The following is a 57671-nucleotide window of genomic DNA, read 5'->3' as shown; positions in this document are numbered from 1 at the left end:
TGCTTACAAAATAGCTGTTTATTTCTATCAAAAGGGTGAAATAACTGAAAATTCACAAACTTTTGTTATTTTTTCTGGACAAATTACAATGTTAACTGATAGATTTGGGAATTAGTGTTGTTATGTAAGATTTTTTCTCGCATAAGTAAATTTTCCAATACTATTTAGAAGCGTTTTCGAAATGATATATGGTTATGTTGTTTGGTTATATTATTAAGGGCCTGTTAGTGGGGCCTTTTTTTTGAGTGTAAAACAAATACTTGACTGTAGGGTGCTCTTATAGTTTATGCTTATGGAAGAGAGTAGATGAATTATAATCAAAAGTGACATGATCATAAGTTTTAGGAGGAGATCAAAATAGAACGCTATTTAACAATGGGACAATTGGCTGAACTAATGGCTATATCCAAACATCAAATTCGTTATAACGAAGAAAAGGGCTTATTGTCGCCAGCCTTTGTAGACAAGAATGGTTATCACAAATACGGAATGGATCAAGTGTATCAGTTGGCAAATATTCTTTTATTGAGAAGTCTAGGTGTTTCGACAGCGCGAATCGACCAGTTTATGAATAATCAGGATACTGTTTGGGCTGAAAAGACTTTGAAAGAAACCTTAAAAGAAACGGAAGAGAAAATTCAACAACTAGTTTTGGCTAAACAGAAAATTGAAAACCTGTTACCAGAAATCAATCAAAAGGAAGAATCTTATTTTAAGTTGCCCCAAAGAAACTTGAGTAAAATTTATTCGTATCCACTGAAGGAGTCTTTAGATCTAGTAAGCTTCTTCAAGTCCGTGAAAAATAGTCAAAAGAATCAGATGCTATTTTCTGAATCGATCTATTATTTATTTAATGATGATCAAGTTGATGTATATGTGTCAGATGATTCTTCAACGGAAAAAACTTTACCAACAGGTGACTATCTAGTGAAGAGAATTTGGGTAGAAGAAGAAAGAGAATTATTAGAAGCAATCGATTATTTTAGTAAAGAAGTTGAGCAGCCTTTTTGGAAAGTATCAGAAATCATTGTTAAAGAAGCCGCTTATTCTTCAGTTTTAATGAATAATCAGATTTTATATGAGTTGCAGTATTGTATTTCGATGGAAGGATGAGCGTTGTATGGATAAAAACATTTATGTAGTGGACCGCAATCAATTAAATGCCAACGAAGAAAAAGATATTTTTCGTTTGCTTTTGGCTTCTTTTTCAACAATGTTTGCACATGTTCATTTAACTTCAAAAGAGAAACTAACTATTTTACTTCATTTCGAACAAAATTATTCTTCACAAGGCAAGCAGTTAGTTGATTATATGGTGAAAGACAGCAATGAAGTTATTGGTGTCTTAACAGTTTCAAGTAAAAGAACAACTTCAAAAAATTTGACCTATCCTTTGGAATTGTCTAAACGATATGGTTATCTGACTGTTTTTAAATATGTTCTCTTGTTGAGTGCGTTGGAATATTATCCAAGGGATAAAGAACAGTATATTGAAAATATTGCTGTTCACGAGAATTACCGAAAACAAGGAATTGGGAAAGCTTTGATTTCAGCTGTCCAAGCGAAAGTAAAAAAGGAAGAGCGGTTATCTTTAGTTGTTTCAGTAAAAAATAAACAAGCTTTGAACTTGTACGCCGCATGTGGCTTCACAATTGTTAAAAAGGAAAGAGAATTTATTCTCGGTCTTTTAGCGAATGAACCAGATTGGTTTTTTATGGAATGGGGTAGATAAAATGAGTTGTTTTAGAAAAAACCTCCTTTTTTTGCTAAGTTTGCTCCTCGTTTTTAGTCTTTTCGTTTGGTATGAACATACTTATGAGATGGTTGAAGAGACAAAGTTGATTCCAATAGATAAAGGGAAGTTATCTGCTGTATTAACAAAGCCAGTAGGAAAGCGTTCCAAGGGAATCGTTGTATTAGTACATGGGGATGCACCTGTTGATGCTACTAATGAGGGTGGCTACAGACCGATGATGGAACAATTTGCAAAAGCAGGTTTTACCACGATTTCTTGGGCAAAACCAGGAGTTGCTGGATCAACTGGAAACTGGCTATCTCAAACCATGGACGATCGAGCTGATGAAGTTACAGAGGTAATCCAATGGGCAATGGAACAGCCAGAATTAAATACAAAAAAAATTGTTTTATGGGGAGTCAGCCAAGGCGGCTGGGTCGTTCCAAAAGTGGCAGCTCAAAAGAAAGTGCCGGTTTCTAAGGTAATCTTGGTTTCTCCAGCAATTAATTGGTCAAGCCAAAATATGTACTATACCACTCAAAAATTAAAACAAGAAGGTAAAACACAAAAGCAAATCAAAGAAGGACTGCAAAAAGAAGAGCAACTTACTGCGTTGTTGAAAAAAAATATCTCTTATAAAGAATATGTGGCAAACACGCCTGAACAAAAACCGATGTCCAAGGATCGCTGGAATTTTACTAAGAAAAATATAGATTCAGATGTTCAACTGGATTTGGAAAACACTGATATTCCCGTTGATTTATTATTGGCTGACCATGATCGAAATGTTGATACTAAAGATACCGAAAAAACATATCTAAAAAAATTACCTCAAGAATCATTAAGAATTTTTACAATTAAAAACACGGCTCATAGTATGATGTATTCAAATGTTGCTCAGTCTGAATTGTTAACAGCTCTGGTTTATTTAGTGGCTCCAAAGGATTTTTTAGTCAATAAAGATTTTTTACACCAATGCTATTTGTCTGTATCTGGATATTAATAAGGTCAAAATGTCGTCTAGGAGTGAACGGTTTTGAAGGGAAGAGTTTACAACTTTCTATTTGAAGTGTTCCTTACCAATCTTATTGTTTATTCGATTTTCAGTAGAGGTGTTTGTCCCAACCGCTCTGTTTTTTTCAAAAAAATACAACAAAATAAAATTACCATAGTATTTTTGCTACTTTTTTATTATTATTATAAAGAGAGAAACATTATCGAAGGAGAGGGAACGATGAGTGAAGAGCTGACATATAGTTATGCTACAACGATAGCAGAAAGAATCCAGTGTTGGAAAGACTTAAATATAGAAGCTGATACCTACTTAAAACAATGGCAAGCACGTAAAAGCTTATTGAAATTGTCCGATTACGAAAAAATGTTTCAAAATTATCAGTTGAATGAACAAATGTTTAGTGTTGGACTGCTGCCGTTTACTGAAGAGCGGGCGCAGCTCTTGTTGCCAACTGTTGAAAAGAGTGAGTGGTTCCAATTACATAGACACTTGTTTTTAGAGGAAATACCTGTAAAAGAAATGTCTTTAAAAGCCGCATTGCGTTTTCATCTACATTACTATGAGAAACATATTCGAAGCCTTTCCAGTAGATTTCCGCTGATCCAGATATCAGAAAAAACAATAACAGAGCTGATCGACCAATTATCAGATGAATTCTTTTTTATTGCCCAAAAAACCTTAGTTTGGGATGTTCATCAAATGATTGAAGAGTATCAGCTACAGGCGGAGTCAAAAGAAGAAGAATTTACTAAATATATTGAAGAATTTCTTGGGGATAAACAACGAACCTATCTTTTCTTTGGAGAGTATCCTACACTGGCGAGACTTCTTGCTGTTAGATTGACATTTGCCTGTGAAGTGATCGAAGAGTTTGTTTTTGATTTAACTATGTCAGCAGAACAATTGGCTGAGACCTTTGCCATCTCAACACCAATGACCCTCACAAAGATAGAAATGGGACAAGGAGATAGTCATGATAATGGAAAAACAGTGATTCAGTTTCAAGCGCAGAAAAAGTCATTGATCTTTAAATTTAAGAATCTGGAAATTGGTGAGCGTTTCAATAGCTTGTTAACCTATCTCGAAGGGCTAGCTCCAAACTTAGATTTCTATAAAATCAAGAGAATCGTTCAGCCAACTTTTTCAATTGAGGAAAAAGTCGCCTATCGTGAATGCAACGATGCAGGTGAAGTCACTGATTTTTATCAAAATTATGGTCAATTGTTAGCAATCGTTTACTGGCTAGGAGCAACGGATCTGCATATGGAAAATCTGATTGCTAGCGGTTCATATCCTGTTTTGATTGATGTCGAGACCTTGATTCGACCTGAAATGTTTAAACGAACTAAAAAATTATCAAGACAAACTCGAATAGAAAAACATTCTGTCATCGTTGCAGGTTTATTGCCACAAAAAAAACAATGGAAACGTGAACTAGAAATGGATGCATTATCCGGCACGAAACAAAAATTACCGAAAAAAGTTAGGAAGTTAAGAAATGAGCGCTCTAGTGAGGTTGCTTTTCAATTGGAAGAAGCTTATATGGAAGGAGCACAAAATATTCCGCGATTAGCTAGTAAAGAAGTGGATTATCTAGTTTACCGCCATGTAATTGAGACGTCCTTTAAAGAAATGAATCAGTTACTACTAAAGAATAAGTCTGAATTCATTGAGAAAGTGAAAGAGTTATTTTCAGGAACAACGATTCGATTGATTTATAGAGACACACAAGACTATGGAAATTTACTGAATTTTACCTTGCATACAGAGTGCATGTCAAATTACAGTGAGCGTGAAAAGATCATTGAAAATTTATGGGCTAGCAAAATTATCCCAGAAGCGTTGATTCCTTTCGAAGTTCAAGCGATGATGAATCACGATGTTCCTTTGATCACAGCAAACACGTCGATGACCGATATTTATATTAATGATTGTGAAGTCTCTGAAATGTTAGATAAGACTCCATTACAAGACACGGTGGAGCATATGGAGCAAATAACAGAGAAAACTAGCTATTTCTCCTATCTTTTATTAAAAGAAAGTTTAGGCACTCTAGAATATAGCCTACAAGAAATACCGTTACCTAGAAAAAATAGTTCCATTGAACAACCACTATTACAAAAAGCAGCTGATATTGGGGATAAGATCCTTGATCAGATTGTGGTGAATGACGAAATCGGTGAGCTTGATTGGATGAGTGTACTTCCAGAATCAGCTGATGAGATAGGGATCGCATATCCAGACACAGATCTTTACGAAGGAAGTGCAGGAATTTATCTATTTTTCGTTTATTTAAATTATTTTGTGCCTAAAGAAACTTATCAAGCAGTGATTGCTTTACTGGAGAAAGAAATTTTTCAAACAGAGTCTGAAAAAACTAGCTATGAGAGTGCTTTTTTTAATGAGGGAATGCGTGTGACAGTTGCTTTTTATGTGACAAGGTTGCTTCATGATGCTAAGCATCTTTCTTATCTGGAGAATAGTTTACGAGCTTTAAAAAAGTGTCAAATAGCAGAGGAAAATCAGTTGAATGAATGGCTGTATGGAAAAGCTAGCTTATTAGCAGTTTTAGCAGCTGTATACCAAACATATCACAAGCCAGAAGCGTATGACCTACTTTTACACTATACACAAGCAATGACCTGCCAAGAAATGGAAGATAATAGCTTTGCTCATGGCTATGCGGGTGTCTGCTACGCTTTAAGCAAAGCGGAACAAATTCTTAAAGAAACGAAAATCAAGGAAAAATTAGATTGGTATCAAGAAAAATTTGAAAAAAATCTAGAAAAAAATGAAGGCATAAATGATTCTTGGTGCCGAGGTAAAACAGGGATCGAAGCAGTTTGCCAGTTGTTAAATGTTACGTTCATTGATAAAACCTGTGAAAAAGTAGCGGATATGAACAGGGGAGATGATTGCTTATGTCACGGAAGATATGGAAATAAAGACAATTATTTAAATGATATTAATTTATTATTGAATGATGTTATTAAACTGAAATCTGATCCAGCAAGTATCCCAGTAAATCTTTTCTGTGGTTTAGCGGGAGTGGGGTATCAAGTGTTAAGAGCATACGATCCGTTCAATGTTCACTCCTTGTTATTTATAAAGTGACACAATCTGAAAAAAGAACTTTACTTATTTGAGAGAACGTTTTATAATCTAAGTATTAACACAAGGGGGAGAAATATTATCATGAGAAAATTATCGATTGAAAAAATGGAAGCAGCAAAAGATTTGAAAAAAGTAGATGCAGTTGTAGGAGCTTCATTTGAAAGAAGTAAAAATTCTGAAGACACTGTGGATAGATCAGAAACGATTGTTGCGAATACAGTAGGTGGATGGTCTCGTTTGGTTTGTTGGCCATAGGCATAATTGAAAATAATTAAAAAGAACTAACGAAAGTTAGTTCTTTTTTTATTATTAAATTGATTTCTTTAAAACCATAATACAAATAGCTTCAGTACCAGATATAATTAGTACAGCAAAATTCAAAATCCATGAATATGCTAATTCATTGTACGATGCAACATCGTAGAATAAGTTACTCAAAGCAAATAGTATAATTAAAGTGATAATAAAAGAAATAAAACTTGCTGTAGAAATGATTTTCTTCCCACGTTCGTCTTTTCCTTCTTTGCTAAAGAAAAAGTAAATGGAATAAACAATAAATACAATGGACAGTGCAATTACCACCAAACTAGACCAATGATTTACAGGCAAGTTATCAAAAAAAGATTTAAGTGATTCAGTCATAATTTATCCTTTCCTTCCGTTAGTCGGTTTCTTCGTTTGTTTGCTCGTCTTCTGTTAATTTTTTGAAAGTGAAGATTTGTTCAATCGGCACTTCGAAAACGTCCGCTATGTCGTGAGCCAGTAAAAGGGAAGGATTGTACCTATTTCTTTCTAACTGAATAATTGTTTGTCTAGATACTCCCACCTTGTCAGCAAGTTCCTGTTGGGTCATGCGTTTCATGGCTCTGTAGACGTGAATGGAACTCTCAAAAGATGAGTTCTTCTTTTTTGGCAATGCAAATCCCTCCAATAGTCTAATTTATGTATTAAATAAAAAGCGCATAGTCAATATACCATATCTTACTTTCACTTACAAATATCTTGCAGGTATAATATAAAGAAAAAAGCCAAGCTTCTCGACTAGCTTGGCTCTTGTTTCCGGAAGGAATCAGAGTATTGAATGATTTTTTTTTTACTTTTCGTTATACATGTAAAGTAATTAGTTGAATTTCTTGTTCATAAACCAAATGTTGTCTTCATTACATTTTCTACATTTCTTTGCTTAAATTTTTTTTAATCAAACTATCTTTATACGTGTTTTTTTACTTTATTTGGATTGATTTTCCAATTTTTTACACATATTCACTATTTGTAAAGATGTTTTTATGATTTTTATACTTTACATATATAGTTGATGAAAGGTGAATCGTGTTCTGCTAACAATTTTGTGTTTATTCAATCATGCTTCGAGAAATTCTTCAATACAACTGATTTATCCTCCTTCCTTCTATGGTTATAATAGCATATTCGGAAAGCGTTTTCAAGAAAAAAGAACTTTTGATTAAATATTGCTATTGCGTTGATAATTCTTTAGGAAATCAAAAAAAAGAGTGGAAAAAAATGAAAAATTAGCCATATTTATTGAAGTTTGAAAAAAAAACATGGTATAGTGAATATAGATACTATATTAATAGAAGGAAAAAAATAAGAATGGGGGGATAGGATGGAAGCATACAAACAACCTATCGAGACAATTATTAAAGAAGTGAACACCAATAAAGAGCAAGGACTAACAGGACAAGAGGTAAAGAAGCGGCTCTCTGAACATGGAGCGAATAAGTTTCAGGAGGCAAAAAAAGATTCTATAGTAAAAAAGTTTCTTCATAGTTTATCTGATTTTACAACAATTATCTTATTAGTTGCAGCAGCTATTTCATTTTACACAGCGATTGCTACAGATCATGGCGATTATTTTGAAGGGATTTTGATTATTGCAATTGTGGTAATCAATGCAGTACTTGCAATTGTTCAAGAAGGAAATGCTGAAAAATCGTTAGCTGCGCTACAAAACATGAACAAGCAAAGCAGCTCAGTTTTACGTGATGGTAAAGTCGAGACCATCGATGCAGAAGATGTTGTTGTTGGAGATATACTGGTATTAGAATCAGGCTCCATGATCACAGCGGATGCTCGTTTGATCCAAGCATCACAACTTAGAGTGGAAGAATCAGCACTTACTGGGGAAAGCGAACCAATTGAAAAAGATTCGGAGTACATAGGGAAACAAGATGCACCGATCGGTGATCAGATCAATATGGTCTTTAAAGGTTGTACTGTATCAAATGGTCGTGGTCGAGCGATTGTAACAGCTACTGGGATGCAGACTGAGATGGGGAAAATTGCTGGCTTATTGAATGACGATGTGACGCAGCAGACACCTTTACAAAAACGCTTGAATCAATTAGGCAAGCGAATCAGTTTAATTGCTTTAGCTGCTGCGGCTTTAGTATTTATCATTGGTGAATTACAAGGTGAACCGATGTTGGAAATGTTTATGACTGCAGTATCATTAGCTGTCGCAGCGGTTCCTGAAACCTTGATGGTGATCGTTACATTAACGCTCGCTTATGGCGTACAAAAAATGGCGAAGAAGCATGCGATTATTCGTCGTTTGCCAGCTGTTGAAACACTCGGAACAGCTAACGTTATTTGTTCCGACAAAACAGGGACCTTGACACAAAATAAAATGCGTGTCAGACGTGTTTGGTCTCGTGGAGATGAAGTAACGGACACTGAAGATGCGATGACAGATGAAGCGATGGAAGTGTTAAAAATGGCCTCTCTTTGTACGGATGTTATCGTAGATAAAGAGGGAGACGATTTAGTTATCCAGGGAAATCCCACAGAAGCAGCAATCGTACGTGCCGTAGAGGAAAACTATCATACAAAAGCTGAATTAGAAGAAAAGTATCCAAGAATCGGTGAAATTCCTTTTGATTCTGATCGTAAAATGATGACAACTGTTCATAAAATGGGGAAAAAGTATATTTCTGTGACTAAAGGAGCGTTTGACGTCCTATTGACTCGTTTCCGCTTTGGAGATGTTGAACAAGCTGCCGTAGTAAATGATCGCTTTGGAAAACGTGCTTTACGCGTGATTGCAGTTGGTTATGCTATCTATGATGAAGAACCCACAGACATCACTTCAGAGGCTTTAGAGAAGAATCTACGGCTATTAGGATTGATCGGCATGATCGATCCACCAAGACCAGAGAGTAAAGGCGCTATTGCCAGGGCGAAAAAAGCTGGAATCAAAACAGTCATGATCACAGGAGATCACGTAGTAACCGCTGGAGCTATTGCAAAAGAATTAGGTATATTAACAGATAAAAGTGAAGCTTTAACAGGTTCAGAATTACAAAAAATGTCTGATGAAGAGTTAGACTCACGTGTAAAATCACTCTCTGTTTACGCTCGAGTAACACCAGAAGATAAAATTCGTATCGTTAAATCATGGCAGCGTACTGGAGCCGTTGTTGCAATGACAGGGGACGGAGTCAATGATGCTCCTGCCTTGAAAGCAAGTGATGTAGGTTGCGCGATGGGGATTGCAGGAACCGACGTAGCACAAGGTGCAGCAGATATGATTTTGACAGATGATAACTTTGCAACGATCGTTGATGCAGTTGCGCAAGGGCGAGCGGTGTATCGAAACATCCGTAAAGCGGTAAACTTTTTATTAAGTTGCAATATTTCGGAAATATTTATTGTATTGATTGCCATGCTTTTAGGCTGGGGCGCACCATTTACGGCTGTTCAATTATTATTTGTAAACGTTGTAGCTGATGGGCTTCCAGGATTTGCTTTAGGAAAAGAACCTGCTGAAAAAGGAATCATGGATGAAGCGCCGATTCCAAGGAATGAAGGAATCTTTGCGCGTGGTTTGTGGCAAAAAATTGGAATCAATGCGTTTGTCTTTACAGTAATCACGCTGTTTGGATTCTATCTAGGTGCAAATGTTGATTCTGTTTCTTACTTTTTTGAAGCAAGTCATGAAATTGGTCAGACAGTAGCATTCTTGATTTTAGCTTACTCATCGATTTTACATGTATTTAATGTGAGAAGTACAGAATCGATCTTTAGAGTAAAATTATCAACAAACAAATCACTTTTTGAAATGGCTGTGCTGGCAGTTATTATTACGACGGTGATTGCATTATTACCATTTACACAAGAATTGTTCGGTTTAGTTCCGATTGGGATGAATCATTGGTTACTAGTAATGGGTCTATCAATCGTACCGATTTTTGTCAATGAAATGATCAAATTCCATTATTCAGTGGAAGAAGATACAGAATAAAATCATCTAAAAGGCAACGTTTGATGTGTTGATTTCGCCATAGAAATCTCTACGTCAAGCGTTCTTTTTCATAGCGTTTGAATGAGTGAAAGAATATCTTGAAAATACTATTGAATTTATTTACATAAAAGACTTGCTAAAATGTTGAAGGAGTATTATAGTTGTTATCAAAATCAGTTATTTTGTTTTTTTAGCTGATATTTTTTTTAATTAATTATAACTAACAATCAATATTTTTATTTGGATGCCCAAATAAAAATCTTAGGGGAGTAGCAGCATAGTTTAACTATGTTTTTAGATCAACAGCAAGTGTGAAAACACTGGTCTAAGAATGAAATTGCGAGACCTAAGTGTAAGGGCCAAGTGTCGTTTCACTTAGGTCTCTTGTTTTACTTAAAAAGTGGAATTGGGTTTGAAAAGGAATTCTGGCGAGCGATTTTCAGTTTTTGGTCAGAACAGTACGAGCCCCCTGCGCTTTTAAATTTAGGAGGAAAATTTTGTGGTAGAGAAGTCGAAAATTTCGCATCATCAGAAATTGACCGCTGCTGGACTTTTAGTAGCAATGGGGGTCGTTTATGGCGATATCGGAACAAGCCCGCTTTATGTAATGAAAGCAATCGTTGGAGATAATGGCGGTCTTCAGAATGTTTCAGAGAATTTCATTATTGGTGCGGTATCGTTGATTTTTTGGACATTGACGATTTTAACAACAATCAAATATGTTGTGATTGCTTTAAATGCAGATAACCATGGTGAAGGTGGAATTTTTTCTTTATACACTCTTGTGCGTAAAAAAGGAAAATACTTGATCATCCCAGCGATGATCGGTGGGGCAGCATTATTAGCGGATGGTGTATTGACACCAGCAGTAACCGTTACAACAGCGATTGAAGGATTGCGGGGGATTCCAGTTTTCTTTGATCGATTTGGTAGTGACCAAAATATTATTGTTATGATTACCTTAGTCATTATTCTTATCTTGTTCTCTGTTCAGCGTTTTGGAACGGATGCGGTGGGAAAAGCTTTTGGACCGATCATGTTTGCTTGGTTTACATTCCTAGGTGTGATGGGGCTGATTAATTTTGGACAAGATTGGACAGTGCTCCGTGCGTTGAATCCTTATTATGCGATTCACTTACTGTTTAGTCCGGAAAATAAGTTAGGGATATTCGTATTAGGAAATGTCTTTCTGGCAACAACAGGTGCAGAAGCGTTGTATTCTGACTTAGGTCATGTCGGTAAACACAATATTCGTGCCAGCTGGCCTTATATCAAAGTTTGTTTGATCCTCAATTATTTAGGACAAGCCGCTTGGATCTTGAGCGCCAAAAATGATCCGTCAATTTTAGCGATTGAAAACTTAAACCCATTTTTCCAAATGATGCCAAACAGCATTATGTTGATCGGCGTTGTTTTCGCTACAGTTGCGGCAGTAATTGCTTCCCAAGCATTGATTTCTGGTTCATTTACACTCGTATCTGAAGCCATTAAATTGAAATTATTACCAAGATTGAAAATTATCTATCCAGGTGCGAATATCGGTCAAATGTACATTCCGGCAGTTAATATGATGTTATGGATCGTGTGTTCCTTGATCGTAATCACTTTTAGAACATCCACGCATATGGAAGCAGCATATGGTCTTTCAATTACTGTGACAATGCTGATGACAACTATTTTATTGATGTTTTATCTATTACAAAAAGGTGCACCAAAATGGGTTGCATATCTTGTTACTTTATTCTTTGGGAGTATTGAGTCGATCTTCTTTGTGTCAAGTATTGCGAAATTCTTCCATGGTGGTTACGTAGCAGTGGGGATTGCTTTGTTGATCTTAGCTGTTATGACGATTTGGGAGTGGGGTAATATTATTAAAGAGAAAACATCTGATACAGTTCCGCTTAAACAATATGTAGAACAATTACGGATGTTAAAAGATGATACGACGGTTCCAAAATCACAAACGAATGTTGTGTTTATGACTCCAGATACAATTGGTGATGAAATTGGACGCCAAATCATTTACTCGATCTTAGATAAACAACCGAAAAGAGCAAATGTTTACTGGTTTGTCAACGTTGAAGTAACGGATGAACCATTTACGAAAGAGTATTCTGTAGATATGATGGGTACTGATTTTATCGTACAAGTTCAGTTATATCTTGGTTTCCACGTAGCACAAGAAGTAAATGTCTATATTCGACAAATCGTTTATGATTTAATGAAGGAAGGGCGTTTACCTAAACAGCCGCAGAAATATTCACTGACACCAGGACGTGAAGTAGGAGATTTCCAATTCATTATCATTCGCGAAGAGTTATCAAAAGTAACTGAATTGAAGAAATGGGATCGTCAAATCATGCAGTTGAAATTAGCAATCAAAAAAAGAACGACTACACCAGAGAACTGGTTTGGTTTAGAATATAGTGAAGTGAAATACGAATCTGTTCCGTTGATCATTGGGGATACAAGAAAGACACGATTACGAGAACGAAAAGTGTTATCATAAGAATGAAAAGAGGTTGGAACAGAAGCGTTTAACTCCGAGAAGTAAAGGGGAGTTGCTTCTGATGCCACCGTTTATCTGGATTCCATGGGAGTGGGATATGACTCGTAGAGTTATGTCCTGCTCCTTTTTTTTGAAATACAATAGTTCCTATTCGCGCTATTTTGAAAGGACAAGTATAATAAATAGATAGAAGAAAATGAGGTGTAAAATATGCTTGCAATAAATTTTTTCATATTATTTTTAATGATTGCGATCACGGCATTTTTTGTGGCGAGTGAATTTGCTTTAGTAAAAATTCGAATGTCTAGATTAGAGCAATTAAAGAAAGAAAATGTCAAAAACGCTGAATTGGCAATTCACGTGACCCATCATTTAGATGCCTATTTATCTGCCAGTCAATTGGGAATTACGTTAACAGGACTGATTATTGGGTGGGTTGGGGAAGGCTCTGTAGCGACGCTGCTTCATCCAGTAATAGGAAATTTACCCATCAGTGCGGCACTTAGTCGTACGATTTCAGTTATTTTAGGTTTTGCTATTGTAACGTATGTAGATGTAGTTGTGGGAGAATTACTACCGAAAAGCTACAGTATCGCCCAAACCGAAAAAGTTGTTTTAGCGATAGTTAAACCTCTGCATTACTTTTATAAAGTGATGTATCCTTTTATTTGGTTATTGAATCATTCAGCAGCAAAATTAGGAAAAGTATTAGGAATCAAATTAGTGTCCGAAGGTGAGGAAACATTAACACAAGAAGAGCTGTTATTTGTTGCAGTTGATTCATATAAAAAAGGTGAACTAACAAAGGAAGAATACCATTACATGGAAAATGTGTTTGAATTCGACGATACGCTAGCTAAAGAAATTCAGGTCGATCGAACTTCAATAGAAGTATTTGAAGCAGATGAAACAGTGCAACAAGCTATTCAACATTCCTTAAAGCGTGGTCACACGCGCTATCCAGTGATAGAACAGTCTAAAGACAACGTCTTAGGCTATGTCACGTTACCCTCTTTGATCAAGGAGTCCTTTATCGACGATCAAAGAAAAGTTAGTGAATTAGTAGAAGAACCGATCGTAGCTTTGGCGACTATTCCAATTAAAAGCTTACTAACGATGATGCGAAAAGAAGGGAAACATATTGCCATTTTAAAAGATGAATATGGTGGAACTACTGGAATGGTTACGATCGAAGATATACTAGAAGAACTGGTAGGCGATATTAGAGATGAAACCGATTTAGAAAATGCTTTGATCGCTAAAAAATCGGATAACACCTATATCGTTTCTGGGAAAATTACACTTGATGATTTTGAACGTTATTTTAAAGTAAAAATTCCAAAATTTGAAGTTTCTGAAATGTCTACATTAGCTGGTTTTATCGTAGAGCAAAAGAATAATCAAATTATGGTCGGTGATCAAATCAAAATCGATGATTTTATTTTTGAAGTAATGGATTATGAACATGCGCATATCGATTATTTCAAGGTGATAAAATCAGCTGAATAAAAGATAACACTGACAATTACTTCAACTCTGTTAGAGCGCCAAAGATGAGATTGGGATATCACTCAAGGAAAGTATTTTTTGATAATAGGCTAGAAAAATCTCCACTAAGATAATCGACTTAGTGGGGATTTTTGTATTACTTTCTTTGACTTATCGTATTGATTATACAACTAGGATCGTGTTCTATTCAATATCGTTCAAATAAGATTGACGGAAAGTGTTTATTCAGCTAGGATTAAGAAAAAGTGGAATAGGGTGTGTTTGAATGCGTAAGGTAGGAATCATAGGGTTGGGACATGTTGGTGCAACACTTGCTTATACGTTAGTCTCTGAGAACCTGGTTGATGAGCTTGTTTTGATTGATAAAAATGAGAATCTAGCTCTATCTGAAGAATATGATTTATTAGATGCAGAAGTTTTTTTGACAGGCAAAACGACTATTATTATTCAAGATTATCAAGCATTAAAAGATGCATCGGTGGTTGTTTTTTGTGCAGGTCAAATCAGTGCACTAGGAGATGATGGAGACCGGTTTAAAGAACTTGAAATCACAAGTAAAATCGTAGAAGAAGTGGCACCTAAAATCAAGCAATCTGGGTTTAATGGTATTATCTTAACGATTACAAATCCATGTGATGTGATCGCAACTTACATGCAAAAATTAACAGGATTTGACACAAGTAAGGTGTTTGGGACTGGTACGATGTTGGATACAGCACGTATGAAACAAGCCATAAGTCGAAATGTATCGATTGATGGGCGTAATGTTGGCGGTTATGTTTATGGTGAGCACGGAGACTCTCAATTTGTCGCTTGGTCGACTGTGACGGTTGGTGATCGACCTCTTTTGGAGTGGAACAGTGAGCTTGGTTTAGAATCATTAGATGAAGCTGTTCGTGCAGGTGGTTGGAATGCATTTGTAGGGAAAGGCTATACGAGTTATGGAATTGCAACATGTGCCTCACGTTTGATTCGTATGATTTTAAATGATTCAAAAACAATCATACCTGTTTCAGCATATGATGAACAAGCAACTGTCTATTACGGACAACCCGTTGTGATCGGGAAAAATGGCATAGAATCATATGTTGAGTGCCCGCTGAACGAAAAAGAAAAAGAGTCTTTAAAAAGCTCTATTGAAATCATCAAAAACGGACTGGCTAAGCTGCCGTTTAAGCAATAAAATAAAACGTATCATTCTACGAAAGCTGGAGGCTATTCATTGATAAACTTAACAGAAATAACGGAGAAGATGTCTCCAAACCAAAAAATAAATTATGATCGAGTACTACAAAAAGTGATTGCTGAATGGGAAAAGTCAGCGATTCGGCCTACTATTTTACTTCATAGCTGTTGTGCACCATGTAGTACCTATTCGCTTGAATATCTGACACAATATGCAGATGTTACGATTTTTTTTGCTAACTCAAATATCCATCCCAAAGCAGAATATCAGCGTCGAGAAATTGTGCAGCAAAAATTTGTCGAAGAGTTTAATGACCGCACAAATAATAACGTTAAGTTCTTAGCTGCACCATATGAACCTAATAAGTTTGTCCAAATGGTACAGGAAAAAGAACTCACAGAAGAGCCAGAAGGGGGAAAACGCTGTTCTGCTTGTTTTCAAATGCGATTGGATATTGTTGCAGAAAAGGCACAGGAGCTGGGTTTTGATTATTTTGGAAGTGCGTTAACGCTGTCGCCAAAGAAAAATAGTCAATTGATTAATGAAATCGGAATCGACATTCAGAAGTTTTATGCAACGAACTATTTACCAAGTGATTTTAAGAAAAACAATGGGTATAAACGTTCAATAGAATTGTGCAAAGAGTATGATGTATATCGTCAATGCTACTGTGGCTGTATGTTTGCGGCGGTAAAACAGGGTGTTGATTTAAAAACAGTCAATAAAGAAGCCAAGGAATTTTTAATGACTCAAAAAAAATAGTAAGAGAAGAGGACGATTTCTGATAATACGAAGTCGTTGTCTTTTTTTTTGAAATCAATATAGTTTTAAACTATATAAAGTGATAGAAATTAAGTGTTATCCTATATTTGCTTCTCATGGTACAGTAGTTGAAATACATTGAAGGAGGAAACGTATGAAAACATCAATTATCGGGTTCCCACGAGTGGGAGAATTGAGAGAATTAAAATTTGCAACAGAGAAGTATTTTAGAAAAGAAATCACAGCTGAAGAATTAGAAGCAAATGGAAAAGAATTGCGGAAAAAACATTGGCAGTTATTAGTCGATCAGGGAATCGATTTTATTCCAAGTGGCGATTTTTCTTTCTTTGATACAACGTTAGACACAGCAGTCTTATTGAATATTGTACCTGCTAAATACCAAGAGTTAAAATTATCGCCTCTTGAAACTTATTTTGTATTAGCTAGAGGGTATCAAGGCGAAGCAGGGGATGTAAAGGCCTTAGCCATGAAAAAATGGTTTAACACGAATTATCATTACATGGTTCCTGAAATCGATGATCACACAGAACTTAGACTGGTTGGGGATAAAATTTTTACCATTTTTAATGAAGCAAAAGAATATGGAATCACTACTCGTCCAACTATACTAGGTCCTTTTACATTATTGAAACTAGCTACATATCATGGAAAAAAACGTGCAGAAGATTTTTACGAAGCAGCGATCATCGCCTATGCTCAAATTTTTGATAGGCTAGCTGATCTTGGTTGTGAATGGTTTCAAATCGATGAACCAGCTTTAGTTTTAGATTTATCTCCAGTTGAAGTCCAACAATTTAAAGCATTGTATCAAAAACTGTTAACGAAAAAAGGAAGCTTAAAGATCTTGGCGCAAACGTATTTCGGAGACGTTCGAGATACGTATCAGGAATTAGTTGATTTACCATTTGATGGAATTGGCTTGGATTTTGTTGAAGGTAGAAAAACATTGAGTTTGCTTGAAGAATATGGATTTCCCAAAGAAAAATTACTCTTTGCAGGGATTGTAAATGGAAAAAACATCTGGAAAAACAATTATCAAGACACATTAACACTACTTGAAAGACTTCAATCCGTTCGTCATATCGTGTTGAGTACATCATGTTCATTGTTGCATGTTCCGTTTACATTAGCTAATGAGACCGCATTACCTAAAGAAGTGACAAACTATTTTGCTTTTGCTGTAGAAAAATTAGCTGAATTAAATGATTTAAAAAAAATAGTTGAAGATAAAAACAGAAACAAGGATTTATTGAGTACGAACAGTGCCTTATTTGATCAAGAACGTTTTTCCAGGAATGAGCAGGTTGCAAAAAAGGTTAAGGCATTGACTAAAGCAGATTTTATCCGTTTGCCGGCTTTAACTGAACGTGCGGTTATTCAAAAAGAAAAGTTGAACTTACCGATTTTACCGACAACTACGATTGGTTCTTTCCCGCAAACGAAAGAAGTTAAGCAAAATCGTGCGAAATTTAAAAAGGGTGAAATCAGTGAAGATGAGTATACAGCCTTCAACAAAGAAAAAATTGCTGAGTGTGTCGCTTTTCAAGAAGAAATTGGCTTAGATGTCTTAGTTCACGGTGAATTTGAGCGCAATGACATGGTGGAATATTTTGGTGAGAGTCTAGAGGGTTATTTATTTACTGAGAAAGCTTGGGTTCAATCTTACGGAACTAGATGTGTGAAACCACCGATTATTTGGGGAGATGTTTCACGTTCAAAACCAATTACAGTGGCATACTCTAAATATGCCCAAACATTAACGGATAAGCCAATGAAAGGGATGTTAACAGGACCTGTAACGATTTTGAACTGGTCATTTCCTCGCGAAGATATTAGTTTAAGAGAGTCAACGCTCCAGTTGGCATTGGCTATCCAAGAAGAGGTTTTAGATTTAGAAGCTAATGGAATTGAAATCATTCAAATTGATGAAGCAGCTTTGCGCGAGAAATTACCACTACGTCAAACGGATTGGCATTCTGAGTATCTTGATTGGGCAATCCCAGCCTTTCGCCTTGTTCACAGCAGAGTACAGCCGACAACGCAAATTCATACACATATGTGTTACAGCGAATTTGCGGATATTATTCAAGATATCGATAATATGGACGCAGATGTTATTTCATTTGAAGCTTCCCGATCCAATTTAAATATTTTAGATGCGTTAAAAGCAATCGATTTCCAAACACAAGTTGGTCCAGGTGTTTACGATATTCATTCACCGCGTGTCCCATCAGTAGAGGAAATCGAAGGAACGATCCATAATATTTTGAACAAGTTACCGATCGAAAAAGTTTGGGTCAACCCAGATTGTGGATTGAAAACACGAGGAGTGCCAGAAACAGAAGCAAGTCTCAAAAACTTAGCACTTGCAGCAAAAAAGGTGCGTGGAGGGGTGTAAATGAGAACAGATACCTTGTTCAAAGAAAAGACAGTCTTTTCCTATGAAATTTTTCCGCCTAGAAGAACAGCACCGATCGATACGATTTATCATACATTGGATCGTTTGAAAGGGCAGCAACCTGATTTTATTAGTGTGACTTTAGGTGCAGGCGGATCAGGAGCAAATTTGAGTACAGCAGATATTGCTCAGAAAATTCAAGACGAGCAATTTCTGCCAAGCGTGGCACACTTACCGGCGGTGAATTTCTCAAAAGATGAGATCATTGTTATATTAGAAGAGCTGAAGCAAAAAAAAGTAGAAAATATTTTGGCTTTGAGGGGAGATATTTTACCAGATAAGGAACCAAAAAGAGATTTCTCTTATGCCAATGATCTAGTTGCTTTTATTCAAGAACAAGGAGATTTTAATATCATTGGTGCTTGTTATCCTGAAACACATGGTGATGCAGTAAATACAGTTGAGGATATTAGAAACTTAAAAAGAAAAGTTGATGCAGGGACGAATCAATTGATTACCCAACTATTTTTTGATAATCATTATTTCTATACATTCAAAGAAAAGTGTGATATTGCGAATATTAATGTACCGATTCAAGCGGGAATCATGCCAGTAGTGAATAAAAAGCAAATTGAACGCATGGTAAAGATGTCTAATGTAACTTTACCAACAAAGTTTTTAAAAATGATGGAGCGTTATGAGCATAATCCTGAGGCCATTCGAGATGCGGGTATTGCTTATGCGATCAACCAAATTGTCGATTTGGTTGCACAAGGGGTGGATGGGATTCATTTATATACGATGAATAATCCATACGTAGCACAAAAAATTAGAGAGGCAACACGTAGTTTATTTAATGTATAGCTAAAAAATATGAAATTGAGATAAAAGGTCTAAATTAGAAATGTTTATTTCTAAAGAAGTTACTTTTATTTTTATTTATAGCTCGAGACAAAACGTATTTTCGTTTTGTCTCGATTTTTTTGTATATGATTAATAGATTTCTGATTAAACGATCAATATTTTATATTTTTTTGCGATTATAAAATAACGTTAATTTCTATTTTTTGAACATTTTTATGTAAAGTTAAAGTTACTTTTTATAAATAGTATTTTTTATGAATTTAATTTTTGTTTTTATCTAAAAATGTCAAAGTATGTTTAAAAAGCTATTTCAAAAGGGTTTTCTGTTTGTTTTTTTTGAATAAAAAGTTTTTTCGGGACAAGGCGAACTTTTAGTAAAAAATATTATGAATAAAGTTACGAGAATCTATTGACATGAAAAATAACAAGATATATAGTTTGTATGTAAGCGTGAATGAAATTATTTAATTTAAATTTATTTTTTATATAATAGTTTGTTTTTTTAGCGTCTACAGCTTGACACTATTTATAGCCGATGATCGATATAGAGAAACAGGCAGAAATGAATTGAATTTTTAATGAAACGAAAGGGGATTGTATATGCCGAGAAAAGCGCCTGTCCGAAAGAGTGATCATTCTAAAGACGAAAAGGTTAGGCGGAGAACCCAAAAAAAGTGTTCACGTGGTTCTATAGAGCCAGAGAAACTATATCGAGAAACCGAAAGAGATGAACCACGCACTGTAAAGCGAGGATCACGGCAAATAGCAAGAAACTCTCGTGATGGGTTTTCCGATACAACGGAACGTTCTAGGTATCCTCAGAATCGTGTAAGACCTCGTCGACCAGTGCAAGAACGAAAAGTGAGAGAGGGACAGAAAAGACCTGTTCAACAACCAGTTGTTAAAAGACCGGGTATCTTGGTGATTTCTTTTCTAGGTAATTTGGTATTTTACGGTATTACAATTGGAATCATCTTTATGGCTTTAATGTTTTCGTTTAGTTCAAAGTCGACAGCATCGATTTTTGGTTATCGCTTTTATACAGTTTTGACTAATTCCATGGTACCTCAAGAAAATGGACCAAAAGGTGGGTTTTATGCTGGTGATATTGTCATTGTTAAACTGACAGATGGTAAAAAAGTCAAAAAAGACGATATTGTCACTTTCGCAGTTGGAGATGGTTCACGCTATTTAACTCATAGAATGGTAGAACGTAAAGATGAATTAAATGGAGAAAAAGGGGACTACTTAGTTACCAAAGGTGATGCCAATAAAAATAATGATCCGCCGATAACAGCGGATCGAGTATTAGGGAAAGTGATAATGGCAGTTCCAAAAGTAGGTAGCATTACAGAATTTGTTCGAGAAGAATTTTGGGCTTGTTTGGTGTGTATTCTGTCATTGTATGGCTTTTTCTTAGTACTGAAAGCCTACTTATTTTCATCGCAAGAAGAAGTTGCTAGAAAAGGCAGAGGTAAAAGACGCCCTGTATATGAACGATGATATTACCACTTTGCTTCATCTTAGAGGAAAGATTAAGGAAAGTGAGAATATATATATTATATTTTTTTATAGGAGGATTATTAAGAATGAAGAAGAACAAGAAGAAAAAGTTGGTAGCAGCAGCATGTCTAGCTTTATTAGCAGCAGCTGCAGGTACTTTTGCATGGATCAATTCGCAAGATCAACGAATTAACCGTGTGAAATCTGCTGCAATTAAAGATGGTAGTGTCAGCGTAGAAGAGAATTGGAATCCTAAACCAATTGTACCAGGAACAGAAGCAACAAAAGAAGTAGCAGTTACAAATTCAGGGAGTACACCGGTCTTTGTCCGTGTCTCGTATGAAGAAGTATTGAAACACTTGACTGAAAAAGGCGCAGTAACTAAAAGAACTTCAGGTTGGAAAGCTAATGCAACACCAAGCTTATCAGATGATGTGCCTGTTGAGTATGATGGAGAAAAATATATAGATGCAAGTAGCGGCTATACAGATATTACAAGTAAAGTCAAAGACAGTTCAAAAGCTGCCCTACCAGCAGGTGTAAAAGTTTATGCAAAAGGTTCTGTTATTAAAGATCCTGTAACGGGTGACGAAAATACTACATTTAGTTATTCAGCATTTTTTGAATATGCACCAGGTAAATACCAAGCGATGGAAACAGAAGTAGCTGTGGAAGCTGGAAATGCAGAAGGAACAGCTGTCGAAACTTGGGAGTTTGTAATGTCTAAAGCTGAATATTCAGTTTATAAAGGCGGCTATAGCCATGCGGTATCAAACTGGGCGGCATCTTCTTTAGAAGGTGCTTCAACAGAAGCGACAGCTGCTAAAGCTTCTTTATTGGGCAGTGCAGGTCAAAAATATGATATGAATTATGATTATACAATTGCAACGTTAGGATTAAGTGCACTTCCAGCACCAACTCCAGCAACGGCAACAGATCAAATTCCAGTAGCTAATTCAGAGAAAAAAGCTGTACAAACAGATGCAGCTGCGTTAGGTGTTAGCGGAATCAATGTAGAGTATGGTACTGATATGATTACAACAGCATCACTTGCTAATGATAAGTGGACATATAATAAAGAGGATGGCTATTTCTACTTCACAAGTCCTGTTGTTTCAGGTGCTACAACACCACATCTATTGAAAAAACTTGTCTTCACAAATAGTGTCGGAACAGAATTTACAAACGCAACATATGATTTGGTTGTGAAGATGGAAGCTATTCAAGCAACTAAAGAAGCGCTAACTGATGCTACTGGTTGGGGATTAAGTGGAGCCGATGGTTCAGAAACGAAAAAAATTACGACTTATCTAGATGGACAGGCGAAAAGCTAATTTCTAGTTAAAGTTCAGGAAAAAGGAAGGGGAAAAACGATGCAGCAACAATCAATGCGAAAACGTCTACCATTTCTGGTTTTATACAGTTTATTAAGTGTTTTTATCACTTTTACCAGCGGAACGCTATTAGCTGTTGCCAGTCAAACCCTTCCTCCAGGGGTAATCATTGGCGATGAGACAGGAATATCTGCTTCTTCAGAAGGAGAATATTATGTTGATTTGCCAAATGTCTTACCTGGAGAAAGTTATGAAAAAACGATTACAATTCGTGGGATGGATATAAAAGAACCTTTTGAGTTAGGAATCTTAGTTACCCCAGAGTCAGCTAAAGGTGCTATTGATTTTGACAAACAAATCACATTGACTTTATCTATAGATGATAAGCAATTATATCAAGGTCCTTTATTGGGAAATGGAAAATTTGATTGGTCCATTCAACCCTTGATTGTAGGAACATGTGAATATGGAAAAGATCAAATTTTAACAGCAGTTTTTGAAGTCGATAAAGATTTGACTCTTGCAGATTATAGGGAAGAAAGCCAGCTGTTATATCATTGGACTTTTGTTGCAACCAAAAATCAGTCCAAGTCTTCAGATACTACAGATAGTAGCTCTTCATTTGAGAAGCCAAAATCTAAAGGACTTTTCCCGATGACAGGGGAAGAAATAAAGAATTTAATTTATAAAACATTGGCAGGACTATTATTAGTGTTAATCGCTATTTTATTATGGAAAAAACGTAAAGATGAACAAGGTAAAGTAGATTAGAGGAAGGGGAAGGCACATGAGTCGAGGAAATAAACTGTTGAAAACAATTAATCAAAATAAACCCTTTTTGGCTGTGTTTTCTGTATTTTTGAGCCTGCTGCTGGTAGTAGGAAGTACTTATTCGTGGATTACCTATAGTGATGAACAAATCAATCGAAATAAGCCAAATAGTAAAAAACTTTCTGCGGTGATCGATGAAGTCTTCACACCTAATCTGCAGTGGGAACCTGGAGCGATCACTGAAAAGAAATTATTAGTGAAAAATGATGGACAAATGCCAGCAATTGTCAGAGTTTCTTTATATGAATTTCTTGCTCAATTTGAACTCGATATGACTGATGGGATTGGGAATGGTAGTCAAAAAATTGTAAAAAATTCAAGCGGATCTGATCTCATAATGGAAGATGTCAACACTTGGGAAAAAGGCCGTACATATAAAATTAAATCAGGAAAGTATTTTACGGTGTCAGACGTTTACAAAGGGGACAAAACGGATCCGAATACAGCATATGTTTATAAAGGAATTAGATCAGTCGAAAGTCTTAAATATTTGAACATTCAATTTAATGCTGCTGATATTTATGACGAAAATAATAAACCGATGTCTGGACTGCAGAATTATTGGTACTATTCAAGTGGTTATTTTTATTATTCAGAAGTACTACAGCCAAAAGAGAAAACTAAACAACTGATTCAAAGTGTTACTTTAGACAAAAACTTACCAAATAAGTATAAAAGTTCTTTATATCAATTAATTCCAGTTATGGATGCTCATGATACCACAAAGTCTTTAATAGAGAATTGGAAAATAGATTCTGGTTCTTATTTAGAAGAAATGTATCGTGGAAAAGTTCATTAAGAGGAGATTTAAGATGAAAAAAAAGAAAAAAATTATTCATTTTTTTTTGATACTACCTGTACTTATTGTATGTTTGGTGATTGGAAGTGCAGTTGCATATGCGGCAATGATGGTGAGTGATGAAAAAGCGAATCTTTTCCAGATTGGTAACCTTCAGACTAAAGTTGAAGAAGTTTTCACTGAGCCAGCAACGATTTTGCCAGATACTTCGGTTGAGAAAAAGGTGACTGTAGCGAATATTGGAACTGTTGATCAATTTGTTCGAGTTATGCTTCATCCTGAGATTCGTATAGAAAACGGGGAAAGTATACGATTATTGCCTTCAAAAATTGGTGAAGAAGTTTTACTAGACTTGAATAGTACAGATTGGAAATTAGGGGAAGATGGATACTATTATTACTTAAAAAAGTTGAAATCAGGGAAATCAAGTGTTACAGAAAACTTGTTTACACAAGTAAAATTGAAGAGTGGCTTAGGACAAGAGTATCATAAAGCGACGTTTAGCTTATTAATAAAAGTTGAAGCTATTAACTGTGTGAAGTACGCTTATCGTGATGCTTGGTGGCAAGGGGTCATCCCTAACAATGGAGAGTTGCAAGAAGTCGACAAGCAGTTGTCTGAAAAAGCAGATTAAAAGTAGGCACATGGAATAAGTATTCCATGTTTGCCTTTTCTGATTTAACACTCATGAAATGAGTGCTTTTATAAGAAATCATTGATTTGATGAGTTTTGAAATAAAAAAATGCTGAATATTGCAGGAAATGGGGTGGAAAAGTGAAAAGAAGTATAACATTAGTTGGGGTATTTTTCTTATTGGCTTTATTAGGTATTATTGGGTACCTGACTATCAATAGAGCAATGGATAAAAGTGTAATAAAAGCTTCAGATACCTTAGTTCAACGGGAGTTTCGCTTAACAGTATCTAATGAATGGAGCGATGAAAAAGAGTGTAGTTTTATTGATTTAGTATGGGATGATATATCAGATTCAGATTATCAGTTATATCGAAGTGAAGACGGTATAAGTTGGGATAAAGTGGCATTAGATCATGAAAAAGTGCTTAAAACATCAAGCGATTTTTCCGAGGTACCCAGCTCAGGTAGTTTAAAGCGTAGAGAAAAATTGTTAGAAAACAGAGCTCAGGATAGCACGATCAATGATGACGTACCTCCTGAATCTCCAAGTGCTGAATTGGAGTACGGAGAAGGAGATCATTTTACTGTAAAACTATCTTCTAAAGATAAAGGTAAGGAATACCAGTGGTATGTCCTAGCAGACACAAAGAAATATGGGATACAAAAATCAGATATCATAAAGAAAGAAGTGACTAGTGAGCTTCAAGGGTATATTTATGTGATCGATAATTCACCAAATACGGTTCCGGTAGTTGAACGTGCTTCTTCTGGAGAGATAACGAATATTGATGTCCGTGCAGATTTATCTGAAGCTACTACTCAAGTTTCGGGAATTGTGGGAGAAAATAGTAGTTGGATGCATGTGTTAGCTGTTGATCGAGCAAATAACGTGAGCGACGTGGAACATATTAATCTAAAAAATAATACCAAAGTAGCTGAACTAAAAGATGTGAATCGTTATGTTGCTTTTAATGTTGAAAGAACAGCTGATACAGCAAAATTAATCGATATTGCTTTAGGGAGTTCAATGGAAAAAAAGATGAAGTCTCTTGAAATCAAAATACCAAAAAATACAGAAATTAAAGAATATGATACATTGGCTCTGCCGACTTCTTGGTATAAATTTCAGAATAGTGACGATGAGGAGTACAAATCATTTACTTTAGCAATGAATGATAATAATGATATAAATACCATTAAGAATTTTTTAGAATCACTACGATTCACCATTAAACATCCGACTCATGAAAAAGGCCGTATTCAAGTGATTTTTCATGAGTTGGTATATACATCATGGGAAGCGCCGGATGGAAAGACCCATTATTATACATTTATTCCGACGCAAAAGACATGGTTACAAGCTTATAATTTAGCTAAAAAAATGAAGTATAGAGGTTTGACAGGTTATCTAGCAACTTTGACTTCCTCAGCGGAACATAATTTTGTTTATGCAAATATTGCGAAACAGTCTGGCTGGCTTGGAGGCGGCAGACTGGTAAAAACGAATGGTCAAAAAATCAATGATGAAGCAGCGATTTCGGAAAAAATTACCGATTATATCACTACAGGTGTTCTATCACAACAATGGTATTGGGTAGATGGACCTGAAAAGGGATTAGTATTTTTTGATAAAACGACTTATAAAGAAGGAGGAAAGGCACCTGCTGGAGTCTATCAAGGGTTTAATAACCCTCTAAATGGCGGTGCTGGTGCAGAACCAAATAATTCAGGAGGGGAATATATATTAGAATTTGCCCAAGCTAGTGCAGGAGCGCCAACAAAATTATGGAATGACTTAACCTATAATCGAACAAGCTATAATACTGGTTACTATATTGAATTTTCTGAGTACGGTTCTCAAAAAGAAACGGAGGAAGAGACAGATGTTTTAGGTAGTAGTGAAATTCCTCAAAAAGTTTCTGTTAAAGCTTTTGACGATCAGAACAACCGCTTGGTTTCTGGTGATTTTATGTTTGACCAACAGTTAAGGATTGGAAAAAAAGAAATTATTGATCCTAAAAATATTGATATGTATGACTTTATTAAGTTAACAGATCTGACAGATAATCAAATTTCTCCTTTTGAATATACAATTGGTAATACGTTCCAAGAAGGAAAATTGATTTACAGTTCTCGGAAACTGACCGTCCATGTTCGACAAGTCATCATGAATAAAAATGATCAAATTATTTTTCCTAAAAAGGGCTATGGTGTATTAGAAAGTCGCTCGCAATTAGGGGGAAAGAAGGATGAAGTCTCATTAAGTATGGTTTCAACTAATGATAACACAGCTCTTTTTGACTCGTATGTTATTCGATATCAAGTCACTGAACCTTTGTATACGTTTGTATCAAAAATTCCAATGAATTATGAATTGATCGGCTATGTATTAACAACTGAAAAGCAACAGCATTTACCAGAGCTTAGTTCTAAATCACCAGTCCAAGTTGATGTATCGATGAATCCAGAAATTTGGCTAACAACATACATTAGACCATCAATAGAGCAGCCTAGCTTATATCATTGGGAATATGAGACTAATAAACTAGGGGAAATTAAGATGAAGTAGGGAAGATATGAAACCAAAAATAAGGGGATTTTATAACTTGAACGATAAGTGATGAGCACTCTTAATTAAAAAATTAAGACCCTAAATTGAATAACAAGGATGATGTAGAGTGTATTTATTATTAGTTGCTTTGGGGATAATTGTTTCTATTCATAGCATACTATTTCTTTTTATCGTACAAAAAAATACAGAATTAACGAATAAGATAAAGCAACTAGAAAAAAATTTTTCGCCTTTAAAGTCCAATATACAGCGGCAGATTTTACAAAAAAAAGAAACAAGGAAGTCTGAGCAAACGCTAAAAAGACGAAAGATTAAACCAATGAAACGAGGAAGTAGATAACGATGAATTTAGGCTATGCTCATGGAACTAAACTAAATCAGCAGTTTGATTTTTTAGAGGCTTATGAACTAGAAGAAATTTTTTCAGATGATGACCATAGCTATGAAGTACTCGAAGACCCTGAAAGTGAGTATCAAAGGTTATTGGAGTATACAGAGCCAGGGGATTGTTTGGTTATAGCATTTTTAGAAGTGATTTCAAGAGATTACCAACAGTTGCTTCTATTTTTGGATGAATTGGAAGATTTAGGACTTGATTTAGTAGTATTAACTTCACCAGAATTGACTTTGTCAGACTGGCGCGAAGTACTTTCATGGGTGATGCGTAATGATCAGTTATTACATCCACGTTTAATCAAAATAAAGTTGAAGCAGAAAAAAAATCAAAACACGGAAACGTACTCTGTATTTAGTAGAGATTCTGAAGCCAAACAATTATATCGAGATGTCGTCTGGCAATTGATCAGCAAACAAAAAATACGAAAAATAGCCAAACAAAAAGGCGTTCCAGTTGAGACGGTTTATCGAATACAGCAAGAATTTAAACGATTGAAGTTAGCTGGGGTATTAGCGCTATGTTTCTTTTTAGCAATTACTACAATCAAAATAACAGAGAGCTTTTCTGATAATGTACTGATTCAAATTGTAGTCTGTGTCATTTCAACTTTGGTTATTCTCTATAATACCCTATCAGATAGTGAACCGCAGTGACAAAAATTAATACAGAGATAATAAAGGGTCCCTTTTATGTAGTTTTACAGAAGAAGGAACCCTTTTTTTATTTAGAAGTCTAATTTTTCGATTCGATCAAAAGCTTCTTTTAAAACATCAATGTTTTGCGTTGCTGCTAAACGTACGTAATCATCGCCAGTTGTCTCGCCAAAGGCTTTTCCGGGGATCATCAGTACATTGGTTTCTTTCAAAACTTTTTCAACAAAAGGTACTGAAGTAAGTCCCGTTTTAGAAATATTGATGAAAGCATACATGCTGCCTTTAACTGGATGCAATGAAAGAAACGGTATAGATGCGATTCGTTGTTCCAGATATTCTAGTCGTTCTTTAAAAACGGAAACGACTGTTGGCACTAATGTTTCAGCATGATTTAAAGCATAAATACCAGCTTGTTGAGAGGGGCTTGGTGCAGAGTAAGTAATACTTTCATTGATTAATTTTGCTGCCTCATTGATATAATCAGGTGCAATCATGTAACCGATGCGCCAACCAGTCATTGCAAAAGCTTTTGAGAAGCTGCTGAACGTGATCGTATTTTCAGGAGCAAAAGTTGCCATTGGTACAAAGTCATCGTAGAAGCAGAAGGCTTCGTAAACTTCGTCAGAGAGAATATAAAAATCATGTTCAATAGCCAAATCAGCAATTGCTTTAAACGTTTCAGGAGAAAAAACAGCGCCTGTAGGATTATTTGGTGAATTGATAATAATGGCTTTGGTTTTATCTGTAATCGCAACTTTCAATACATCGATATTAATTTGAAAACCATCTTCTTCATAAGTTGGGATAAATACTGGTTTGCCGCCAGCAAAAATCACTTGATCTTTATAAGGTGAGAAGTACGGTTCGTGAATGATGACTTCATCTTCTGGATCTAATAAAACTTGTAAAGTCAAATACATACCATGTAAGGCTCCGACTGTAGCACGCACTTGGTTTGGATCAAAGTTTAGACCGTATTGTTTTTGATAAAACGCAACGACAGTATCAATAAACTCCTGGCTACCGCCAGAAGCAGTATACTTTGTATGGCCGTTTTTTACATCTGTAAAGGCGGCATCGATAATTCGCTCGTCTGTAATTAAATCTGGATCACCTATTGATAAATCTAGTAAATCTGGGACTTGTTTTGCTAAGGTAGCAATATCCATTAAGATATTTTCAGCAGGTTGTTGATGTTTTTTTGCCATGTTTGAACGATCCATGTTGTTACCTCCAATTACTTATTACTCTATTCATTCTACATTATTTTTTTAAGAGGACAAAGCAAGTTATTATACTTGCTTTGTCCTCTTAAACGGATTACAAAACTTTTCTTAAAAAATCTTGTGTTCTTGGATTTTTTGGTTGACCAAAAATTTCTTCTGGTGTGCCTTCTTCTTGAATAATTCCAGCATCCATGAAAATCACACGATCGGCAACTTCACGAGCGAAGCCCATTTCATGTGTTACAACAACCATCGTCATTCCTTCAACTGCTAAAGCTTTCATAACTGCTAATACTTCACCGACCATTTCTGGGTCAAGTGCCGAAGTTGGTTCATCAAATAGCATCACATCTGGATTCATCGCTAATGCACGCGCAATTGCTACTCGTTGTTGCTGTCCGCCAGATAGACTGGAAGGATAGCTAGTGGCTTTGTCTTTTAAACCAACTTGTTCTAACAGAGCTAGCGCTTTTTCTTTTGCAGCTTCGGTTGTTTCTTTTTTGACTTTGATTGGACTGATCGTTAAATTATCTAAGACTGTTTTATGAGGAAATAAATTGAAATTTTGGAATACCATCCCCATTTTTTGACGAAGAGCATCGATATCTGTATCTTTATCCAATAAATTTTTTCCTTCAAATTCAATTATTCCATCTGTCGGTTGTTCTAATAAGTTCAAACAACGCAGAAAAGTACTTTTCCCGCTGCCGGAAGGACCGATGATCACGACCACTTCACCAGCGTTTACGTCTAGATCGATTCCTTTTAGGACTTCGTTTTTCCCGAAGGTTTTGTGTAAGTTTTTTATATTAATCACTAGTACTCATTCTCCTTTCAGCAACACCTAGTAGGCGAGAAATAGTAAAGGTTAAAACAAAGTAAATCAATGATACCACAAGGTAAGGTAAGAACGGTTTAAAGCTTGCGCCTTGAACATTGCCGGCTTGGAAAATCAGCTCTGAAACCCCAATAACTGAAACCACAGATGATTCTTTGATTACCGTTACAAATTCATTTCCTAAAGCAGGTAAGATATTTTTGATTGCCTGAGGTAAAATGATATAACGCATCGCTTGTGGTTGGTTCATTCCAAGAGAACGAGCGGCTTCTAATTGTCCTTTGTTGACAGCGTTGATACCAGCACGGACGATTTCTGCGACATAAGCCCCACTGTTTAATGCAAGAGCAATACAACCAGCAGCGATTTTCGATAAATCAAGACCTAAAACCCCCGTACCAAAATAAACAATAAAGATTTGTACTAATAACGGAGTGCCACGAACGTATTCAATGTAGCAAATGGCAATGCCGCGTAAGATTTTTGATTTAGACAATTTCATTAAAGCAAGTAAACCACCTAAAATTGCACCGAATAATACCCCCATAAAGGCTAAGAAAATCGTATAACCAGCACCGCTGATATAGAATTTCCCGTATTTTCCAAGGAAACTTTCATCATCTGTAAACATTAATTTGCCCGCTTCTTTTTTATAGCCGTCTAATAGATTATTATCATTGATTGTTTTGATCGAAGCGTTGACTTTTTCTTCTAAGATAGGTGCATTTTTAGGAATTGCAACAGCCGCATCTTTTTCACCCTGTTCAAATGTCACATCAGCAAATGTCAATTCTTTATCACGGTCAACATAAGCTTCTGCGACAGGCCCTTCTAAGACAGCTGCATCCACTTTTTTATTTTTTAAGTTCATAATAATATCTGGGACTTTTTGCAAAGAGGTTGGAATCGAGCCGATAAGTTCTGTCTTCGCTAATTCTTCTTGTGTCGTTTGTTTTTGAACGCCAACTTTTACATCGTTGAAATCTTTGGTTGACTGGAATTGATCTTTGTCTGCTTTTCTAACGACGACTTTTTGTTGGACGGTCATGTAAGGAGTCGAAAAATTCACTTCTTTCAGTCGCTCAGGTGTTGGCGCCATCCCTGAAATGATCAGGTCGATCTTACCTGTTTTCAATGCACCTAATAATGCATCAAAACCCAATTCTTCGATTTTTAATTTAACGCCTAGGTCATCTGCGATTTTTTGTGCGATCGAGATATCAAAACCAACAACTTGGTCTTTCCCATCAACGTCTGCATGAAATTCATAAGGTGCATAATCAGCAGATAAGCCAACGATCAGCTCTCCACGTTTCATGATGCTGTCATAGACAGGATCTGGTTCTTCTGCGATTGCTGTAGCTACAGGGATAAAAGTGAGTAGTACCAGCAAGATGGGAATAATAAGAGCTAAAGTTTTTTTACATAATTTCATTTGCTTTTCTCCTTTATATTGGATTGGTAACAGTCAAAAAAATTTAACTGCTTCGATTTTCAATAAATATTCTAAAAAACGTGTATAAATGTATAAAAATTTATTGTTTTTGGATGTGTTTTATCATATCATAGATTAAGGGAAAGGAAAAGTGAATTTTATCAAAGAATTTACAAAAGTTCACTTTTGCATAAAAATTAGTAAAAAATGAAAGGTCGAGAAAAATGAATCAATCATTAATTGTAAGAGGAGCACCCCAAGAATATGAATGCCGAGTTGGCGCGTGGGATGACTTAGAAGAACATTTAAATAGAAGAAAGATCAAACGTGTTATGATTTTACATGGGAAAGACTCATGGGAAGCGGCGAAACCGTATTTTCCTTCTTTAGTGAATATAGATGCATATTTTATTGAGTATGGTGGGGAATGTACAGATGAGAAGACATCTGAATTGAAAAAAATCTTTGACCAAAAAGAGCTAGAGGGAATCATAGCAGTTGGGGGTGGAAAGATTGCAGATTTAGGGAAAGCAGTAGCCAATCAAAGTAATGCGCCTATCTTGATTTTACCAACCTTAGCTGCAACTTGTGCAGCGTATACTCCACTAAGTGTGATATATAAAACGGACGGTTCTATGGATCGTTATGATGTATTTCCACAAAGTAATGCCTTAGTTCTAATCGAACCTAACGTTATATTAGCTTCACCGATTGAACTGATGATCGCAGGAATCGGTGATACTGTGGCTAAATGGTACGAAGCAGATGCAATGATCTCACAATTAGAGGTACAGCCAATTGAGATCCAAGTCTCCGCATTTGCAGCAAAAAAATGTCGTGACGTTTTACTTACGGATAGTCAAGAAGCGCTTAATGCTATGAGAGAACAAGAAATAAATCAAGCCTTTTTGAATGTAGTAGAGACGAATATCTTACTTGGCGGAATGGTGGGTGGCTTTGGTGATGATTACGGTCGTACGGCAGGAGCTCATTCCATACATGATGCGCTGACCATTTTACCTGAGAGTCATCAACAGTTACATGGTAATAAAGTTGCTTACGGTGTTTTGGTTCAGTTAGTCATTGAAAATAAATGGTCAGAAATTGAAGAACTTATTCCGTTTTATCATAGTTTAGATTTACCAATCTCCTTAAAAGAGATGAAAATGAATTTATCAGAAGATGAATATATCCGAGTTGCAGAACGTGCTGCCGAGCCTCATGAAACTATTCATTATATGAAAGAAACGATTACACCAGAAATTGTCAAAACAGCCATGATGGAACTTGAAACAGCCATGAGCAACAAATAAGTGAGGTTGAAAAAATAAAAAGAACTGGAGACAAAAGATTTTTTATCTTGTCTCCAGTTTTAATGTCTAAGGATATGCTAAAGAAAGCCCGTAAAACCTTGCAAATACGAACAAAAAAAAGTATGATGAGGAAAGTGTAAATTTACAAAAGAAAGTAGGAGAATGAATGACAGAAGCAGCCATTCGTTATCGTTTAATAAAGAAAGAAAAACATACAGGTGCCCGTTTAGGAGAAATCATCACGCCTCACGGAACGTTTCCAACACCAATGTTTATGCCTGTAGGAACGTTAGCGACAGTAAAAACAATGTCACCAGAAGATTTGAAAGAGATGGGGGCAGGTGTGATTTTAAGCAATACCTATCATTTGTGGCTTCGACCTGGAGATGATTTGATTGCAGAAGCAGGCGGCTTACATAAATTTATGAACTGGGATCAACCGATTTTAACAGATTCTGGTGGCTTCCAAGTATTTTCATTAAGTGATATGCGTAAAATCACAGAAGAAGGCGTTCATTTTAGACATCATTTGAATGGATCAAAATTGTTTCTTTCTCCAGAAAAAGCAATCAATATCCAAAATAATCTAGGTTCTGATATCATGATGAGTTTTGATGAATGTCCGCCATTTGATGAAAGCTATGACTATGTGAAAAAATCGATCGAGAGAACATCACGCTGGGCAGAGCGTGGGTTAAAAGCTCATGCTAATCCAGACCGTCAAGGTTTATTTGGAATCATCCAAGGTGCAGGCTTTGAAGATCTACGTCGTCAAAGTGCCAAAGATTTGATCAGTATGGACTTTCCAGGCTATTCCATCGGTGGTTTATCTGTAGGTGAACCAAAAGCTGAAATGAATCGCGTGTTAGACTTTACAACACCGTTGATTCCTGATAATAAACCAAGATATCTAATGGGTGTAGGAACTGCGGATTCATTGATCGATGGTGTGATTCGAGGGATCGATATGTTTGACTGTGTCTTGCCGACTCGAATTGCCAGAAATGGTACTTGCATGACTTCAAAAGGTCGTCTGGTTGTTAAAAATGCACAGTACGCAAGAGATTTCCGTCCGTTGGATGAGAAATGTGATTGCTATACATGTAAAAACTATACACGTGCTTATATTCGCCACTTGATCAAAGCGGATGAAACATTTGGGATTCGTTTAACGTCTTACCATAATTTATACTTCCTATTGAATCTGATGAAACAAGTTCGTCAAGCAATCATGGATGATAATTTACTTGAATTTAGACAAGCTTTTTTTGAAGAATATGGTTTCAATAAAGAGAATGCGAAAAGTTTCTAAAAAAGTGATCAAAAGACTAGTGTTGTACACGAAATTTTGTTACAGTAAACTAGTGATTATACGATAGAGAGGTGAATAGATAATGGGCGGAGGACTTTCGTTTATTTTACCATTAATTCTTTTAGCAGGAATGATGTTTTTTATGACACGTTCGCAAAAGAAACAACAAAATGAACGTCAAACACTTTTAGATGCAATGAAAGTGGGCGATGAAGTTGTAACGATTGGCGGATTACATGGTGTAATTTCTGAAATCGACACTGACAAGAGAACTGTATTGATCGATTGTGAAGGAATTATCCTTGAATTTGATCGTGCAGCAATCAAAACAGTAAAACCAGGTACTATTGTTACAAATGATAGTGACGTAACGGTTGTTGAAACGAAAGAAACAGTTGTTGAAGAACCAACAACAACTTCTGAAAACGACGAAACGAAAGAATAAATTCCAGCTTGCTGGAATTTTTTCTTTCTAACCTATCAGGAAAATATACATAGATCATTCTTCAGAAAGAAGGGGAGAGCCATCGAAAAGCTGTCGTGGCATCAAAAGTTCTTATTAAAAAAAGAATTAAAAACGAAGTGCCGATCTTTTCAGCAACTGGGATATTCATCTGTTAACGAGACGGAATTGATGAATTATCTTGTTTCTTATCGTTGGAAAAAGCAATCTCCAACATCGATCAAGGAATGCAAGGAAGATATTCTACATATTGAACCAAATGAATTTTTTGATTATCAACAATTACTTGCACAAACAAGTAGTTTAAAGATCAAAGATTGGCATGATTTAACGGACCTATTCTAATGGCGAATAGGTTCTTTTTTCTTTTTGTAAGATAGAAAGCGCTCGCTTTTTCCTGAAGAGAAAAAACTTGTTTGAATGTGAAAAAAATCACAATAAAACTATTTACAAGAAAAAAATAATGTTGTATGATGTGTATGTGAAATAGTTAACAAACAAAAATAAATTATTTATTTTTCTAGGAGGATCACAATGGCTAAAACAATGAAGAAAGAAGATACCAAAACAACTGATGTATCAGCAATGATCGACGAGTTAGCAAAAAAAGCAAATGTTGCTTTAAAAGAAATGGAAGACTTCGATCAAGAAAAAGTTGACCACATTGTGCACCAAATGGCAATGGCTGCTTTAGATCAACATATGCCTTTAGCGAAAATGGCAGTTGAGGAAACTGGCCGTGGAATTTACGAAGATAAAGCAATCAAAAATATGTACGCTTCAGAATATATTTGGAACAGTATCAAACATGATAAAACAGTAGGTGTTATCAACAAAGATGACCAAACAGGATTAATCGAAATCGCTGAACCAGTGGGTGTAGTTTGTGGTGTTACACCAACAACAAACCCAACATCAACAACAATCTTTAAAGCATTGATTTCAATCAAAACACGTAACCCGATCGTCTTTGCTTTCCATCCAAGTGCGCAAAAATGTTCTGCAGAAGCTGCTCGTATCGTTCGTGATGCCGCAATCAAAGCAGGCGCTCCTGAAAACTGTGTTCAATGGATCGAACAACCTTCATTGGAAGCCACTTCAGGTTTGATGAATCATCCTGGAATCGCTATTGTTTTAGCCACTGGTGGTGCTGGCATGGTGAAATCAGCATACTCAACTGGTAAACCAGCGCTAGGTGTTGGACCAGGTAACGTTCCTTCATATATTGAAAAAACGGCAAAAATCAAACGTGCAGTCAATGACTTGATCGTTTCTAAATCATTCGATAATGGGATGATTTGTGCCTCTGAGCAAGCTGTGATCGTAGACAAAGAAGTTTATGCAGCTGTCAAAGCTGAATTTGAAGCACATCAAGTGTACTTCGTTAAACCAAATGAATTACAAAAATTAGAAGATGCTGTTATGAATGAAGGCAAATATGCAGTTAATCCAGCAATCGTTGGGTACTCAGCTGAACATATCGCTGACTTAGCAGGAATCAAAGTACCAAAAGGAACAAAAATTCTAATTGCTGAACTTGAAGGTGCAGGCGCTGAATATCCACTTTCACGTGAAAAATTATCACCTGTTTTAGCGATGATGAAAGCGAAAAATACAGATCACGCATTTGATTTATGTGAAGCAATGCTTGAATTAGGTGGGTTAGGTCATACTGCTGTGATTCATACAGAAGATGAAGATCTACAAGTGAAATTCGGTTTACGTATGAAAGCTTGCCGTATCTTGGTAAACTCTCCATCTGCTGAAGGTGGAATCGGTAATATCTATAACGAAATGATTCCTTCATTAACATTAGGTTGTGGATCTTACGGTAAAAACTCAGTCTCTAAAAACGTATCTGCTGTCAACTTGATCAATGTCAAAACTGTAGCGAAACGGAGAAATAATATGCAATGGTTTAAATTACCGCCAAAAATTTTCTTTGAAAAAAATTCATTACAATATCTACAAAAAATGGAAAATGTTGAACGTGTGATGATCGTCTGTGATCCAGGAATGGTTCAATTTGGCTATGCTGATACGGTTCGTAAAGAATTACAAAAACGTAAAAACGACGTTCAAATCGAAGTATTCTCAGCTGTAGAACCAAATCCATCTACAAACACAGTTTACGCTGGAACAAAAGTCATGGTTGATTTTGAACCAGATACAATCATCGCTTTAGGTGGGGGATCTGCAATGGACGCGGCTAAAGGCATGTGGATGTTCTATGAACACCCAGATACAGAATTCTTTGGCGCTAAACAAAAATTCTTAGATATCCGTAAACGTACGTACAAAATCGACAAAGCTGTTAAAACACAATTTGTATGTATCCCAACAACATCAGGTACAGGTTCTGAAGTAACACCATTTGCGGTTATTACAGATAGCGATACACATGTAAAATACCCATTAGCTGATTACGCCTTGACTCCAGATGTTGCGATCATCGATCCTCAATTTGTGATGTCAGTTCCAGCTTCTGTAACAGCGGATACTGGTATGGATGTATTAACACATGCAATCGAGTCTTATGTTTCAGTAATGGCTTCTGATTACACCCGTGGATTAAGTTTACAAGCAATCAAATTAGTCTTTGAACACCTAGAAAACTCAGTGAAACGTCCAGATGCTGAAAGTCGTGAAAAAATGCATAACGCATCAACAATGGCTGGTATGGCTTTTGCCAACGCATTCCTCGGAATTTGTCACTCTGTAGCGCATAAAATTGGTGGAGAATATGGAATTCCACACGGACGTACAAATGCGATTTTATTACCGCACATTATCCGTTACAATGCCAAAGATCCTTCAAAACATGCAATGTTCCCTAAATATGATTACTTCCGTGCAGACACAGATTACGCTGATATTGCGAAATTCTTAGGTCTTAAAGGAAAAAATACAGCAGAATTAGTGGATGCATTAGCGAAAGCAGTTTACGATTTAGGTGTATCTGTTGGAATCGATATGAACTTGAAAGCACAAGGTGTTACACAAGAAATTCTTGATTCTACAGTTGATCACATGGCAGAACTTGCTTATGAAGATCAATGTACAACAGCAAATCCAAAAGAACCATTGATCAGTGAATTAAAACAAATCATCATTGATGCCTATAATGGTTAATTGAATAAATGAAGAAGAGCGGCGTAAAAGTTGCTCTTCTTTTTTTATTTAGAGGTATAATAAAGTCAAAATAAATGGGAGTGATACCAAATGACCATCAGAGAAGCCAAGTTAGAAGATGCAGAAGGAATCAATCAATTAAATACCTATCCATTGAATCACGACTTTCCATTAGAAGAGACTAGAAATCAGTTGAACTATCTATTATCTTCACCAGTGAATAAAGTATTTGTAAAAATCATTGATGGAAAAGTAGTTGGCTATATCCAACTAAGTGAATACGTCTGTACTTATGGACCGAAGTTGATGAATGTCATGGCTTTAGTGGTAGACGAAAGAATACATGGTCAAGGTATAGGGAAATCTTTGCTCAATCACGCCGAGCAATGGGCAAAAGAAGCAAGGGCAAAAGGCGTTCGACTAAATTCAGGTGTAGAAAGAACTGAAGCGCACAGATTTTATGAACATCAAGGCTATATAAGAGTGAAGAATCAAGTGAATTTTAGAAAATTATTTGATTGAGAGTGGTGTAAATAGCAGTCGTAAAGAATAAAATGGTATGTTGACAAAGTAAATTACAAAATGCTACCATAGAAAAATAACGAAGAAGAAAGGAGGGAGCAAAATGAAAATGTATCAATTCAAAGCAAGTAAATTGTCAAAAATGGGTTGTAGCGTATTATCTTATCGTAAGACAAGTGCAAAAATCATGTTTTTTTGCTCTCTCTTTCAGTATATAGAACTAGTTAAGTAAAGTTCTTAAAAAGATAGACCGTCGATCATTTTTTTTGATCGGCGGTTTTTTTGAAATTTTATGGAGGTGAGTCTAATGAGTGGAACAATAGGAGAAAAACGAAGCGGCTAAGGAATGCAGCCGACATTTTGCATTCCGAATAAAAAAAGAACGAGGAATCAGAATGTTAACAATCAACGGAAAATATAACGAAGCACAAGTATATACAGACATGTTAGATGATAGTACGATCGGACAAATCATGTCTTTATGTAATCAAGAATTTGCTAAAGAAAGTCAGATCAAAATCATGCCGGATACTCACAGCGGATCAGGATGTGTAATTGGCACAACTATGACGATCACTAACAAGGTAGTACCTAATTTAGTGGGTGTAGATATCGGCTGTGGGTTACACGTGGTGAAACTAAAAAAATCGATCAAAACAAATTTTGATAAATTAGATCGAATCATTCGTACAAGAATTCCTAGTGGGTCTCAGTCACATGATAAAAGCCAACATGAATTTGAACTAGGCAACATTCATGCACCTATTCATAAAGGGTGGGCATTAAGAAGTTTAGGTACACTTGGTGGAGGCAATCATTTTATCGAAATCAATGAAGGAACAGACGGTCTGTATTTAGTGATTCATAGCGGCAGCCGCATTTTAGGCAAAGAGATTGCTGAGTACCATCAAGAAATAGCGTATCAAGCGTTAGCTCAACAAAGAAAAACATTAAAAATAGCTGCAACACGCGCCAAAGAAAACGGAGAGACAGAACAAGTAAAAGCGTTACAAGCAGCACGAGAAGCAGTGAAAATTCCTTATGAGCTATCCTATGTAACGGCGGATAATCTGACTAGATACCTAGAAGATATGAAAATCGCTCAAGAATATGCAGCTATGAATCGCAAAATCATGGCTGACACGATACTTAAAGGAATGAAGTGGAAAAAGGCTGTCATAGAATCATTCGATTGTCCTCATAATTATATTGATTTAGAGAATAATCTTTTAAGAAAAGGGGCAGTTTCAGCTAAACTTGGTGAAAAAATCATTGTACCTTTAAATATGAAAGATGGTAGTATTCTAGCAACAGGCAAAGGAAATCAAGATTGGAATCAATCGGGTCCTCATGGTGCTGGAAGATTACTCAGTCGCTCCCAAGCGAAAGCAAAAATCAGTCTTGAAAGTTATCAACATGCCATGAAACATGTTTGGACGACTTCGGTTTCAAAGAAAACGATTGATGAAGCACCAAAAGCATATAAACCAATGAAACAATTAATAGAAGATGTAAAAGATACGATGGAAATTCAAGAAGTGATTCGTCCGCTGTATAATTTTAAAGGCTAAGTTAGTTGAGTTGGATAGGAGAAAAAATAGTATGAGTGAACGAGCGATTATGTGTAAAAAAGTTGAGAAGCAAGAAATAGTCACTATTTCAGCCTGTAACTTCTTAAATTGTCCTGAGAATAAGTTTGAATTGAATCAATATTTTGCTCAACACTTTTTAGAAGCATTTAAAGGAACGATCGATGATGAAGGGGAGACTTTGACCGATTGGTTAATTGAGGTTAAAGAAGCTTTTCAAGGAAAATATGGACCAATTATGGAAGAGCATTCATTTTATATTAAAGAAGAAGGAAAAATTATTGCCAGTACAGTTGTTGCGTTGTTTCGAGGTATTCCTTTAGTTATCTATGCTGCGGTTGATCCTAGGGACAGAGGACGAGGGCTTGGGAAAAATTTGTTAAGGAAAATGTTAGACTCTTTTTGTGATTCAATGTATCAAGAAGTCTACTTGGTCGTAACACCAGGCAATATGCCAGCAGAAATAATATATGAGCAGTTAGGATTTGAGGTAGTCGGAACAAATTGGGATGAACTCTTAGGACCGGCATGATCAAGAGCGTTGCTTTTTCAAATAAATCATTTGCTGTATATAATGGAACTAGAGTATGAGAGTTGTCTTTAGTAAGTAATGCCATTTAAGAAAGGATGATCAAAAATGTCCAAATTTTCTCCATGTTTATGGTTTGACGGAAAAGTAGAAGAAGCTGCTGAGTTTTATGTGAACGCATTTGAGCAAGGAAAAATCAATAAAGTTGACTATTATGTAGATAGCGAACATCAACCGAAAGGGTCAGTTCTGACAATCACATTGACACTTGCAGGGCAGGAAGTGATTTTGCTGAATGGTGGTCCTGAATTTAATTTTACACCTGCAATTTCATTTTTTGTAGAATGTGAGACGGAAGCGCAAATCGACAAGTTGTGGGAAACATTAAGTCATAATGGTGAAGTTTTGATGGAATTTGGGTCTTATCCTTTCAGCAAGAAATATGGGTGGTTAAAAGACCAGTATGGTGTTTCGTGGCAACTAGTCTTATCTGAAACACCGCAATCTATCGCACCGAGTTTCTTGTTCGTTGGAGAGCAGTTTGGAAAAGCAGAAGAGGCAATGAACCAATGGATCGAGATTTTCGGTGAAGGTCAGGTAGAATATGTCCAAAAAAATCCAGATGGAACTGTTGCACAAGCTCTATTTACAATGCATGGACAGCCATTTCGGGTGATGGATAGTGGCGAGGCACATGATTTTACCTTTACGATGGCTACTTCGTTTTATGTTTATTGTAAAGACCAAGCAGAGATCGATCGCTTATGGGATGCGGTCACTGCTAAAGGAAAAGAATGGCCCTGCGGTTGGATGGAAGATGAATATGGCGTGTGTTGGCAAACTGTTACAAAGGATATGGATAAATTATTCGATAATTCTGATCCTGATAGGGCCTATCGTGTGATGCAGGAATTGTATAAAATGAAACGGATTGATATAGCGGCATTGAGAAAAGCGTATGAAGGGTAAACGAAGAAAATCAAGTAAGTTCTTTTTCTAAAACTAAAATGATTTTGAAACGCTATTCATTTGTTTGGAGAAATGGTGAGGTATGAAGTGAAGTCTTTTGGGGAAAGAAATAATGAATTAGCATATAGCCGTCGTGTGGGGGCTTACGCAGTAATTCTAAATCAAAACGGAGAATATTTAGTCGTTCAATCTTCTGATGGAGACTTATTTTTGATCGGTGGAGGGATTGAACAAGGTGAAGATTCTATTGATGCTTTGAGGAGAGAAGCTGTTGAAGAAATAGGCTTTAGCCTAAATGTAGGTGAGTTTATTGGAAAAGCTGAAAAGCATTGGGTTTCTCCGCAATATTCTGCTTTATCGCAACATAACATCGGCTATTTTTATGTTTGCACATTGGCTGATAGGATTACAGTTCCACTGGAAAAAGAACCGATGCGTTGGGTGTCTTTGGAAGTTGTAGAGGAAAAACTATTTCACGAACACCATCTATACATGTTAAAGAAAACATTGTATTAAAATAACTTGATTAAAAAGGAAGAACTTTTTCAACAAAAAAACTGTATAAGCAGGTCAGATAGACTACCTGCTTATACAGTTTTTTGTTTATTTACTTCTCTTAGCAAACGGCTGATAAGCAATTCCGCGACTTTCGCACCAATGAATGATCTCGCTAGAAAAAATAATATCTGTTGTTGCCAGTTCAGTAGTTGTTTTCTTCCCAAGCAATGTATACATCATTTTAAGCTCATTTTCCCATTGTTGAACAAGTTCGATTGTTTCATCTACACTGTTTGTCATCAGTTGATTTAAAATGGTTCCTGCAACACCAACACTTTTAGCACCTAAACTAAGTGCTTTGACAATATCCAACGACTGACGAACACCGCCAGAGGCTAAAATAGTTAAGTCACGTTGCCAATTCGATGATTCTAAAAGTGAAAGAACAGTGGATTGTCCCCAATCAGTTAAAAAGCCTAACTCTCGTTTTTTGCGACGTGCATTTTCGATTTGTGTAAAGCTAGTTCCACCTTGACCGCTGACATCGACCGCTTTTACACCACGCAAGATTAATTGTTCAATCGTTTCACTACTCATGCCAAATCCAACTTCTTTTACAATAACTGGAACAGCCAGATGGGAAACAATATCTTCAATATTATCTAGCCAACCATGAAAATTTCGATCCCCTTCAGGCATTACTAACTCTTGCGGAACATTTACATGGATTTGCAATCCATCAGCATGAAAAAGATCAACAGCTCTTTTGGCTTCTTCTAAAGAAAGTCCTGCGCCGATGTTAGCTAAAATCACGCCATCAGGATTTTCTTTGCGCATGATTTGATACGTATCTGCTAGGTCGGGCTCTTTTAATGCCGCATTGACTGAACCTGTCGCTACCATCACACCAGTTTCTCTAGCGATAATTCCTAACTGTTGATTGATGTCTTTCGCTCGTTCACTACCACCTGTCATCGCATTGATATAAAAGGGTTGCTTTAAGGAAAAATCAAGAAAAGACGTTGAAATATCGACGTCATCCATTGCTATTTCCGAAAATGAGTGATGGACAAAACGAATTTGATCAAAGTCATTCACCTTTTCTTTATGAAAGGCTTTCGCCAAAGAGATATGCTCATCTTTTCGGTTCATTTTTTTCCTGCTTTCCGTAAAAATATACATGTAATGGTAAAGGCGTGATGCCTTCTTTTTCCCAAGAGCTCATTAGAGGCAAAATACCAGATTTTTGTTTGAATAAGACGATTCCGCAATCGCCACCACCTGCACCAGATGATTTCGCAGCACCACCGCAAGTTTGGGCTAAATTACATAATTTTTTTAGAGCAGGAGTTTCGATCGTCACCCCTGTGATCGATGTTAATTGTTGGAGTAATTTCCGATTCTTACGTATTTGTGCTTGAATCAAAGAGATATTTTCTGAGTTGAAGCCTGCGATCATTGTTTCAACGCAAGCTTTGCTATCATCCAGAAATTGTTGATAGGCCGTTTCTTGTATTTCTTTTGATTGATTGACTTGATCTACTAAATCAGAGGTAGAGGCAGGGCTTCCTGTCCAGCCAATCAATAGACGTAATTTTTTAGGAACAGTCAGTGGTTGGATCATTAACTTGGGCCATGTTGCTTGAAGTAGTTCAGTCAATGTTTGTTTTTGAGCTTGGTCGTTGACCCATTGGTGGTCAAAGGTTGAAAAGGCGATCCAGCCGCCGTAACAACTAGCTGCGATATCTCCACAAGAACCGTTTCCTTGCACTTCTAAGTGAGCCAGTGCAGAAAGCTTAAAAATTTCTTCTTCAGTTAATTCTAAACCATAAAAGAGACTTAACGCTTTGACGGTCGCCACAGTCACAGCTCCGCTAGATCCTAAACCGTATTTTCGACCATTTGAGTTATCCAGTTCACTTGTTACTTTTAAATGATAAAAAGATAGTTCTTGATGTTGTTCTTGGGCATATTTTTCCGTCAAACGAATAGCTGCTAGTACGTAATGAAAAGGATTTTCACGAATATCTAACACAAGCTCGTTATTTCTTCTTGTCCAACGTACAGGTAGGGAACTGTATTGAGCAGATTGTATACTACCAACATTTTCTGCTGACTCTAAGGTAACCGTCACAAATTGATCCACTGCCACGATGATAGCTGGATGTCCAGGTTCGACAACCGCATATTCACCAGCAATAAACAATTTGCCAGGTGTGGAAACTTCTATCATAATTCTTCCGACCTTTCTACAGGCATCAAGGTAATTCCTGGACCTGCGTACGCTGTAATCAGCTTTTCTTCAGAGAAATGATCCGCTAAAAAATTCTTTAAAGCAGTCAGATTTTTCTTTTCGACTAAAATTTTAACATTCGGTCCAGCATCCATTGTAAAGTAACAAGGCAGACCTTGTTTTCGTGCCGCACGTACTAATTGCATAACGTTCAAGCTTTCAGGTGACCAGTAAGTGAATGGAGGAACTGCAGCAAGTGTTGTACCATGCATACGTAATCCGTTTGCCTCAGTGATTTCTCCAAGTTTAGTAAAATCTTTCTCTCTGATGGCTTGTTTAGCATCTGCTAAATCAGGTTCGACATTTTCTAACCAACCGGAATAAAAACTGGAGGTTTCAACAGTTCTCTTCATGCCGTCTCGACTCGAAATATCTTTTATACCATCATCCACTAACACGAATAACATGGCTAAATCATCTTCCCAATTATTGGAAGGAATCGTTTGGGCAAAAGAAGTTTGATCAGAGTCGCCTTTTTGCCATTCAGCAAATCCGCCGAAAATACTACGGCAGGCAGAACCTGAACCGCGGCGAGCTAAGCGTGATAGCTCAGTTTCAGTCAACTGTAAATTTAATGCTTGACTACAAGCACCAGCCAAAGCAGCCAAACCGCTTGCAGAAGAAGCAAGACCTGCTGCCGTAGGGACAAAGTTTTGACTATCGACTTTGGCGAATAGAGATAGATTTTGCTGTTTGCGAACAAGATCTAAAAAGTTAGAAATTTTTGCTGTTTGTTTAGGATCTTGTTTTTCTCCATCTAAACAGAACGTATCTTCAGTGTAGCTTTCATCAAAATGGACAGTCGTTTCAGTATAAAAGGCATCTAATGTTAAAGAAAGACTGCTATTCATAGGGAGTATTAGTTGTTCATCTTTTTTGCCCCAGTATTTAATTAGCGCAATGTTTGTATAGGCTCGAGCTTTTCCAGCGTACATTAATTTTTCACTCCTAAAGATTGGATCCAAGTGGCTTTTGCTCCAGTTTCTTCTAAGGCTGCAGCGATTTTTTCCGCTTGTGTCTTAGAATCAGCTAAAGCAATCATACAACCGCCGCGGCCGCCACCTGTTAATTTTGCTCCTAAAGCGCCGTTTTTTAACGCTGCAGCGACTAATTCATCTAATTGGTCGTTGCTAACGGTCAATGCTTTAAGTTGTTCTTGTGCTTGATTCATAACGTTTCCTAATGTAAGAACATCATCTGCTAAAATAACCTTTTTGGCCAGTTTAGTCAAGCGGCCTAGCTCAGTGATATGCTGTGAGACTGCTTGTTTGTCTTGTTCAAAAAGATGAGCAACATCGCGAACCGCCGCTCTTGTTTGTCCTTTGATACCTGTATCAGCAACAATCAAAAAAGCATTGGAAACATTCATAGGGAACGTTTCTAATGGATGACCTTTTATGAAAAAGAGTGGTTCATGTCCACTGGTAGCAGCTGCATCGATTCCGCTAGGATTGCCATGCGCGATTTTTTCTGCACGATTGACTAAGGCGAGTAATATGTCTGGTGTACAAAGAGTGTTAAAATAATCAAATAACCCACGAACGATAGCGACAGCAGTTGCAGCACTGGAACCCATACCACGTTCTGAGGGAATCGTGCTGGTGATAGTGATTTTTAAAGTTGCATCTTCTTGCTGAAGTGTCACCAAGGTTTGGGTGATGGCTTCTTTGATACTTTTTAATTGTAGAGGAACTTCTGACAGTTTTCCTGAAAAATAATGACAATCTATAGTCATTGTAGTATCAGGTTCAACCTTTGTTGAAACGAAAGTCTCTTGGAACGGAAAAGCAATTGCTGGTTCACCATAAACGACAGAATGCTCTCCCATCAATATAATTTTTCCAGAGGCTTGCCCATGGCCGATTTTTTCTATATTCATTTTAATAAACAGTCCTTTTATTTGAAATATCAGCTGTGTAAAGATTCAAGATGTGACCTGAATACATAAAACGACACATATCCTATTAAGATTACCACAAGCGATTCCTGCTAGCAAAACACTTGAAATAGTGATCAAACCAGCATCTTCATAAGTTAATAATAGAACAAAAACAATCAATCAATTTAAATAGTGCTTCATGAAGAAGCTTCTTTTCTAGTACCAGAAGAAATACTCTTATGCTGAGAACTGCTCTCAACCTACACTAGTTTACCAAAAAAGCTTATGAAGTAAAATTTTTAGTTTCTATATTAAGGAAAAAATTAATTTCTTATTAATATCACTGTAAGCAAAAAAAGAAAGACTAGAGAAAAAATACCAATCTAAAGCTCCAGTCTTTCTTTTCACTCAGTCTTCAATCAATAAGCCTAAACCTGCTGCAATTGTAATTGCTTGTTCTTGTGTTACTTTTAGTCCTTTGAGCAATTCTTGAGAAAAAGCGATTTTTTCAAAGGTGCTTTTTGTTAAATCCAGTCCTGCCAGTTTGGTATGGAACCAGTTACTTCCAGTTAATGAACAGTTGTCAAATATCATATTACTCCAAGTGACCTCCACAAACTCTGTATCAGCTAGGCTTGTTTGTTTAAATTGAACCACTTTTTGATTGGTAGCGCTGAAAGATGTATAGTCTGCTAAACAATCTTCAAAAAGACAATCCCGTAAATAACTTTCAGCAAAGTTCGTACCCGTTAACTTACATTGACGAAAATGAACTTGATGAAAACTAGCACCGATCCATTCCGTATTTGAAAGGTCGCAATGGTCAAAGACTACATTACTACATTCAAAACGTTCTAAATGATTTCGATTCATAGTCAGTTTTTCAAAGCGGCACTCTCTGAAAACTAAATTGCGGACATCCTGGTAACTCAAATCTTGTTCTTTAACAGATAGGCCTTCGATGATGATTTCATCATCTATAGAAATAAAGTCACTTTCAGTAAGCGTAGGTAGCAAAGGGGCTATTGGCTTTTTGATTTTCATGAATAAAACCTCCTAATAAATATGTTCGAACTATTCTGTTTCTTTATCTAAATTTTCATTTAGTTGATAGGCACGATTATAGAATTTTAAACACATTGTTAATACATAGGCTCCTAATAAACCTAACAGGCTACCTAAAACGATACCAATCAAACGATAGTTCAGCAAGCTTACTAAATATTGATGGCGAGCCAAATTAGCGAGTAACAAAGACATAGGTGTTGTAAAGAAATTTGCGATCGTATAGTTTCGTTTAATGAAGAATTCTACCGTTACAAAGAAAAAACAGATCAGAAAAATGGTTTCTAAAGAAGAAAATGAAATGCTCAATAAAAGAGCTGCAATCAATAAACCGATCATTGTTCCTAAAATCCTCTGAATGTTGCGGTGCATGATTGCCCGTAAATTATCTCCTTGCAAAACAGCTGCACATGAAACGATCATCCAATAAGCATTAGTCAATTGTAAAGATTGGCTGATATAGGTTGCTAAAAATAAAATAGCCGCATAATGCAGAGCATCAAGAAGCGCCGCTGGATCTGTATATAGACGTTCTTGTAATGAAATTTTTTTTGAGGGTGTAACAGTTTCCCCTTCAATATAATATAAGAAAACTGCGACAACAAGAGAAGTCAAAATCCCTAACAAAACATAACTCATCATGATTGGAACTTTATCTAAAGGGATCTTTGTTCCGCTTCCCATTGCGGTTACCATGACAATAAAAAAAGCCCCCGGCTTAGCAATTCTGTATAATCTGAAAATAATTCTGGCAAAAAATGCAATTATAGCAATAGCAATCGGAATCATCCAAGGAATATGAGTACTCAAGACGCCCACTAAATTTCCGAAAAGTAAAAATCCGCCAACAGAACTTAAACGGATCAACAGTTCCTTTAATGGAAGAGTTTGGTAATAAAGGAAAGTAAAAATTCCCAGTGAGCCGAAACTACCAATCAATAAGTTATTTGAAAAATAACCAATGAATAGTGGCACTGCCATACAAATGCCGGCACCAATCAAGCGAAAAGGTGCTTTTTTGGGCTGATGAAACGTGGTTAATTCTTTTAAAAAAGATGAACGATGCATCTAATCACTCCTTATCTATTAATATGAAATAGGGCAACTATTCTTCAAAGTAATGGATTTTGATAGTACCTTGAATAAAAAATATTAATTGGTACCCTAATATGTTTCTCCCATTACTAATCTAACATACTTATTTATAAGAAGACAATCGCTTTTTAATACCATTTCTAAGAAAATGCTTCTAATGAAGATATAATTTAATGATGTTAGTATTAAGAAAAAATAAGATTATTCTTGATTTTTTAATTTAAAAATTGTAAACTATACCTCAGGACAATAAATAATTATTAAATTCTGATTTTTCAGAAAATACTTAGGGTCATTTAGGGAGGAAAAAAGAATGAAGTTAAAGAAGTCATTTGCTTTTGGATTCATCACTTTATTTAGTTTAACACTCGCAGCGTGCGGTAACGGTGGCGGAAAAACAGACGATACAGGCAGCTCAAAAGAAGCTGACGGCAAAGCAAGCGGAGAACAAATTTTCCGTATTAATGAACAACAAGAAATGCCAAGTGCCGATCCTTCGTTAGCGACGGATGAAGTTAGTTTTACAGCATTAAATAATGTTTATGAAGGAATCTACCGTTTAGACGATAAAAATAAACCTCAACCAGCTGGTGCTGCTGAAAAAGCAGAGATGAGTGAAGATGGTCTTGTTTATAAAATCAAGTTGAACGAAGACGCTAAATGGTCTGACGGAAAGCCTGTAAAAGCAGAAGATTATGTTTATGGATGGCAACGGACAGTTGATCCAGCAACAGCTTCAGAATATGCATCCCTGTACAGTGCAGTTAAAAATGGTCAAGAAATCATGGATGGCAAAAAAGATAAATCGGAATTAGGTATCAAAGCAATAGGAGATTACGAGTTAGAAGTTACTTTACAACAAGTAACACCATTTATGGATTACTTATTCGCATTCCCTTCATTCTTCCCACAAAGACAAGATATTGTGGAAAAATATGGTGCTAAATTTGCTGCTAACAGTGAAAATGCCGTTTATAACGGACCATTTACTTTAGCTGATTTTGACGGACCAGGAACAGATACAGAATGGTCTCTTAAAAAGAACAAAGATTACTGGGATAACAAGACCGTTAAATTAGATGAAGTTAAAGTAAGCGTAGTAAAAGAAGCTCCTACATCATTGAATCTTTTCCAAGACGGTCAAGTGGATGAAGTTGTATTGAGCGGAGAATTAGCACAACAAATGGCAAGTGACCCAGAATTCGTTATCGAAAAAGAAGCATCAACTCAATACATGGAATTGAATCAGCGTGAAGATAACTCACCATTTAAAAATGAAAACTTAAGAAAAGCAATTTCTTATTCAATCGATCGCAAATCATTAGTTGAGTCAATCCTAGGTGACGGTTCAATAGAACCAAAAGGACTTGTCCCAGCAGACATGTCAACTAGCCCTAAAGGGGATAAAGATTTTGCTGATGAAGCAGGTAACGTAATTGCTCATGATGAGAAAAAAGCAAAAGAGTATTGGGAAAAAGCGAAAAAAGAATTGGGTATCACTAAATTAGACATGGACATCCTTTCTTCAGATACAGACTCTTCTAAGAAAACAGTTGAGTACTTACAAGGAGCTATCCAAGATACATTAGAAGGTGTAAAAGTAACCGTTAGCCCAGTACCATTCGCAGTTCGTTTAGATCGTTCAAACAAAGGCGACTTTACAACAACAATTGGTGGTTGGGGTGCAGATTATGCCGATCCAAGTAGTTTCTTGAATTTATTTGAAACTGGCAATTCTTACAACCGTGGTCACTATAGCAGTCCTGAATATGATAAGAATGTTAAAGCTGCAGCAACAACCAATGCCAATGATCCTGAAAAACGTTGGGATAATATGATTGATGCTGAAAAAGTTATTATGGATGATATGGGTGTTGTGCCACTTTACCAAAGAGCACAAGCACGCATGCGTTCAGAAAAAGTTAAAGGAATTGCATTCCACCCGGCTGGACCAAAATTTGATTATAAATGGGCTTATATCTCAGAATAATCGAAATGGATAGTCAATAGCAAAAAGGACCTTTGCCCTCTTTGAATAAAAAGGCAACGGTCCTCTTGCTATCTTTGCTCATAAAAAGTAAAATAATAAAGAAACAATAGAGACGATCAGTAAAATACCCCCAGTTTCAAGCCAGTAAAGCTGATGAGCTTTGCCGATTTCTGAAAATGGAATGAATTCTTTCGGTTCATTTTTCTTTTTAAAACGAAAATGCATTTTCATAAAACGTTGGAAATTATCAAAAAATCCTGAGGACATGATCCATAAGGCTAAGCCGATAATCAGAAAGAATAATGAAACGATAAAAAAGGTATCAGATATAGAACGGATAGTCAGTGACTGTTTTACCAATAGGTAAGTGAAAATACCGATGCTTGAGACCGCTGAGGTAATCAAGGGCCATTTAAAGTTTTTCATGTGCTCATCCTTACTTAATTTTCTATCCTTACTTTATCGAAAAAAACTGATGAAGTCAAAATAATCTCGGAGGTGTCATTCTTGAACAGTTTTGGAAAATATTTTCTTAAACGGGTCTTTTTTATGATCATCACATTGTGGCTGATCGCAACGATTACGTTTTTCTTAATGCAATTATTACCAGGTACTCCTTATACCAACCAAGAAAAACTTAGTCCAGAAACAATTGCTATGTTGAATAAGCAATCTGGTTTAGATAAACCCGTGATCGTTCAATATGGAATTTACTTAAAAAATCTGCTAGTTGGTGACTTTGGTATTTCATTCCAATTTAAAAACCAACCTGTAGCAAAACTTTTAGCAGGTCGTATCGGGCCATCAGTCCAGTTAGGTGCACAAGCTATCATCTTTGGTACACTAGTCGGTATTTTACTAGGAATCATTGCAGCGATGCGCCAAAATACATGGGTAGATACACTGGCGACGTTGATGGCAATTTTAGGACGTTCAATTCCTAACTTTGTTTTTGCGGTGTTATTACAGTATATCTTCGCTATGAAATTAAAAGTGTTGCCAATTGCAATGTGGAATGGTTTTGCTTATACGATTTTGCCAACAATAGCATTAGCAATGAGCCCAATGGCCGATTCCGCCAGATTTATACGAACCGAAATGGTTGAAGTTTTACATAGTGACTATGTAGAGTTAGCTCGTGCCAAAGGTTTGAGCCGTTGGCAAGTGGCTGTGAGACACGGACTTAGAAACAGTTTGATTCCTCTGATCACATTACTCGGCCCGTTAGCTGTTGGGTTGATGACAGGATCTTTAGTTGTTGAAAATATTTTTGCTATCCCAGGTATTGGGGAGCAGTTCGTAAAATCAATCATGACAAATGACTATCCAACAATTATGGCAGTGACGATTTTATATTCTGCTTTGTTAGTATTTGTAATCTTGATCGTTGATTTACTTTACGGATTGATCGATCCAAGAATTCGTGTTTCAGGAGGTGCCAAAGGTTAATGGAAACAGTTGACTTAAACAATGTCCCAGAGAAAATCAAAGAAATACCTGCAAAAGAATTCCAACCTTTGGATACATCAACAACAAAGGAACGTGAACGAATTGCAACACCGTCATTGAGCTTTTTACAAGATTCTTGGCGTCGTTTGAAAAAAAATAAAGCAGCAGTGATTTCCTTGATTTTACTCGGAATCATCATCTTTATTTCAATTATCACTATTTGGGTCTCACCTCATGACCCAACACAACAAAATGTAGCATACATCAACTTACCACCGCGTATTCCATTTTTAGATAGTATCAATGGATTTAACGGTACAGCAAATGTTGCTGGTAAAATGGTAGACAAATACGCACAAGCAAATGTTCCTGATAATGTAAACTTTTATCTTGGAACTGATGGACTAGGTCGTGATGTATTAAGCCGCTTATTCATGGGAACGCGTATCTCATTATTGATCGCATTTATCGCAGCATTGCTTGATATTACGATCGGTGTAACGTATGGTTTGATTTCAGGCTTATTAGGTGGACGTGTGGATACAGTGATGCAACGTGTCTTAGAAGTTCTTTCTGGAATTCCTAACCTTGTTGTGATGATCTTGATGCTGACTGTTTTTGATCCAGGTATTTTATCAATCGTGTTAGCGATGGTTATTACTAACTGGATTTCAATGGCCAGAATCGTTCGGGCTCAGACCTTGAAACTAAAAGATCAAGAGTTCGTTTTAGCTGCCCAAACATTAGGTGAATCTCGTTTGAAGATCGCCGTAAAACATATTTTGCCGAATATCTCAAGTGTGATCATCGTTCAAATGATGTTCAGTATTCCGTCGGCAATTTTCTTCGAAGCGTTTCTAAGTTTCATCGGTTTAGGATTAAGACCGCCGACCGCTTCACTTGGAACATTATTAAATGAAGGATATAAAACGTTCCGTTTCCTTCCATATTTGATGTGGATTCCTGCCGTAACTTTGTCAGTCGTAATGATTTGTTTCAACTTGTTAGCTGACGGACTACGTGATGCCTTCGATCCTAAGATGAAAGAGTAGAGTGAATGACTATGGAAAAAGTATTAGAAGTAAAAGACTTACAGATTTCTTTTGATACGTTTGCTGGAAAAGTAAATGCTATTCGTGGTGTGAGCTTTGAGCTGTTCAAAGGGGAAACTCTTGCAATCGTAGGGGAATCTGGTAGTGGTAAATCAGTAACTACAAGAAGTATCATGCGATTATTGAGCAGCAATGCAAACATCGATAACGGAGAAATTCTGTTTAAAGGTGAAGATATCGTACACAAAACGGAAAAACAAATGCAAACCATTCGTGGGAAAGAAATTGCAATGATTTTCCAAGACCCAATGACATCATTGGACCCAACGATGCCGATCGGCAAACAAGTTGCGGAATCGTTGATCAAACACAATAAAGTTTCTAAAAAAGAAGGCTTGGATCAAGCGTTAGAACTATTGAAATTAGTAGGGATTCCAAACGCCGAAAAACGTTTGAAAAATTACCCTCATCAATTCTCAGGCGGACAACGTCAACGTATCGTGATCGCGATTGCTTTGATTTGTTATCCAGAAGTTCTGATTGCTGATGAACCAACGACTGCTTTGGATGTTACGATTCAAGCGCAAATTTTAGAACTATTGAAAGATTTACAACAAAAAATCAGCACATCGATCATTTTTATCACCCATGATTTAGGTGTGGTAGCGAACGTGGCTGATCGTGTAGCTGTTATGTATGGTGGACGTTTAGTTGAAGTGGGAACATCAGAAGAAATCTTCTACAACCCGCAACATCCATATACATGGGGCTTACTTGGCTCAATGCCAACAATGGAAGGAACCGAAGATAAGCTATATGCGATTCCTGGTTCACCTCCTGATTTGCTAGATCCGCCAAAAGGAGATGCTTTTTATCCGCGTAATGAGTTTGCAATGAAAATCGACGCAGAAGAAGCACCGCCATATTTTGAAGTATCACCAACTCATAAAGCTGCAACGTGGTTACTAGCTCCACAAGCACCAAAAATCACTCCTCCAGCTGAGATTGTAAGACGTTGGGCGATTTACGCTGAGCGCCATAATACGACTGCAGGAGGCGTTAAATAATGAGTGAAAAAAGAAAAGTACTTTTAGATGTTAAAGGATTAAAACAATATTTTAACGTTGGACGTCCTGATGAAGTTAGAGCAGTAGATGATATCAGTTTCCATATCTACGAAGGCGAAACCTTCGGATTGGTTGGAGAATCTGGTAGTGGTAAATCAACAACGGGTCGTAGTGTGATTCGTTTGTACGATCCGACTGCAGGAGAAATCGTTTTTAATGGTGATGATATTAGTAAGATTCGTTCAAAATCAGCGATGCAAGCTTTCCGTCGTGAAGTGCAAATGATCTTCCAAGATCCATATGCTTCATTGAACCCAAGAATGAAAGTCAACGATATTATTGCTGAAGGAATCGACATTAATCACTTGGCGAAAGATAGCGCCGAACGCGAAGCTAAAGTCAATGAATTATTAAAAGTCGTTGGTCTTGATCCGAGTCATGGTACGCGTTACCCACATGAATTTTCAGGTGGTCAACGTCAACGTATCGGAATTGCCAGAGCGTTAGCTGTTGACCCACGTTTTATTATCTGTGATGAGCCGATTTCAGCATTGGATGTATCGATCCAAGCGCAAGTTGTCAATTTATTACAAGACTTACAAAAAGATGCTGGTTTGACTTATCTGTTTATTGCCCATGATTTATCCATGGTGAAACATATCAGTGACCGTATCGGTGTTATGCATAGCGGTAGATTGTTGGAAATGGGTTCAAGTGATGATGTGTATAACTTTGGTGTGCACCCGTATACTGAAAGTTTATTATCTGCTATTCCATTACCTGATCCAGATTATGAACGTACACGTAAGCGTATCGTTTATAAACCACAACCAGAAGACAATAAAGAACGTAAACTAAGAGAAATCACACCAGAACATTATGTGTATTGTTCTGAAGATGAAGTGGATGTTTACCGTAAAAAAATTGAAGAGAAAAAAGCCAGAGCGAATCACGAGTAGTCGTTTTGGAAAGAGAATACTAGCTAAGAAAATTTTTTCTTAGCTAGCATTTTTAAACCTAAGATGAATGAATCATTTTTCTTTGTGACGTAATCATTTTGGAAAAGCTTCATGAGCTAGCCTTTCGGAAAAAAGATAAAATCTGATTGTGGCAGAGAGCGCCACCCTCATATTTTCCTATTTTTCAGTCAAGGCTGAACGAGCTCATTCAGCTTTTTATTCAATCTAGCTTCACGGGCTAGCACCTCGGAAAAAAGATAAAATAAGAGTGAGACAAAAAAACGTCTCAATCGTATTTTCCTATTTTTCAGTCGGTGCTGAACGAGCCCGTTCAGCTTTTTATTGGTAGGGTGGGATTCAAATGAAGGTATTGAAGGCTTATAAATATAGACTTTACCCTACTGCATTACAAGAAGAGTTCATAAAAAAAACATTTTCTTGTGTTCGGCTTGTGCATAATCTTTTATTGCAGGAAAGAATTCAGCTTTATAAGGAACTGAAAAAAACCCCTGATTTAAAAGTAAAGTTACCAACACCTGCTCAATTTAAAAAAGAGCATCCTTGTTTAAGGGAAGTGGATAGCTTAGCATTATCGAATGCACAGGTTTACTTGGATCGAGCCTTTAAAAAATTTTATAGAGAAAAGTCAGTTGGTTTTCCGAAGTTAAAACAAAAGAAAAACGCTGTTCGTTCTTATACAACGAATAATCAAAGTGGAACAATCAAACTTATTGATAAGAAATATTTAAAAGTTCCTAAACTGAAATCGTTGATTAAAATAAAAATGCATCGTCCAGTAATGGGGAAAATAAAGTCAGCGACGATTTCTTTGACTCCTAGTAATAAGTATTTTGTTTCAATTCTCTGTGAAGAGGAAATTCCAACAGTTGAGAAGACATATTCGGCAGTTGGAATAACGTTAGGGGCTTCAGAGTTTGCTGTATTATCAAACGGTAGACGTATCGATAATGATAAATTTACGAAAGACTTTGAACAACGGATCACGAGAGAAGAAAGAAAATTATTAAGACGAAAAGAAATTGCAAAATTAAAAGGGAACGAGCTTTCCCAACAAAAAAACTATCAGAAACAAAAATTAAAAGTAGCAAAAATGCGGGAAAAATTAATGAATCAACGCGTTGATTTTCTGAATAAAATCACTACAGAAATTGTTAGAAAATATGATTTGATTTGCATAGAAGATATTCATCAAGCCGACTTTTTCAGAAATAACAAACTGCATAGAGGAATTTCGGATGTATCATGGGCATTGTTTGTTTCAAAGCTTGAATATAAAGCGACCTGGTATAACAAAAGATTAGTGAAGGTCACTTCGTGCGGAGAAAGTTCTGAACATTCAGATAATAATGCGTTGAGCAAGATATTCACTCAGGATATCAATGAAAAAAAAGGTCAGAAAGATCCTGAGACTGCTGCCAGTATTCAAGTATTGATCAAAGGTTTGAGAGATACAAAAAACGGTTAAAAAATGAAGAACTGTAGGGACTACAGGGATAGCCTAGGGCATATAAGGTAGATATAGCGATTAGTCGATCATTTATCTTTTTCTAGGAAATTTCTAGTTGAATAGAAATAGTTCACTAATTATTAGTTGATAAACAATAAAAATTGAACTTCGTTCTAAAAATTTAAGTATGTATTTACTTGAATAAAATAGAACGAAGTTTTTTGTTCTATAGACAAAAAAGTATAGTACAATATTAATAGGCGAAACAACAAAGAGGAGGCAAATAATGAAAGAATATAAAGCACTCGTCTTTTTTGATTTAGATGGTACGTTGTTAGATACGGATTCAAAAATTTCTAAGGAAAACCGTCAGGCGATGATCGATTTAAAAAGGAACAATATATTACCTTTGATTGCAAGCGGACGTTCTCCAAAGGAAATCCGAGAAATTACTGCTGGAACACCAATTGATTCATATATAAGTTTGAATGGACAATACAATGTGGTCGAAAATGAAGTGGTCTCCAAACACGCAATACCCGTTCAAGCGATTGAAGAATTGATGGCGTTTTCTCAAACATTCGTTCATTCCTTAGCCTGCTATACAGCAGAAGAATATGCGACTAGTTATACAAATGAGAGTATGAAAAAATTGTATCAGATAGACAATGCACCACTGCCAAAAATAGCGCCTGACTTCTATAAAGAAAAGGAAATCTATATGCTTTATCTTTTCTCAGAGGAAGAGGATAAGGATCGATTATATAGAGAACGATTTTCCGAAATATTTACTTTTTTTAGAGATAGTCCTTATTCAATGGCAGTTGTATTAAAAAAGCGATCGAAACAAGCTGGTATCAAAGAAGTTGTCAAAGCATTAGGTTCGGTTAATGTGCCCACATATGCATTTGGTGATGGCAATAATGATATAGGGATGTTTGAAGCAGTGGATTCGGCAATTGCAATGGATAATGCTTCAGGGCATGTAAAAAGTCATGCTGATTATATTACAAAGTCTCATCTGGAAGATGGCATTCGTTTTGGATTAAAACATTTTGGGTTACTAGACTGAAAGGAAGTAGAAAAATGACAGTAAAAATGATTGCAGTAGACATGGATGGAACGTTTTTGAACAGTCAACAAGATTACGATCGAGAAACGTTTAATCAGTTGTACCGACAAATGAAGCAACAAGACATCCGTTTTGTTATCGCTAGCGGGAACCAATACTACCAGCTTAAATCTTTCTTTCCAGAAATCGCTGAGGAATTGTCATTTGTAGCAGAAAATGGCGCTTATGTGGTTAGTGAAGGGAAAGAGATATTTACAGGTGAAATCGATTCAAACACTATTCATGAAGTACTTACTATTTTAGCTGATTTTAAAGAGGGACATACGATTTTGTGCGGTAAAAATAGTGCATATGTTG

At 36.3% G+C, this 57671-nt stretch carries 49 protein-coding genes (1 of these 49 cut by a window edge); 37 read left to right on the top strand and 12 right to left on the bottom strand.

Annotation, left to right across the window (positions count from 1 at the left end; translation table 11 throughout):
• Window positions 1–375 precede the first annotated feature (375 nt).
• The 5 genes from A5821_RS08750 to A5821_RS08730 all read left to right on the top strand — a co-directional run bounded on the left by A5821_RS08750 (window position 376) and on the right by A5821_RS08730 (window position 6119).
• Window positions 376–1113 carry a MerR family transcriptional regulator gene (locus A5821_RS08750; protein WP_086314162.1) on the top strand — a complete coding sequence of 246 codons (738 nt, stop codon included), beginning with the start codon at window positions 376–378 and terminating at the stop codon, window positions 1111–1113.
• A gap of 7 nt (window positions 1114–1120) precedes the next feature.
• Window positions 1121–1732 (top strand): GNAT family N-acetyltransferase, encoded by a 612-nt coding sequence (locus A5821_RS08745; protein WP_086314161.1) that lies wholly within the window; start codon window positions 1121–1123, stop codon window positions 1730–1732.
• 88 nt (window positions 1733–1820) lie between these two features.
• Window positions 1821–2738 (top strand): alpha/beta hydrolase family protein, encoded by a 918-nt coding sequence (locus A5821_RS08740; RefSeq protein ID WP_249921847.1) that lies wholly within the window; start codon window positions 1821–1823, stop codon window positions 2736–2738.
• Between the two features lie 231 nt (window positions 2739–2969).
• On the top strand, window positions 2970–5864 hold the full coding sequence (gene lanM / locus A5821_RS08735; protein ID WP_086314159.1) for a type 2 lanthipeptide synthetase LanM: 2895 nt from the start codon (window positions 2970–2972) through the stop codon (window positions 5862–5864).
• Between the two features lie 81 nt (window positions 5865–5945).
• The gene (locus tag A5821_RS08730) at window positions 5946–6119 is read left to right on the top strand and encodes a hypothetical protein (protein WP_170922980.1); all 174 of its coding nucleotides are present in this window, start codon (window positions 5946–5948) and stop codon (window positions 6117–6119) included.
• A 54-nt stretch (window positions 6120–6173) separates the two neighbouring features.
• Here the strand turns inward: A5821_RS08730 and A5821_RS08725 are convergent, their stop codons facing one another.
• Both A5821_RS08725 and A5821_RS08720 read right to left on the bottom strand, forming a co-directional pair.
• Window positions 6174–6506, bottom strand: a complete 333-nt coding sequence (locus tag A5821_RS08725) for a hypothetical protein (protein WP_086314158.1) — start codon at window positions 6504–6506, stop codon at window positions 6174–6176.
• 19 nt (window positions 6507–6525) lie between these two features.
• Entirely contained in the window at window positions 6526–6780 is a 255-nt protein-coding gene (locus A5821_RS08720) for a helix-turn-helix transcriptional regulator (protein ID WP_010762625.1), read from the bottom strand.
• 708 nt (window positions 6781–7488) lie between these two features.
• Between A5821_RS08720 and A5821_RS08715 the strand changes: the two genes are divergently transcribed.
• From A5821_RS08715 to A5821_RS08650, 14 genes are all read left to right on the top strand, one after another.
• Window positions 7489–10125, top strand: coding sequence for a cation-translocating P-type ATPase (locus A5821_RS08715; RefSeq protein ID WP_086314157.1), 2637 nt, complete (start codon window positions 7489–7491; stop codon window positions 10123–10125).
• A gap of 562 nt (window positions 10126–10687) precedes the next feature.
• The gene (locus tag A5821_RS08710; protein ID WP_170923009.1) at window positions 10688–12634 is read left to right on the top strand and encodes a KUP/HAK/KT family potassium transporter; all 1947 of its coding nucleotides are present in this window, start codon (window positions 10688–10690) and stop codon (window positions 12632–12634) included.
• 210 nt (window positions 12635–12844) lie between these two features.
• On the top strand, window positions 12845–14143 hold the full coding sequence (locus A5821_RS08705; RefSeq protein WP_086314155.1) for a hemolysin family protein: 1299 nt from the start codon (window positions 12845–12847) through the stop codon (window positions 14141–14143).
• 265 nt (window positions 14144–14408) lie between these two features.
• The gene (locus A5821_RS08700; protein ID WP_086314154.1) at window positions 14409–15326 is read left to right on the top strand and encodes an L-lactate dehydrogenase; all 918 of its coding nucleotides are present in this window, start codon (window positions 14409–14411) and stop codon (window positions 15324–15326) included.
• A 69-nt stretch (window positions 15327–15395) separates the two neighbouring features.
• Window positions 15396–16091: an epoxyqueuosine reductase QueH gene (locus A5821_RS08695; protein WP_086314333.1), complete on the top strand. Its 696-nt coding sequence runs from the start codon at window positions 15396–15398 to the stop codon at window positions 16089–16091.
• A 154-nt stretch (window positions 16092–16245) separates the two neighbouring features.
• Window positions 16246–18510 (top strand): 5-methyltetrahydropteroyltriglutamate--homocysteine S-methyltransferase, encoded by a 2265-nt coding sequence (gene metE, locus A5821_RS08690; protein WP_086314153.1) that lies wholly within the window; start codon window positions 16246–16248, stop codon window positions 18508–18510.
• The gene (metF, locus tag A5821_RS08685; RefSeq protein ID WP_086314152.1) at window positions 18511–19374 is read left to right on the top strand and encodes a methylenetetrahydrofolate reductase [NAD(P)H]; all 864 of its coding nucleotides are present in this window, start codon (window positions 18511–18513) and stop codon (window positions 19372–19374) included.
• 600 nt (window positions 19375–19974) lie between these two features.
• Window positions 19975–20877, top strand: a complete 903-nt coding sequence (locus tag A5821_RS08680) for a signal peptidase I (protein WP_086314151.1) — start codon at window positions 19975–19977, stop codon at window positions 20875–20877.
• Window positions 20878–20963: 86 nt separating this feature from the next.
• Window positions 20964–22211, top strand: coding sequence for a hypothetical protein (locus A5821_RS08675; RefSeq protein WP_086314150.1), 1248 nt, complete (start codon window positions 20964–20966; stop codon window positions 22209–22211).
• A 39-nt stretch (window positions 22212–22250) separates the two neighbouring features.
• A complete protein-coding gene (locus tag A5821_RS08670) occupies window positions 22251–22982 on the top strand; it encodes an LPXTG cell wall anchor domain-containing protein (RefSeq protein WP_086314149.1) in 732 nt (243 codons plus the stop codon).
• Window positions 22983–22998: 16 nt separating this feature from the next.
• Window positions 22999–23841 (top strand): BsaA family SipW-dependent biofilm matrix protein, encoded by an 843-nt coding sequence (locus A5821_RS08665; RefSeq protein WP_086314148.1) that lies wholly within the window; start codon window positions 22999–23001, stop codon window positions 23839–23841.
• A 13-nt stretch (window positions 23842–23854) separates the two neighbouring features.
• On the top strand, window positions 23855–24475 hold the full coding sequence (locus A5821_RS08660) for a hypothetical protein (RefSeq protein ID WP_086314147.1): 621 nt from the start codon (window positions 23855–23857) through the stop codon (window positions 24473–24475).
• Between the two features lie 141 nt (window positions 24476–24616).
• The gene (locus A5821_RS08655; protein ID WP_086314146.1) at window positions 24617–27046 is read left to right on the top strand and encodes a hypothetical protein; all 2430 of its coding nucleotides are present in this window, start codon (window positions 24617–24619) and stop codon (window positions 27044–27046) included.
• Window positions 27047–27391: 345 nt separating this feature from the next.
• On the top strand, window positions 27392–28099 hold the full coding sequence (locus A5821_RS08650) for a helix-turn-helix domain-containing protein (protein WP_086314144.1): 708 nt from the start codon (window positions 27392–27394) through the stop codon (window positions 28097–28099).
• A gap of 71 nt (window positions 28100–28170) precedes the next feature.
• On the opposite strand, the gene A5821_RS08645 is transcribed toward A5821_RS08650, so the two are convergent.
• The 3 genes from A5821_RS08645 to A5821_RS08635 all read right to left on the bottom strand — a co-directional run bounded on the left by A5821_RS08645 (window position 28171) and on the right by A5821_RS08635 (window position 31598).
• Entirely contained in the window at window positions 28171–29322 is a 1152-nt protein-coding gene (locus tag A5821_RS08645) for a pyridoxal phosphate-dependent aminotransferase (protein WP_086314143.1), read from the bottom strand.
• Between the two features lie 97 nt (window positions 29323–29419).
• Window positions 29420–30142 carry an amino acid ABC transporter ATP-binding protein gene (locus A5821_RS08640; protein ID WP_086314142.1) on the bottom strand — a complete coding sequence of 241 codons (723 nt, stop codon included), beginning with the start codon at window positions 30140–30142 and terminating at the stop codon, window positions 29420–29422.
• Window positions 30135–31598 (bottom strand): ABC transporter substrate-binding protein/permease, encoded by a 1464-nt coding sequence (locus tag A5821_RS08635; protein WP_086314141.1) that lies wholly within the window; start codon window positions 31596–31598, stop codon window positions 30135–30137. Before A5821_RS08635 ends, A5821_RS08640 begins: the two co-directional genes overlap by 8 nt.
• Before the next feature lie 224 nt (window positions 31599–31822).
• Here A5821_RS08635 and A5821_RS08630 point away from each other — a divergent pair, with 224 nt between their 5' ends.
• The 10 genes from A5821_RS08630 to A5821_RS08585 all read left to right on the top strand — a co-directional run bounded on the left by A5821_RS08630 (window position 31823) and on the right by A5821_RS08585 (window position 41943).
• Window positions 31823–32911, top strand: coding sequence for an iron-containing alcohol dehydrogenase family protein (locus tag A5821_RS08630; RefSeq protein WP_086314140.1), 1089 nt, complete (start codon window positions 31823–31825; stop codon window positions 32909–32911).
• A 166-nt stretch (window positions 32912–33077) separates the two neighbouring features.
• Window positions 33078–34223, top strand: a complete 1146-nt coding sequence (gene tgt, locus A5821_RS08625; protein WP_086314139.1) for a tRNA guanosine(34) transglycosylase Tgt — start codon at window positions 33078–33080, stop codon at window positions 34221–34223.
• An 82-nt stretch (window positions 34224–34305) separates the two neighbouring features.
• On the top strand, window positions 34306–34668 hold the full coding sequence (gene yajC / locus A5821_RS08620) for a preprotein translocase subunit YajC (RefSeq protein ID WP_086314138.1): 363 nt from the start codon (window positions 34306–34308) through the stop codon (window positions 34666–34668).
• Window positions 34669–35031, top strand: coding sequence for a post-transcriptional regulator (locus tag A5821_RS08615; protein ID WP_339099117.1), 363 nt, complete (start codon window positions 34669–34671; stop codon window positions 35029–35031).
• A 189-nt stretch (window positions 35032–35220) separates the two neighbouring features.
• Window positions 35221–37818: a bifunctional acetaldehyde-CoA/alcohol dehydrogenase gene (adhE, locus tag A5821_RS08610; RefSeq protein ID WP_086314136.1), complete on the top strand. Its 2598-nt coding sequence runs from the start codon at window positions 35221–35223 to the stop codon at window positions 37816–37818.
• A 90-nt stretch (window positions 37819–37908) separates the two neighbouring features.
• Complete coding sequence (locus A5821_RS08605) at window positions 37909–38340, top strand: GNAT family N-acetyltransferase (protein WP_086314135.1); 432 nt, start codon at window positions 37909–37911, stop codon at window positions 38338–38340.
• 395 nt (window positions 38341–38735) lie between these two features.
• Window positions 38736–39911, top strand: coding sequence for an RtcB family protein (locus A5821_RS08600; protein WP_086314134.1), 1176 nt, complete (start codon window positions 38736–38738; stop codon window positions 39909–39911).
• Between the two features lie 31 nt (window positions 39912–39942).
• Complete coding sequence (locus A5821_RS08595; RefSeq protein WP_086314133.1) at window positions 39943–40461, top strand: GNAT family N-acetyltransferase; 519 nt, start codon at window positions 39943–39945, stop codon at window positions 40459–40461.
• 105 nt (window positions 40462–40566) lie between these two features.
• Complete coding sequence (locus tag A5821_RS08590) at window positions 40567–41427, top strand: VOC family protein (RefSeq protein WP_086314132.1); 861 nt, start codon at window positions 40567–40569, stop codon at window positions 41425–41427.
• Between the two features lie 87 nt (window positions 41428–41514).
• Window positions 41515–41943, top strand: a complete 429-nt coding sequence (locus A5821_RS08585; protein WP_086314332.1) for an NUDIX domain-containing protein — start codon at window positions 41515–41517, stop codon at window positions 41941–41943.
• A gap of 87 nt (window positions 41944–42030) precedes the next feature.
• Here A5821_RS08585 and fni read toward each other — a convergent pair whose 3' ends face one another.
• From fni to A5821_RS08555, 6 genes are all read right to left on the bottom strand, one after another.
• The gene (gene fni, locus A5821_RS08580) at window positions 42031–43077 is read right to left on the bottom strand and encodes a type 2 isopentenyl-diphosphate Delta-isomerase (RefSeq protein ID WP_086314131.1); all 1047 of its coding nucleotides are present in this window, start codon (window positions 43075–43077) and stop codon (window positions 42031–42033) included.
• Window positions 43061–44158, bottom strand: coding sequence for a phosphomevalonate kinase (locus A5821_RS08575; protein WP_086314130.1), 1098 nt, complete (start codon window positions 44156–44158; stop codon window positions 43061–43063). The genes fni and A5821_RS08575 overlap by 17 nt, the downstream gene beginning before the upstream one ends.
• On the bottom strand, window positions 44155–45153 hold the full coding sequence (mvaD, locus tag A5821_RS08570; RefSeq protein ID WP_086314129.1) for a diphosphomevalonate decarboxylase: 999 nt from the start codon (window positions 45151–45153) through the stop codon (window positions 44155–44157). The genes A5821_RS08575 and mvaD overlap by 4 nt, the downstream gene beginning before the upstream one ends.
• Window positions 45153–46097 carry a mevalonate kinase gene (gene mvk / locus A5821_RS08565; RefSeq protein WP_086314128.1) on the bottom strand — a complete coding sequence of 315 codons (945 nt, stop codon included), beginning with the start codon at window positions 46095–46097 and terminating at the stop codon, window positions 45153–45155. Before mvk ends, mvaD begins: the two co-directional genes overlap by 1 nt.
• A gap of 408 nt (window positions 46098–46505) precedes the next feature.
• Window positions 46506–47141 carry a pentapeptide repeat-containing protein gene (locus tag A5821_RS08560; protein WP_086314127.1) on the bottom strand — a complete coding sequence of 212 codons (636 nt, stop codon included), beginning with the start codon at window positions 47139–47141 and terminating at the stop codon, window positions 46506–46508.
• Between the two features lie 30 nt (window positions 47142–47171).
• Window positions 47172–48230: an FUSC family protein gene (locus A5821_RS08555; protein ID WP_086314126.1), complete on the bottom strand. Its 1059-nt coding sequence runs from the start codon at window positions 48228–48230 to the stop codon at window positions 47172–47174.
• 340 nt (window positions 48231–48570) lie between these two features.
• On the opposite strand from A5821_RS08555, the gene A5821_RS08550 reads away from it, so the two are divergent.
• Window positions 48571–50247 carry a peptide ABC transporter substrate-binding protein gene (locus tag A5821_RS08550; protein WP_086314125.1) on the top strand — a complete coding sequence of 559 codons (1677 nt, stop codon included), beginning with the start codon at window positions 48571–48573 and terminating at the stop codon, window positions 50245–50247.
• 78 nt (window positions 50248–50325) lie between these two features.
• On the opposite strand, the gene A5821_RS08545 is transcribed toward A5821_RS08550, so the two are convergent.
• The gene (locus tag A5821_RS08545; protein ID WP_086314124.1) at window positions 50326–50673 is read right to left on the bottom strand and encodes a DUF3899 domain-containing protein; all 348 of its coding nucleotides are present in this window, start codon (window positions 50671–50673) and stop codon (window positions 50326–50328) included.
• An 81-nt stretch (window positions 50674–50754) separates the two neighbouring features.
• On the opposite strand from A5821_RS08545, the gene opp1B reads away from it, so the two are divergent.
• From opp1B to A5821_RS08510, 7 genes are all read left to right on the top strand, one after another.
• Window positions 50755–51696, top strand: a complete 942-nt coding sequence (opp1B, locus tag A5821_RS08540) for an oligopeptide ABC transporter permease Opp1B (RefSeq protein WP_010771133.1) — start codon at window positions 50755–50757, stop codon at window positions 51694–51696.
• Entirely contained in the window at window positions 51696–52748 is a 1053-nt protein-coding gene (opp3C, locus tag A5821_RS08535; protein WP_086314123.1) for an oligopeptide ABC transporter permease, read from the top strand. Before opp1B ends, opp3C begins: the two co-directional genes overlap by 1 nt.
• Before the next feature lie 5 nt (window positions 52749–52753).
• Window positions 52754–53815 (top strand): oligopeptide ABC transporter ATP-binding protein Opp1D, encoded by a 1062-nt coding sequence (gene opp1D, locus A5821_RS08530; protein ID WP_010771135.1) that lies wholly within the window; start codon window positions 52754–52756, stop codon window positions 53813–53815.
• Window positions 53815–54774 (top strand): ABC transporter ATP-binding protein, encoded by a 960-nt coding sequence (locus A5821_RS08525; RefSeq protein ID WP_086314122.1) that lies wholly within the window; start codon window positions 53815–53817, stop codon window positions 54772–54774. Before opp1D ends, A5821_RS08525 begins: the two co-directional genes overlap by 1 nt.
• A 361-nt stretch (window positions 54775–55135) precedes the next feature.
• Window positions 55136–56260 carry an RNA-guided endonuclease TnpB family protein gene (locus A5821_RS08520; protein WP_086314121.1) on the top strand — a complete coding sequence of 375 codons (1125 nt, stop codon included), beginning with the start codon at window positions 55136–55138 and terminating at the stop codon, window positions 56258–56260.
• 268 nt (window positions 56261–56528) lie between these two features.
• On the top strand, window positions 56529–57314 hold the full coding sequence (locus tag A5821_RS08515; RefSeq protein WP_086314120.1) for a Cof-type HAD-IIB family hydrolase: 786 nt from the start codon (window positions 56529–56531) through the stop codon (window positions 57312–57314).
• Window positions 57315–57328: 14 nt separating this feature from the next.
• Window positions 57329–57671 carry the start of a Cof-type HAD-IIB family hydrolase gene (locus A5821_RS08510; RefSeq protein WP_086314119.1) on the top strand. It continues 458 nt past the right edge of the window, so the window shows 343 of its 801 coding nt (coding positions 1–343); it begins with the start codon at window positions 57329–57331; the stop codon falls past the right edge of the window.

Source organism: Enterococcus sp. 7F3_DIV0205 (assembly GCF_002141365.2).
Lineage (GTDB): Bacteria > Bacillota > Bacilli > Lactobacillales > Enterococcaceae > Enterococcus_L > Enterococcus_L palustris.
Note: the sequence above shows the minus strand (reverse complement) of the source record. Positions and strands in the feature narration are given on the sequence as shown.

Bases quoted from the DNA above. Each gene is read 5' to 3' on its own strand.
- A5821_RS08750 (WP_086314162.1), top strand. From the start codon at position 376: ATGGGACAATTGGCTGAACTAATGGCTATATCCAAACATCAAATTCGT.
- A5821_RS08745 (WP_086314161.1), top strand. From the start codon at position 1,121: ATGGATAAAAACATTTATGTAGTGGACCGCAATCAATTAAATGCCAAC.
- A5821_RS08740 (WP_249921847.1), top strand. From the start codon at position 1,821: ATGGTTGAAGAGACAAAGTTGATTCCAATAGATAAAGGGAAGTTATCT.
- lanM (WP_086314159.1), top strand. From the start codon at position 2,970: ATGAGTGAAGAGCTGACATATAGTTATGCTACAACGATAGCAGAAAGA.
- A5821_RS08730 (WP_170922980.1), top strand. From the start codon at position 5,946: ATGAGAAAATTATCGATTGAAAAAATGGAAGCAGCAAAAGATTTGAAA.
- A5821_RS08725 (WP_086314158.1), bottom strand. From the start codon at position 6,506: ATGACTGAATCACTTAAATCTTTTTTTGATAACTTGCCTGTAAATCAT.
- A5821_RS08715 (WP_086314157.1), top strand. From the start codon at position 7,489: ATGGAAGCATACAAACAACCTATCGAGACAATTATTAAAGAAGTGAAC.
- A5821_RS08710 (WP_170923009.1), top strand. From the start codon at position 10,688: ATGGGGGTCGTTTATGGCGATATCGGAACAAGCCCGCTTTATGTAATG.
- A5821_RS08705 (WP_086314155.1), top strand. From the start codon at position 12,845: ATGCTTGCAATAAATTTTTTCATATTATTTTTAATGATTGCGATCACG.
- A5821_RS08700 (WP_086314154.1), top strand. From the start codon at position 14,409: ATGCGTAAGGTAGGAATCATAGGGTTGGGACATGTTGGTGCAACACTT.
- A5821_RS08695 (WP_086314333.1), top strand. From the start codon at position 15,396: ATGTCTCCAAACCAAAAAATAAATTATGATCGAGTACTACAAAAAGTG.
- metE (WP_086314153.1), top strand. From the start codon at position 16,246: ATGAAAACATCAATTATCGGGTTCCCACGAGTGGGAGAATTGAGAGAA.
- metF (WP_086314152.1), top strand. From the start codon at position 18,511: ATGAGAACAGATACCTTGTTCAAAGAAAAGACAGTCTTTTCCTATGAA.
- A5821_RS08680 (WP_086314151.1), top strand. From the start codon at position 19,975: ATGCCGAGAAAAGCGCCTGTCCGAAAGAGTGATCATTCTAAAGACGAA.
- A5821_RS08675 (WP_086314150.1), top strand. From the start codon at position 20,964: ATGAAGAAGAACAAGAAGAAAAAGTTGGTAGCAGCAGCATGTCTAGCT.
- A5821_RS08670 (WP_086314149.1), top strand. From the start codon at position 22,251: ATGCAGCAACAATCAATGCGAAAACGTCTACCATTTCTGGTTTTATAC.
- A5821_RS08665 (WP_086314148.1), top strand. From the start codon at position 22,999: ATGAGTCGAGGAAATAAACTGTTGAAAACAATTAATCAAAATAAACCC.
- A5821_RS08660 (WP_086314147.1), top strand. From the start codon at position 23,855: ATGAAAAAAAAGAAAAAAATTATTCATTTTTTTTTGATACTACCTGTA.
- A5821_RS08650 (WP_086314144.1), top strand. From the start codon at position 27,392: ATGAATTTAGGCTATGCTCATGGAACTAAACTAAATCAGCAGTTTGAT.
- A5821_RS08645 (WP_086314143.1), bottom strand. From the start codon at position 29,322: ATGGATCGTTCAAACATGGCAAAAAAACATCAACAACCTGCTGAAAAT.
- A5821_RS08635 (WP_086314141.1), bottom strand. From the start codon at position 31,598: ATGAAATTATGTAAAAAAACTTTAGCTCTTATTATTCCCATCTTGCTG.
- A5821_RS08630 (WP_086314140.1), top strand. From the start codon at position 31,823: ATGAATCAATCATTAATTGTAAGAGGAGCACCCCAAGAATATGAATGC.
- tgt (WP_086314139.1), top strand. From the start codon at position 33,078: ATGACAGAAGCAGCCATTCGTTATCGTTTAATAAAGAAAGAAAAACAT.
- yajC (WP_086314138.1), top strand. From the start codon at position 34,306: ATGGGCGGAGGACTTTCGTTTATTTTACCATTAATTCTTTTAGCAGGA.
- adhE (WP_086314136.1), top strand. From the start codon at position 35,221: ATGGCTAAAACAATGAAGAAAGAAGATACCAAAACAACTGATGTATCA.
- A5821_RS08605 (WP_086314135.1), top strand. From the start codon at position 37,909: ATGACCATCAGAGAAGCCAAGTTAGAAGATGCAGAAGGAATCAATCAA.
- A5821_RS08600 (WP_086314134.1), top strand. From the start codon at position 38,736: ATGTTAACAATCAACGGAAAATATAACGAAGCACAAGTATATACAGAC.
- A5821_RS08595 (WP_086314133.1), top strand. From the start codon at position 39,943: ATGAGTGAACGAGCGATTATGTGTAAAAAAGTTGAGAAGCAAGAAATA.
- A5821_RS08590 (WP_086314132.1), top strand. From the start codon at position 40,567: ATGTCCAAATTTTCTCCATGTTTATGGTTTGACGGAAAAGTAGAAGAA.
- fni (WP_086314131.1), bottom strand. From the start codon at position 43,077: ATGAACCGAAAAGATGAGCATATCTCTTTGGCGAAAGCCTTTCATAAA.
- A5821_RS08575 (WP_086314130.1), bottom strand. From the start codon at position 44,158: ATGATAGAAGTTTCCACACCTGGCAAATTGTTTATTGCTGGTGAATAT.
- mvaD (WP_086314129.1), bottom strand. From the start codon at position 45,153: ATGTACGCTGGAAAAGCTCGAGCCTATACAAACATTGCGCTAATTAAA.
- mvk (WP_086314128.1), bottom strand. From the start codon at position 46,097: ATGAATATAGAAAAAATCGGCCATGGGCAAGCCTCTGGAAAAATTATA.
- A5821_RS08560 (WP_086314127.1), bottom strand. From the start codon at position 47,141: ATGAAAATCAAAAAGCCAATAGCCCCTTTGCTACCTACGCTTACTGAA.
- A5821_RS08555 (WP_086314126.1), bottom strand. From the start codon at position 48,230: ATGCATCGTTCATCTTTTTTAAAAGAATTAACCACGTTTCATCAGCCC.
- A5821_RS08550 (WP_086314125.1), top strand. From the start codon at position 48,571: ATGAAGTTAAAGAAGTCATTTGCTTTTGGATTCATCACTTTATTTAGT.
- A5821_RS08545 (WP_086314124.1), bottom strand. From the start codon at position 50,673: ATGAAAAACTTTAAATGGCCCTTGATTACCTCAGCGGTCTCAAGCATC.
- opp3C (WP_086314123.1), top strand. From the start codon at position 51,696: ATGGAAACAGTTGACTTAAACAATGTCCCAGAGAAAATCAAAGAAATA.
- opp1D (WP_010771135.1), top strand. From the start codon at position 52,754: ATGACTATGGAAAAAGTATTAGAAGTAAAAGACTTACAGATTTCTTTT.
- A5821_RS08525 (WP_086314122.1), top strand. From the start codon at position 53,815: ATGAGTGAAAAAAGAAAAGTACTTTTAGATGTTAAAGGATTAAAACAA.
- A5821_RS08520 (WP_086314121.1), top strand. From the start codon at position 55,136: ATGAAGGTATTGAAGGCTTATAAATATAGACTTTACCCTACTGCATTA.
- A5821_RS08515 (WP_086314120.1), top strand. From the start codon at position 56,529: ATGAAAGAATATAAAGCACTCGTCTTTTTTGATTTAGATGGTACGTTG.